The sequence below is a fragment of the Fischerella muscicola PCC 7414 genome, from assembly GCF_000317205.1.
Lineage (GTDB): Bacteria > Cyanobacteriota > Cyanobacteriia > Cyanobacteriales > Nostocaceae > Fischerella > Fischerella muscicola.
Window position 1 is genome coordinate 1 of the sequence record NZ_AJLK01000011.1, and the last position, 57,671, is coordinate 57,671.

The 57,671-nt window shown below is 42.2% G+C and carries 41 protein-coding genes (1 of these 41 running past the window's edge); 21 read left to right on the forward strand and 20 right to left on the reverse strand.

The features are described from left to right. A partial coding sequence (locus tag UYI_RS31710; protein ID WP_016864902.1) for a hypothetical protein occupies positions 1-330 on the forward strand: 330 nt, incomplete at its 5' end. 178 nt (positions 331-508) lie between these two features. Continuing rightward, on the forward strand, positions 509-1,372 hold the full coding sequence (locus UYI_RS0101375; protein WP_016864903.1) for a DUF6671 family protein: 864 nt from the start codon (positions 509-511) through the stop codon (positions 1,370-1,372). A 214-nt stretch (positions 1,373-1,586) separates the two neighbouring features. On the opposite strand, the gene UYI_RS0101380 is transcribed toward UYI_RS0101375, so the two are convergent. Further along, positions 1,587-2,198: a nitroreductase family protein gene (locus tag UYI_RS0101380; RefSeq protein WP_016864904.1), complete on the reverse strand. Its 612-nt coding sequence runs from the start codon at positions 2,196-2,198 to the stop codon at positions 1,587-1,589. An 89-nt stretch (positions 2,199-2,287) separates the two neighbouring features. Here UYI_RS0101380 and UYI_RS0101385 point away from each other — a divergent pair, with 89 nt between their 5' ends. Together UYI_RS0101385 and UYI_RS0101390 are read left to right on the forward strand one after the other, a co-directional pair. Next, positions 2,288-5,050 carry a two-partner secretion domain-containing protein gene (locus UYI_RS0101385; protein WP_016864905.1) on the forward strand — a complete coding sequence of 921 codons (2,763 nt, stop codon included), beginning with the start codon at positions 2,288-2,290 and terminating at the stop codon, positions 5,048-5,050. Positions 5,051-5,263: 213 nt separating this feature from the next. Further along, positions 5,264-6,070 (forward strand): aldo/keto reductase, encoded by an 807-nt coding sequence (locus tag UYI_RS0101390; RefSeq protein ID WP_026085684.1) that lies wholly within the window; start codon positions 5,264-5,266, stop codon positions 6,068-6,070. Between the two features lie 4 nt (positions 6,071-6,074). Here UYI_RS0101390 and UYI_RS0101395 read toward each other — a convergent pair whose 3' ends face one another. Continuing rightward, entirely contained in the window at positions 6,075-6,491 is a 417-nt protein-coding gene (locus tag UYI_RS0101395) for a COG3650 family protein (protein ID WP_016864907.1), read from the reverse strand. Positions 6,492-6,634: 143 nt separating this feature from the next. Here UYI_RS0101395 and UYI_RS0101400 point away from each other — a divergent pair, with 143 nt between their 5' ends. From UYI_RS0101400 to UYI_RS0101425, 6 genes are all read left to right on the forward strand, one after another. Continuing rightward, positions 6,635-7,126 (forward strand): hypothetical protein, encoded by a 492-nt coding sequence (locus tag UYI_RS0101400; RefSeq protein ID WP_016864908.1) that lies wholly within the window; start codon positions 6,635-6,637, stop codon positions 7,124-7,126. A gap of 665 nt (positions 7,127-7,791) precedes the next feature. Continuing rightward, the gene (locus tag UYI_RS0101405; protein ID WP_016864909.1) at positions 7,792-8,064 is read left to right on the forward strand and encodes a GlsB/YeaQ/YmgE family stress response membrane protein; all 273 of its coding nucleotides are present in this window, start codon (positions 7,792-7,794) and stop codon (positions 8,062-8,064) included. 414 nt (positions 8,065-8,478) lie between these two features. Then, positions 8,479-10,122: an ABC1 kinase family protein gene (locus UYI_RS0101410; protein ID WP_016864910.1), complete on the forward strand. Its 1,644-nt coding sequence runs from the start codon at positions 8,479-8,481 to the stop codon at positions 10,120-10,122. 141 nt (positions 10,123-10,263) lie between these two features. Beyond that, positions 10,264-11,250 carry an ABC transporter ATP-binding protein gene (locus UYI_RS0101415; RefSeq protein WP_016864911.1) on the forward strand — a complete coding sequence of 329 codons (987 nt, stop codon included), beginning with the start codon at positions 10,264-10,266 and terminating at the stop codon, positions 11,248-11,250. A 75-nt stretch (positions 11,251-11,325) separates the two neighbouring features. Continuing rightward, the gene (locus UYI_RS0101420) at positions 11,326-12,114 is read left to right on the forward strand and encodes an ABC transporter permease (RefSeq protein ID WP_016864912.1); all 789 of its coding nucleotides are present in this window, start codon (positions 11,326-11,328) and stop codon (positions 12,112-12,114) included. A gap of 284 nt (positions 12,115-12,398) precedes the next feature. Continuing rightward, positions 12,399-13,439, forward strand: coding sequence for an HlyD family secretion protein (locus UYI_RS0101425; RefSeq protein ID WP_016864913.1), 1,041 nt, complete (start codon positions 12,399-12,401; stop codon positions 13,437-13,439). 157 nt (positions 13,440-13,596) lie between these two features. Here UYI_RS0101425 and UYI_RS0101430 read toward each other — a convergent pair whose 3' ends face one another. Further along, positions 13,597-15,750 carry a polyribonucleotide nucleotidyltransferase gene (locus UYI_RS0101430; protein WP_016864914.1) on the reverse strand — a complete coding sequence of 718 codons (2,154 nt, stop codon included), beginning with the start codon at positions 15,748-15,750 and terminating at the stop codon, positions 13,597-13,599. Positions 15,751-16,017: 267 nt separating this feature from the next. Further along, the gene (locus UYI_RS0101435) at positions 16,018-16,599 is read right to left on the reverse strand and encodes a GNAT family N-acetyltransferase (RefSeq protein ID WP_016864915.1); all 582 of its coding nucleotides are present in this window, start codon (positions 16,597-16,599) and stop codon (positions 16,018-16,020) included. Between the two features lie 155 nt (positions 16,600-16,754). On the opposite strand from UYI_RS0101435, the gene UYI_RS0101440 reads away from it, so the two are divergent. Both UYI_RS0101440 and UYI_RS0101445 read left to right on the forward strand, forming a co-directional pair. Then, positions 16,755-20,018 carry a DEAD/DEAH box helicase gene (locus tag UYI_RS0101440; protein ID WP_016864916.1) on the forward strand — a complete coding sequence of 1,088 codons (3,264 nt, stop codon included), beginning with the start codon at positions 16,755-16,757 and terminating at the stop codon, positions 20,016-20,018. Between the two features lie 168 nt (positions 20,019-20,186). Further along, positions 20,187-21,023, forward strand: a complete 837-nt coding sequence (locus UYI_RS0101445; protein WP_016864917.1) for an SWIM zinc finger family protein — start codon at positions 20,187-20,189, stop codon at positions 21,021-21,023. A 133-nt stretch (positions 21,024-21,156) separates the two neighbouring features. On the opposite strand, the gene UYI_RS0101450 is transcribed toward UYI_RS0101445, so the two are convergent. Both UYI_RS0101450 and UYI_RS0101455 read right to left on the reverse strand, forming a co-directional pair. Beyond that, on the reverse strand, positions 21,157-21,921 hold the full coding sequence (locus UYI_RS0101450; RefSeq protein ID WP_016864918.1) for a sporulation protein: 765 nt from the start codon (positions 21,919-21,921) through the stop codon (positions 21,157-21,159). Between the two features lie 138 nt (positions 21,922-22,059). After that, on the reverse strand, positions 22,060-22,650 hold the full coding sequence (locus UYI_RS0101455) for a hypothetical protein (RefSeq protein WP_009456849.1): 591 nt from the start codon (positions 22,648-22,650) through the stop codon (positions 22,060-22,062). Positions 22,651-22,850: 200 nt separating this feature from the next. Here UYI_RS0101455 and UYI_RS0101460 point away from each other — a divergent pair, with 200 nt between their 5' ends. Next, positions 22,851-23,489: a hypothetical protein gene (locus UYI_RS0101460; RefSeq protein ID WP_016864920.1), complete on the forward strand. Its 639-nt coding sequence runs from the start codon at positions 22,851-22,853 to the stop codon at positions 23,487-23,489. A gap of 87 nt (positions 23,490-23,576) precedes the next feature. Continuing rightward, entirely contained in the window at positions 23,577-24,719 is a 1,143-nt protein-coding gene (locus tag UYI_RS0101465; RefSeq protein ID WP_016864921.1) for a tetratricopeptide repeat protein, read from the forward strand. A gap of 110 nt (positions 24,720-24,829) precedes the next feature. Here the strand turns inward: UYI_RS0101465 and UYI_RS0101470 are convergent, their stop codons facing one another. Next, on the reverse strand, positions 24,830-25,861 hold the full coding sequence (locus UYI_RS0101470; RefSeq protein ID WP_016864922.1) for a response regulator: 1,032 nt from the start codon (positions 25,859-25,861) through the stop codon (positions 24,830-24,832). 782 nt (positions 25,862-26,643) lie between these two features. Here UYI_RS0101470 and UYI_RS0101475 point away from each other — a divergent pair. Beyond that, positions 26,644-26,904 (forward strand): chlororespiratory reduction protein 7, encoded by a 261-nt coding sequence (locus UYI_RS0101475; RefSeq protein WP_026085685.1) that lies wholly within the window; start codon positions 26,644-26,646, stop codon positions 26,902-26,904. Between the two features lie 54 nt (positions 26,905-26,958). Here the strand turns inward: UYI_RS0101475 and UYI_RS0101480 are convergent, their stop codons facing one another. Beyond that, the gene (locus tag UYI_RS0101480; protein ID WP_016864924.1) at positions 26,959-27,507 is read right to left on the reverse strand and encodes a DUF2854 domain-containing protein; all 549 of its coding nucleotides are present in this window, start codon (positions 27,505-27,507) and stop codon (positions 26,959-26,961) included. Positions 27,508-27,653: 146 nt separating this feature from the next. Between UYI_RS0101480 and UYI_RS0101485 the strand changes: the two genes are divergently transcribed. Next, entirely contained in the window at positions 27,654-27,833 is a 180-nt protein-coding gene (locus UYI_RS0101485; RefSeq protein ID WP_016864925.1) for a hypothetical protein, read from the forward strand. 122 nt (positions 27,834-27,955) lie between these two features. Here the strand turns inward: UYI_RS0101485 and UYI_RS0101495 are convergent, their stop codons facing one another. From UYI_RS0101495 to rpsT, 10 genes are all read right to left on the reverse strand, one after another. Further along, positions 27,956-28,372 carry a response regulator gene (locus UYI_RS0101495; protein ID WP_026085686.1) on the reverse strand — a complete coding sequence of 139 codons (417 nt, stop codon included), beginning with the start codon at positions 28,370-28,372 and terminating at the stop codon, positions 27,956-27,958. Between the two features lie 160 nt (positions 28,373-28,532). Beyond that, positions 28,533-30,749 carry a polyphosphate kinase 1 gene (gene ppk1 / locus UYI_RS0101500; protein WP_016864928.1) on the reverse strand — a complete coding sequence of 739 codons (2,217 nt, stop codon included), beginning with the start codon at positions 30,747-30,749 and terminating at the stop codon, positions 28,533-28,535. A 289-nt stretch (positions 30,750-31,038) separates the two neighbouring features. After that, entirely contained in the window at positions 31,039-32,106 is a 1,068-nt protein-coding gene (locus UYI_RS34415) for an IS630 family transposase (protein ID WP_016864929.1), read from the reverse strand. Between the two features lie 464 nt (positions 32,107-32,570). Then, positions 32,571-32,996, reverse strand: a complete 426-nt coding sequence (locus UYI_RS0101510; protein ID WP_016864930.1) for a universal stress protein — start codon at positions 32,994-32,996, stop codon at positions 32,571-32,573. 230 nt (positions 32,997-33,226) lie between these two features. Further along, positions 33,227-34,531 (reverse strand): histidinol dehydrogenase, encoded by a 1,305-nt coding sequence (gene hisD, locus UYI_RS0101515; RefSeq protein ID WP_016864931.1) that lies wholly within the window; start codon positions 34,529-34,531, stop codon positions 33,227-33,229. 1,244 nt (positions 34,532-35,775) lie between these two features. After that, positions 35,776-39,825 (reverse strand): DNA-directed RNA polymerase subunit beta'', encoded by a 4,050-nt coding sequence (locus UYI_RS0101525; protein ID WP_016864933.1) that lies wholly within the window; start codon positions 39,823-39,825, stop codon positions 35,776-35,778. Positions 39,826-39,921: 96 nt separating this feature from the next. Continuing rightward, on the reverse strand, positions 39,922-41,799 hold the full coding sequence (locus UYI_RS39930; protein WP_016864934.1) for a DNA-directed RNA polymerase subunit gamma: 1,878 nt from the start codon (positions 41,797-41,799) through the stop codon (positions 39,922-39,924). Positions 41,800-41,955: 156 nt separating this feature from the next. Then, positions 41,956-45,279: a DNA-directed RNA polymerase subunit beta gene (gene rpoB / locus UYI_RS0101535; RefSeq protein WP_026085688.1), complete on the reverse strand. Its 3,324-nt coding sequence runs from the start codon at positions 45,277-45,279 to the stop codon at positions 41,956-41,958. 664 nt (positions 45,280-45,943) lie between these two features. Next, positions 45,944-46,729 carry a TatD family hydrolase gene (locus UYI_RS0101545; RefSeq protein ID WP_016864937.1) on the reverse strand — a complete coding sequence of 262 codons (786 nt, stop codon included), beginning with the start codon at positions 46,727-46,729 and terminating at the stop codon, positions 45,944-45,946. 91 nt (positions 46,730-46,820) lie between these two features. Continuing rightward, a complete protein-coding gene (gene rpsT, locus UYI_RS0101550; RefSeq protein ID WP_016864938.1) occupies positions 46,821-47,123 on the reverse strand; it encodes a 30S ribosomal protein S20 in 303 nt (100 codons plus the stop codon). 831 nt (positions 47,124-47,954) lie between these two features. Here rpsT and UYI_RS0101555 point away from each other — a divergent pair. Both UYI_RS0101555 and UYI_RS0101560 read left to right on the forward strand, forming a co-directional pair. After that, a complete protein-coding gene (locus UYI_RS0101555; RefSeq protein WP_016864939.1) occupies positions 47,955-48,287 on the forward strand; it encodes a hypothetical protein in 333 nt (110 codons plus the stop codon). 144 nt (positions 48,288-48,431) lie between these two features. Further along, positions 48,432-48,977, forward strand: a complete 546-nt coding sequence (locus UYI_RS0101560) for a GIY-YIG nuclease family protein (RefSeq protein ID WP_016864940.1) — start codon at positions 48,432-48,434, stop codon at positions 48,975-48,977. An 11-nt stretch (positions 48,978-48,988) separates the two neighbouring features. Here the strand turns inward: UYI_RS0101560 and UYI_RS0101565 are convergent, their stop codons facing one another. Together UYI_RS0101565 and UYI_RS34040 are read right to left on the reverse strand one after the other, a co-directional pair. Continuing rightward, positions 48,989-49,582 (reverse strand): Uma2 family endonuclease, encoded by a 594-nt coding sequence (locus UYI_RS0101565; protein ID WP_016864941.1) that lies wholly within the window; start codon positions 49,580-49,582, stop codon positions 48,989-48,991. Between the two features lie 91 nt (positions 49,583-49,673). After that, the gene (locus UYI_RS34040; RefSeq protein ID WP_016864942.1) at positions 49,674-51,566 is read right to left on the reverse strand and encodes a GUN4 domain-containing protein; all 1,893 of its coding nucleotides are present in this window, start codon (positions 51,564-51,566) and stop codon (positions 49,674-49,676) included. Between the two features lie 207 nt (positions 51,567-51,773). Between UYI_RS34040 and UYI_RS38565 the strand changes: the two genes are divergently transcribed. The 3 genes from UYI_RS38565 to UYI_RS0101590 all read left to right on the forward strand — a co-directional run. After that, positions 51,774-51,992, forward strand: coding sequence for a CU044_2847 family protein (locus UYI_RS38565; RefSeq protein WP_268742078.1), 219 nt, complete (start codon positions 51,774-51,776; stop codon positions 51,990-51,992). A gap of 135 nt (positions 51,993-52,127) precedes the next feature. Continuing rightward, a complete protein-coding gene (locus UYI_RS0101585; RefSeq protein WP_016864945.1) occupies positions 52,128-54,545 on the forward strand; it encodes a GH116 family glycosyl hydrolase in 2,418 nt (805 codons plus the stop codon). A 952-nt stretch (positions 54,546-55,497) separates the two neighbouring features. After that, on the forward strand, positions 55,498-57,671 hold the 5' portion of the coding sequence (locus tag UYI_RS0101590) for a cysteine peptidase family C39 domain-containing protein (RefSeq protein WP_016864946.1). Its footprint extends 982 nt past the window's final position; 2,174 of the gene's 3,156 nt are visible here — the first part of the coding sequence; it begins with the start codon at positions 55,498-55,500; the stop codon falls past the right edge of the window.

A 57,671-nucleotide genomic window follows, 5' to 3' on the forward strand; every position in this document is an offset into this window, starting at 1 on the left:
TCAGCACCTTTTGTTTTAGGTGTTGCAGTTCCCCAAGCTTTGCGAATTTTTGATCCAGATGTACCAGGGTGGTTTGGCTGGTTTTCGTTGTTGGGTGTTGTGTGGATTTATATTGTGCAGTTCCGGCTGTATAAAACAGTTAATGAATTATATCGGCAAGCTGGGATGAAGGAACCACTGGTAATTTGGTGGTTGTTTGTACCTGGTTTGAATTTAATTGTTGGTTTAAGACAAATTCATTTTTTGACTCAGTTTTGGGCAAAGAAACAGGGGATTACTGTTGATGATGTTCTGGCTGATAGTATTCCTTTACTTTCAGCAAATACGTAAATTTGGTGGGAGTTAAGGCGATGAGAAAAATAATTTTTTATATTATCGAACACAGATGAACACAGATGAACACGGATAGATTTTCCGTTGGAGTCTGAGTGGTAATTGGTGATGTTTTCATGTTCTAGGGTGCGTTGATGCATGGTGACGCACCTTGGTTGTCGTCATGAGGTAGACAATGTTAAAGCAGTCATTATTTACGGATAGAATTGCTGTACTTGCTACTAAGCATCAAAAGGAAAGGGTAATTGCTCCTATTTTGGAAGCAGAATTAGGAATTAAGGTAGTAGTGCCGGAGGAATTTGATACTGATGTTTTTGGTACGTTTACCAGAGAAGTGAAACGCCCCGGTACTCAAATTGAAGCTGCGAGATTGAAAGCCAAAAAAGCTTTGGAATTAACTGGTGAAAGTTTAGCGCTCGCTAGTGAAGGTAGTTTTGGCCCTCACCCTGAAATTCCTTTTATTTCTAGCAATCGCGAAGTTGTCATTTTATTGGATGAAATACATAATTTAGAAATTATTGGTGAAGAATTATCTGTTAACACTAATCATAATCATTTAGTTGTGGAGAGTGTTGAGCAAGCTTTCCAATTTGCTCAGAAAGTTGGTTTTCCTGAACATGGTTTAGTGGTCATGTTTGACGAATTACCAAAGGATAAAACTGAAGTAATTAAAGGAATTACTTCAGAAGAAAAATTAATAGAAGCTGTAAATTTTGTTTTGAAAAATTCACCCACTGGCAAAGCACATATAGAGACAGATATGCGGGCAATGCATAACCCTACACGCATGAAAAATATTGAAAAAGCCACGCGTGACTTATTAAGAAAAATTAATAGCTGCTGCCCAAAATGTTCTATGCCTGGTTTTGAAATTACAAAAAGAATTAGGGGGTTGCCCTGCGCCTTGTGCTACATGCCAACTTCTCTAACTCGCGCAGTCATATATCAATGCCAAAAATGTGGTTTTACTCAAGAAGAAGTATCTCCACATGGCAATGAATACGCAGATCCAGTGAATTGTAATTACTGCAATCCTTAAATGATTTAGGAATGTTATTAGCAAATCCTTTGTAGAGACGCGTAGCAAGATCCTACAGTGTAATTTTGTGTCTCTACATAGTAGAGAATACGCATCACTCACGATGAATGATGCCTAATTGTTACACGTTACGCCATCTGTGTAGAAGCCGCTTTTTAGTCTGGGATCGATTTTAACCGGATAATAGTGGCTTTACGAATGCGATCACCATTTATTACGAGTCCGGCGAAATCACAGGCGAAGTGTTTCCCCAACTACCGGTAAACACAAACGTTTCTAATGGCTTGCGCTGACGGGGAGCAAACTCACGCTGTTGGTATTTTTCGGGTAGTGCTTCCGGTTCACCTGGATACCCAATTGCGATCGCTGCTACTGGTTCATAGCCTTCTGGGATATTGTATAACTCCCGCGCCTTCGACACATCAAATCCTGCCATTTGGTGGATGAACAAACCAACAGAAGTTGCTTCAATTGCCAGACTGCAAGCTGCTGCACCCACATCGTGAAATGCATGACGGTTTTCAGTGTGATTTTTCTCAAAGTAAAGCTTTGCTACCGACAGCATCAAGACAGGTGCATGTTGCGCCCAGACTTGATTTCCTTCTGCTAGACAACTAAGCAGACGCTGGAATTCTTCAGGATTGTCTTGAGTCGCTACGATGAAGTGCCAAGGCTGTTCATTATAGGAAGAAGCAGCCCAGCGCGCAGCTTCTAGTAAACTACAAAGCTTTTCTTTTTCTACTTGCTGTTGAGAAAATGCCAGAGGACTCCAACGTTGTTTTAGCAACTGATGAATTGGATATTGGGAATTAGCAGGCTTTTCCATATTGAACTATCCTGAATCCATATCTTTGACTCTGATATCCTAGATAGTACTCAATACTGATACTACTGCTATGGAGCTAGGGAGAGAAAATGACTGGTTTTGAGAGTAGTCGTTTGAATCAGTTTTTGGGTATAGCGATCGCTATTACCCATATTTTCTCTGCAAATTATGCCCTTGCTCAAATTACTGGCGATCGCACTTTACCAAACAACTCTAACGTTACCAAAGAGGGTAACACCTTCAACATCACAGGTGGAAGCCAAGCAGGTAGCAACTTATTCCATAGTTTTCAAGAATTTTCCATTCCCACAGGTGACACGGCTTTCTTTAACAATGCTACGGATATTCAAAATATTCTCACCCGGGTAACAGGTGAATCTGTTTCTAATATTAATGGCTTAATCAAAGCTAACGGTACAGCTAATCTGTTTTTGATTAATCCCAATGGCATTATCTTTGGTGAGAATGCGCGGTTAAATATAGGTGGCTCATTTTTGGCGAGTACAGCCAGTAGCTTTAAATTTGCTGACGGGACAAACTTTGGTGCTACTCCAAATAACACTAATACACCTTTGCTAACTGTTAACTTACCAATTGGTTTGCAATACGGCAGCAATACCGGAAATATTCAAGTACAGGCTTCTAATTTAGAAGTATCTCCTGGCAAAACCCTTGCGCTGGTTGGTGGTAACGTCCAACTTAATGCTGGAAAATTATTAGCCCCTGGTGGTCGAATTGAGTTGGCAGGTGTGGTAGAAAATAATACTATCGAGTTAAGTTCTAACGGTTCTCAATTCGGTTTAAATTTTCCTAATGATGGGCAAAGAAAAGACGTAAATCTGAGCAATAGCGCCCAAGTCAGTGTTATCGCTGCTGGTGGTGGTAGCATTGCCATCAATGCCCGTAACTTGAATATGTCGGGAGCAAGTACGGTGCAGGCGGGTATAGAGTCGGGGAAAGGTTCTGTAGACTCCAGAGCGTTTGATATTGATATAAATACCACAGAGGCAGTGAATGTAGATGCTGGCAGTGTAATTTCTAACACAGTACAAACAAAGGCTGTCGGCAACAGTGGTAACATCAACATTACTACTGGATCACTGACTTTAACCAGTAATGGTCAAGTCAGAACTACCACCTCTGGCCAGGGAAACGCAGGTGAGATCAATATATTTGCCCGTGATACGGTTCTTTTTGATCGTATGCGTAGTGATGGTTCCACTGGTGCATACACCACCGTAGAACCACGTGCAGTGGGTGATGGTGGTGATATCAATATCACCACGGGGTCACTTTTTGTCAAGAATGCTGCCGCAGTCCTGGCTAGAAGCCAGGGGCAGGGAGATGCAGGTGCGATCAATATCTCTGCCCGCGATGTCGTTTCCTTTGACGGTGTAAGTTTTAACCTAGCAAACATCAGCGGGGCGGCTAGTTCTGTAGGGTCAACAGAGGTAGCAAATGCTATCGGTAATGGTAGCACTATCACCATCACCACCGGGTCACTTTTTGTAACTAATGGCGCTCGACTGATTGCCAACACCTTTGGACTTGGCAATGCAGGTAATATAAATATCCAAGCTCGCGATCGCGTCGTGTTTGATGGTTTTGGTTTAAATGGCTACTCTAGTGGGGCAGTCACCAACGTAGAATCAACAGGTGAAGGCAAGGGCGGCAGTGTCAATATCACCACTAGGTCACTGAGTATCAGAAATGGTGCTGTCTTAGGTGCAAGAACTCGTGGTAGAGGAGATGGGGGTAACATCATCCTGAATGTCGAAAAATTAGAAGCTATCAACGGTGGACAAGTTTTTACTACCAGCTTTAGTAGTGGTAAGGCAGGTAACATTACCTTGAATGTTACTGACAGTGTTACTCTGGCTGGTACAGACCCTACTTATTTTGCTCGGCGTGACAGGTATACTCCAGTTATAGTTCCCAATGTAGGTCCTACCAGTGGGCTGTTTGCCAATACCTCTGATACTTCCACAGGTCAGGGAGGAGAATTAATAATTAATACTGGCAAGTTAAATATCCGAGATCAGGCACAGGTAACAGTTAGTAGTGCTGGATCGGGAGTAGCAGGTTCCTTAAAAATTGATGCTGACTCAATTCGTCTTTTGGATCAAGCCAAAATTAGCGCAGATACTAAAGGCGGTGCAGGTAATATCACGCTGCGATCGCGTGACCTCATATTAGGTAACAACAGCAGTATTACTACCAATGCTACAGGCAGTAATATTATCGGTGGTAACATTAATATTGATACTGATGTGCTTGCTGCTTTTGCCAATAGTGATATCAGTGCTAACTCTGATCAATTTTTTGGTGGTCGAGTAATTATCAATACCCAAGGACTTTTTGGTACACAGTTCCGACAGTCACCAACCCCAGACAGCGACATTACCGCCACAGGAGCAAGTCCAGAGCTAAGTGGTACAGTACAAATCAATACACCTGATGTTGATCCTAGTCAGGGATTAGTAGAACTGCACGTCAATCTTGTTGACGCCTCACAGAAAATTGCCACTGGTTGCAACGGAAATCAACAGCAAAGAAGGGGGTCATTTATTGCCACAGGACGTGGAGGTATATCACCTAGTCCTACACAACCGTTAATGACTGATGAAGTACTGACTAATTGGATATTACTTTCTGAACCAGTCCAGGAGCAGCAACAAAGCCAAAGAACTGACTCTGTAAATAACCTGACTCAGATTGTGGAAGCTCAAGGATGGGAAATCAATACTGATGGTGAAGTAGTTTTAGTTGCTACTGCCCCGACTGCAACGCCCCATAGTTCTTTGTTCTCTCCTATATCTTGTAGTGGTGTGAGTTCAACGACCGTTAATTGAATTCGTGTTGTGACAAAGGTTATATTTTTAATATCGACCACCGATGCACACAGATGGACACAGATGGACGCAGATAAATTTTGGGTTGGTGGTAAAAACTCTGCGAACCTCTGCGCTGACTTTGCGTCCCCACCGAAGCTTTGATCGGAGGAAACCTCCGCTCAAACTTCTCTCTGCGTTTTTATGCAAAGCTGTAAGCTATCCACAAAAGCAATGAAGCTAACAACACAAGTAGGAGAAAAAGCAAGTATTCTCGGTTTAGCAGGACAGCAGCAAATAGATGCTGAGTGTGTATCGGTGGCGTTTGAGGCGGGAATCAATTATTTCTTTTTTTACAATCTAGAGTCGGAAAAGTTTTTGGTTGGATTAAAACCCCTCTTAGCAACCAAGCGCGAACAGGTATTAGTTACAACTGGGAGTGAAGACAGAAATATAGATAGGTTACGCCGTTATCTTGATGCTTGTCGCCAGCAACTGAATATTGATGGTGTAGATGTGTTTTTTTTGGAATATGTTTCTCCTAGTGATGACATCAACCAGGTGCGGATCGCGCTGGATGAACTTCGATCATGGCAGGAGAAGGGACTTGTGCGCTATGTGGGAGTCACTACTCATAACCGAGCGATCGCTTTGGATATGATTGAGGGGTATCAGTGTGAAGTGTTGATGCATCGCTATAATATGGCCCATCGCAAAGTCGAAGAGGATGTTTTACCCGCAGCTCATAGAGTTAGCATTCCTGTAGTAGCATTCACTTGCACCCGCTGGGGGACACTGCTGAAGGGACACCCCAACTGGCAAGGAAAACTACCCACAGCAGCAGATTGTTACCGCTATGTGCTACAAAATCCTGCGATACATCTAGCACTCACTGCTCCAAAAACCAGACAGCAATTAGAGGCAAACCTTACTATTCTACACACTCCTCCACTTTCTGCACAAGAAGTAGCCTGTTGGCAAGAGTATGGCGACTTAATTTATGGTACAGGACAAGATGGGTTTGATACTCAATGGATTTGAAACATCATTTTCTCTCTGCACAACCTTCTAAAACTGTATTACCCAGGATGAGAGTTGCTGAGTAGGGATACTGTTTGTCTGACATGCCATCGCTACAAGCATCTTCTTTTTTGATGATCAGTGTATTGTTAGTTTTGCCCCGCAATCGATACACTCTGAGCAAATCTGTTGGACGCCCTGATGCCTGAAATGGTGTAACGTAGGGAAAGGTGAGTTTGCGATTTTCTGGTGTTGAGTAGACAATTCCATTCTTCTTAGATACTGTCACACTCCAAAATGGTTCCGTACCCCGAGCAATAAACTCTTCTGTGTTAGTAGTATTTTGAGTCAGTATATGATTGCTATGCAATTGGGAAGCAACTGTAATTGTGCTACTACAAACTACAAAAGCAATAATAGAGAAGATTAAGATTTTTTTCATTGAAGAAGAATTTATAAGTTAACTTCTTTATGTATACACAAGCGATCGCACTATTTTCAGACAATTGACACACTGCTGTCATAGCGATCGCTCAAAATATCAGTATAGGAATAATAATAATTTTTGAGTTTCCTTTCTAGGAGATGTTTCACACTTTTTCTCTTCACAAGTCTGTAGATGCTTTGAAAGTTTTGGCGACTGGGGTTGTATCTAGTCTTTTAGCAGTTCAGTTAGCACCCACGATTGCACAACAAGTTGAGCAACCAATTGCACAGCTTGCAGATTCTAGTTCTCCAACTCCCACAGTAGTAACACAACAAGATAACCAACCTACACTCTGGTTAGTAGCGGCGGCTGTAGGTGGTGTAGCAATTGGTGTAGCTTTAAAAGAAAGAGGAAATCGCCAAGGAAGTACTACAGATAGTGGTTCATTTACGGGTCAAAAGGCTGGTATTATTAGCCTTGATCAAGCTAGCCGCAAACTGCAAAAGAGACTTCTGACTCTCTTACATGATGATAGAGAAGCAGCCAAGCGGCTTTTTACTCAAGCACAGTTCAAGTTTCCCAACAAAACAGCCGACTGGTATGCTGATAAGGTTATTTATGACCTTGAACGCGATCGCGGTGGGTTATAAAGCAATACGGTTTAGTTAGAGCCAAAAACCTAATTTTGTGTAGGTTGGGTTTCGTTCCTCAACCAACCCACAATTAATCTCAACTAAACTAAAGTATTAAAATTGACGTTCATTAGGTGGACAACTAAATTATAAACTTCAATTACCTTTCTACCTCTTGAGCAACAAAATCCTCATCAACACTGTAGTTTAATTCTTCAAGTAGAGGTATACAGGTCATTAAAAATGCATATACTGCAATTACCAAGCAAGAAATTTTTTAGCCTCTAGTCTTACAACCGCTAGGGGCTTTTCTTACTTTCTACCCAATTCGATAGATATAGTATTCCTAAATCATTTATAAGAGATAAGATCCCCGACTTCTTGGAGAAGTCGGGGATCTGGGCATTACCATTCTCACAAATCAAATAGGATTGCTATATATCTATCAAAAGGAATGATATATATTTAGGTAATTAGGTAGATACAAAAGCAGCAAAGTTTTTTAAATAGCTTTAAATATTTATTACTTAATAATAAACTTTATTTTTGTACTTACATTTGCTTTCTCTACATTAACTATACCTTGTGGCTATTAATAATTAATTCTACTGACAGATTAAGTGATAAGTCCGCGATTGTTAATGTATACGTGTTACTGAAAAACATTTACCAAATTCACAACAATGAACATTCTTGCTTGGATTGTTTTAGGTCTAATCGCTGGTGCTATTGCCAAAGCTATCTACCCCGGTCATCAAGGTGGCGGCATTTTGGGAACACTCATCTTAGGAATAATTGGTGCTTTTATCGGCGGTAGTTTAGGTGTGTTATTAAGCACGGGAACTTTTACCTTAGCAGCTCCTACTCTCAGCATTCCGGGTGTTATAGTGGCAGTAATCGGCGCACTTATCGCTGTTTTCGTGTGGAACTTGTTAACTCGCCGCAGTACCATCTAGTTAACAAAGCCGTAATCAATTTATAATAAACCTCAGGGAGTTGATTTAACTATTTTTATCCCTGATTTATATAAAAATATGAGCGCTAGCCTGTAGCGGGGCTAGCGCTATTGTTATCTGGGTAATTTGATAGTGGGCAGTATTTCAGTGGTGGGATGTTTTAATATACTCTCCCCGTCGCCTTATCTGAGTGTTAATCTTCCAGTGGGAAGATAGTAGTCTTAGCTTTTGAGATGATTAACTGTTGGAACAACTATACTTGCTGATGCAGAAAGCCACTATAACTTTTTTGTTATTTTGATCAATGTATGGCTATATTACTTTTCCACTCTTTGTTACATTTTTGGCACAAGGTGAGTATAAGTAAACGTCAAACAATTTTTTCCTTCTACTTAATAGCGATTTATTAAAATTATGTTTCTTACTCAAACTGTTCCTCGTCAACGAGAAATCATTGAAGTTCTTTTCCGTAATGGCTGGGACTACATGCGGAGGTTGCTCACAGGCGGTAAAGCTGACGAGCCTCAGTTACCGACACCAGCAGTTTTGAAAAATATCTTGGTAGATTTGGGGCCTGTGTATGTTAAGTTGGGTCAACTACTTTCTACCCGCCCTGACTTACTAAGTGCATCTTATATCGAAGAACTATCAACGCTACAAGATGAAGTCCCACCAGTTTCTTGGTCAGAAGTAGAAGTACTGATTCGTCAACAACTCAAACAGCCTCTAGAGGAAACCTTTACAACAATTAATCCTGTACCAGTAGCAGCTGGTTCTATTGCTCAAACACATCGCGCTACCCTCAAAGATGGTCGAGAAGTTGCTTTGAAAGTGCAACGTCCAGGAATTGATGTTACTGTTGCCAGAGATATTGCTCTGATTCAAGGTATTGCTGATTTAGTAGCGCGTACTGAATTTGGTCAAAGCTACGAGATCAAATCTATCGCCGATGAGTTTATCAAGGCGCTGGAGGCAGAGTTAGATTTTACACGAGAAGCTAGTTATACGGATGAACTACGACAGAATTTATCTGTAAGCCGCTGGTTTGATCCCAATCAAATTGTAGTCGCCAAAATTTATTGGGATTTGACCACACAAAAATTACTAGTAATGGAATGGTTAGATGGCGTACCATTATTGGCGGCTGATTTGAATAACCAAAACGGTAAAACTCCAGCAGTCGAACGCCAAGAAGTTACTAGCTTGTTATTTCGTGCTTTCTTTCAACAGTTGTATATAGACGGATTTTTTCACGCCGATCCGCATCCAGGGAATATTTTCTATCTCAAAGATGGACGCATAGCTCTAATTGACTGCGGTATGATGGGGCGACTCGATCCGCGTACACAGCAGATTTTAACAGAAATGTTACTGGCAATAGTCGATTTAGATGCTCGGCGGTGCGCTCAGTTAACTTTACAGCTAGCAGATTCCGAGGAACCAGTGATTTTGTCTCGTCTGGAAAATGATTATGACCGAATGCTGCGAAAGTACTATAATTTGAGCTTGTCGCAAATGAATTTCAGTCAGATCATTTATGAGCTGCTACAAGTTGCCCGTAATAATAAAATTCGTTTGCCTAGTAATATGGGTTTGTATGCTAAAACCCTAGCGAATTTAGAGGGAGTAGCACGGTTATTCAATCCAGAACTAAATTTTATAGATGAAATTCAACCATTGATTACAGATTTATTCCGTCGTCATCTGTTTGGACAAACACCTGTGCGATCGCTGCTGAGGACAGCTTTGGATCTTAAAACCCTGTCTTTACAATCTCCCCGGCAAATAGAATTTCTGCTAGATAGAGTCACATCAGAGACATTACAGTGGAATTTAAATATACGTGGTCTCGATAGCTTACGCCGTACCACCGATGATGCTGCCAATCGGCTTTCTTTTAGTATCGTAGTAGGTTCACTGATTATGGGAGCAGCAATTATTTCTAGTAATGCAAGAACACCAGAGTTTTCTCTTTTAAGTAATGTGTTATTTGCTACTGCTACTTTGTTGGGTTTGTGGCTGATTATTAGTATTTTGCGATCAGGACGTTTACGATAATTTTTGTTGGTTGTTGATTGTTGTTTGTTGTTTGTTGTTTGGAAATATCAATCAACAACCACCAAGTACTGTAGAGGCGCACAGCTAGCTAGCTGTGCGCCTCTACTAACCAACTATCAACCATCAACTCTCAACCATTTTATGCCAATCATTGAAGCTCAAAATTTGAGCAAAGTTTATCCTGTTGCTGTTAAAGAACCAGGTATTACTGGGACAATTACCCACTTTTTTCGTCGCACCTACCGCCAAATAAAAGCAGTTCAAGATGTTTCCTTTGAAATAGAGGCTGGTGAAGTGGTAGGGTTTTTAGGGCCGAATGGTGCAGGAAAAACCACTACGCTGAAAATGCTGACAGGATTAATTCATCCTTCTAGCGGTTTAGTTAAAGTCGCTGGACATGTCCCGTTTCGTCGCCAAGAGGCATTTTTGCAAAAAATAACCTTAGTAATGGGACAAAAGCAGCAACTAATTTGGGATTTGCCAGCTATAGATTCTCTAAAAATTAACGCTGCTGTTTACAATATTAGCGATCACGAGTTTCGTAAGCGAGTTGGCGAACTCAGCGAAATGCTCTCTCTAGAAGGCAAGCTTAACCAACCAGTACGCAAGCTATCTTTAGGTGAGCGCATGAAAGCAGAAATTTTGGCAGCACTTTTGCACCGTCCCCTGGTGCTGTTTTTAGATGAACCAACTTTAGGACTAGATGTCAATGCTCAGGTGGGAGTGCGCGATTTTTTACGAGAGTATAATCAGCGTTATCAAGCCACAGTATTGTTGACGAGTCACTACATGGCAGATATTACCGCTCTATGTCAACGGGTATTATTAATTCACCAAGGTAAGTTGATGTATGACGGTAGTTTGGATGGACTGTTGGAAAGGTTTGCACCCTATCGAGAGGTGCATGTGGAATTAACACAACCTCTATCAAAACAAAGACTCATGTTCTACGGTGATGTCCAAAAGTTAGACGGAAGGATGGTGTGTTTTATGGTGCAGCAAGAAGAACTGACACGCACCGTCTCGCGGATTTTAGCAGATTTAGATGTGATTGATTTAAAGGTGACTGAACCACCAGTAGAAGAAGTAATTGGTAGAGTATTTCAAGCAGGAGTGGTGAGTAGTTAGTAGATACTGGTTAGTGGTACTTTTTCAAAACTAACTACTAACCACTAACTAATAACTACTAACAATTAACTAATGATGAAAAGACTAATCAAAACAACATTAACTTTTCTGTCTGTGTACTACGCTTATATGGTGGAATACCGAGCAGAACTAATTTTATGGGTGTTAGCTGGTTCTTTACCTATTATCTTGATGGGAGTTTGGATACAAGCTGCTCAAGGCGGACAATTTGGTTTAACACCTGTGGATTTTGCTCGTTACTTTTTGGCTGTTTTTCTTGTCAGACAATTCACAGTTGTATGGGTAATTTGGGAGGTGGAAAGGGAAGTAGTAGAAGGTAAACTTTCTAACCGGTTGTTACAACCAATTGATCCAGTATGGCATCACGTTGCTGCTCATGTTAGTGAAAGAGCTGCCCGTATCCCGTTCGCAATTCTATTAGTAGGGTTGTTTTTTATCCTGTATCCCCAAGCATTTTGGATACCAAGTTTCGGAACTTTGTTATTGTTTAGTTTTGTAGTGGTATTAGCTTTTATTTTGCGCTTCGTTATTCAACACACTTTTTCTATATTTTCCTTTTGGACAGAAAGAGCCAGCGCTATAGAGAATTTCTGGTTTTTGTTCTTTTTATTTTTGTCTGGGATGATTGCCCCTCTAGAGGTTTTTCCGGAACCCGTTAGGGCGGTGGTTCTGTTGACTCCTTTTCCCTATTTAATTGATTTTCCTGCCAGTATTTTGGTAGGGATCCCTGTAAATTTGACACAGGGATTGTTATCAATGGTTGGTTGGATTGTGTTGTTTTCGGGTCTGAATCGTTGGTTATGGCGACAGGGATTGAAGCGCTATTCGGGAATGGGAGCTTGAATTAATATCAGGCGATCGCTTAATACCAACTTTGTATTTTTTTTGATTTAAAATTCTTTACTCTTAAAGCTGTTCCAGATAAATAAAAAATTACACTTATATCAATTAATTTGGTATAAGTTGTTAATCAAGCACTACAGAAATAAATATCAAAGTAAAAAAACAAGGCAAACGCCTATAATAAAATAAACTTCGCTCCTAGCACCTTGTGCCTAAGGGCACTTGTATATTTTTGTCAGTTTTTAATAAGAAATCTTCAATTATTGCTTAAAAGAGGGTGGCTGATGGAACGTTTAGATTCTGTACAACACACACAACAAGCTACAGGATTGGAGGAGCAAAAAACTCCAGTTGTGCAGCAAGAAGTTACAGCTATCACTCCTGCTGCATCAAACGGTAATGTTAAAACAAAAGTACCCCTATCTCGGAGTCGTTTGCTGCCTATAGTGGTAGTAGGAGTAATTTTAGGTGCAGGAGCGATCGCCTCAGGAATTTACGCATACCGTCAATGGCAATATGCTCAAAGATTTCCCCAAACCGATAATGCCTATGTTACCGCAGACATTTATCCTGTTACTTCCCGCATCTCAGGGATAGTCAGCCAAATTGCCGTCAACGAAAACCAAGTAGTTACTCCGGGAACACTGTTAGTAAAACTTGATCCTCAAGATTATCAGGTATCTCTAGCTCAAGCCAAAGCATCTTTAGAGTTAGCCAAACAGCAAGCAGCTTTGGCACAGAAAAAAATTAGGAATGTCCCAGTTTCTGTTTCAGCACCGCAGCTATCTCCGTTAGACAACAATACTCAAGCCAGACAAAATTTGCTCCAAGCACAAGCCACTCAACAAAGAGATATCAACGAACAACAATATAAAACCACATTGGCTACAGTTGCTCAGAAGCAGGCAGAGGTTAAAAAAGCTGAACTTCAGCTATCCTACACCAATATTAATGCTCTAGTTCCTGGAAAAATTGGTAACAAAAATGTCCAAGTAGGACAACGAGTCGAACCTGGTCAAACTCTTTTCACAGTGGTGCAACCAAACCCTTGGGTTATTGGCAACTTTCCAGAGAGCCAGTTAGAAAAGATACAACCAGGACAAAAGGCAGACATTAAAATAGCTGCTTTTCCTAGTCGCACTTTTACAGGTAAAGTAGATAGCATTGCCTTGATGCCACAAAACAATGACACAAATAATTCTGCGCTCACCAACAATGTACGCAGAATTCCTGTAAAAATTACGTTTGAGCCGACGAGTATTAAAGGTTATGAATCGCGAATTACTCCTGGTATGTCAGCAGTTGTGACAGTAATTCCGAACTAATTAAGACCCCGTCCTTAAGGACGGGGACTAACACAAAGCGATCGCTTCTTTCGCTGGCGATCGCTACTGCAATTATGGATTTGAGATTTGCTCTCAATCCATAACTAGTGAATTGTTTGTGTTTAGTTTGTAGCCAGAACTACCAAACCTCCTGCCTTTACTTTGAGGTTGCTTGTTCGCGTGCCGCAGCTGCTTGTTCAGGGTGAATACCTAAGCGAGTGAGATTGATTCTACCCTTATTGTCAATTTCACGCACTTTGACGATCACTTCATCACCAACTGCAACTTCATCTTCAACCTTGCCGACACGGTAGTCAGCTAGTTGAGAAATGTGGATCATACCTTCTTTACCTGGCAGAAACTCGACAAAAGCGCCAATAGGTATAATTCGCGTCACTCTACCTACGTAAACATCACCCTCATTCAGCTTGCGCGTCATGCCTTGAATGATGCCTTTAGCTCTCTTGGCTTTGTTTTCATCCACAGCAGAAATGGTAACAGTACCATCATCTTCAATGTCAATCTTAGCACCAGTTTCCTCAGTAATACCCTTGATAGTCTTGCCTCCCGGCCCGATCACTAGACCAATCATGTCTTGATCAATCTTGATCGTTAACAGACGTGGGGCATAGGGTGACATTTCTGTGCGTGGTTGGTCAATGGTCTGGAGCATTTTCTCCAGAATATGCAACCGTGCGGCTCTAGCTTGGTGGATAGCTTGAGAAATGATCTCCAAGGACAATCCGCTGATTTTCATATCCATTTGCAAGGCAGTAATCCCACTATCTGTCCCTGCAACTTTGAAGTCCATATCACCCAAAAAGTCTTCGATGCCTTGAATATCCGTCAAGACTCGAACTTCATCGCCTTCTTTGATCAAACCCATAGCTGCACCGCTAACGGGTTTGGTAATTGGCACACCTGCATCCATTAAAGCCAGAGTGGAACCACACACCGAACCCATCGAAGTCGAACCATTGGAAGAAAGCACTTCCGACACTACCCGAATTACGTAGGGGAATTGTTCTTTCGGTGGTAGCACTGGTAAGATTGACCTCTCCGCCAGCGCTCCATGTCCGATTTCCCGACGTCCCGGCGCGCGCAGGGGTTTAGTTTCCCCAACGGAGAACGGCGGGAAGTTGTAGTGGTGCATGTAGCGCTTTTGCTGGTCTTGTTGCAAATCATCGTTTAAGAATTGCACATCACCTGGTGTACCAAGAGTACAAGCAGATAAAACTTGGGTTAGTCCCCGGTTGAATAAACCGCTGCCATGAACTCGCTTGGGTAATAAACTAGTGGCACAGGAAACAGGACGAACTTCATCTAGCTTACGACCATCGACTCGGACGTTGTCTTCGATGATCTGACGGCGCATCAGCTTTTTAGTAATATCTTTGAAAGTGTTGTCTAATGCCTTGGCATCACTAGTTGCGGCAACTCGAATTGGATCTTCTTCTGGTAGTTCAGCGATCGCAGCTGCGATTGATTCTTTGACAGTATCTAAGGCATTATCTCGCTGGGTTTTATCGAAATCAAATTGCGAGAGGATTTTCTTGATTTCGTCGGTAGCGCGATCGCTAATAAAGTTACTCAGTGATTGATCTGGTTCTGGTGGTGCTTCATGGACTATTTCTAACCCCAGTTCCGCAATTAAATCTTGCTGCGCTCGAATTAAATCCTGCACAGCTTCATAACCAAATTCGATCGCCTCAATAATATCTCGTTCGGGTAGCTGATTAGCTCCCGCTTCCACCATAATTACACCATCCGGCGAACCTGCTACGATTAAATCCAGGTCTCCAGCTTCGATTTCTGCATAGGTGGGGTTAATAATAAAATCATCACCCACCAGACCGACGCGCACGGCTGCCATAGGCCCATTAAAGGGAATTTTTGCCATTAAGGTCGCAATAGAAGCACCAGTCACAGCTAGCACATCTGGTGGTACTAGCTCATCCATAGAAAGAGTCAGCGCTACAACTTGCAGATCATCCCGTAACCAAGATGGGAACAAAGGACGCAAAGGGCGGTCAATAAGACGACTAGTGAGAATTGCTCTCTCTGGCGGACGACCTTCGCGTCGCAACAATCCTCCAGGGATTCTACCTGCTGCGTATAATCTTTCTTCGTAATCTACGGTGAGGGGCAGAAAATCAACGCCTTCTCTGGCTGCTGATCGCGTAGCTGTAACTAGAACTGCCGTATCCCCAGATTGTATCAACACCGATCCACCAGCCTGGGGTGCTAGTAGACCCACCTTCAGTCGAATATCCCGTCCATCGAAGGATATTGACTTCTCAAATTCTCCCATTCAGTTTTTTTTCCTTACTATGCTCGCTATTCTCTCTCTGTGGCAATCCTAACATTTATAATCTAATACTGGCTTGAGCAGTATACAGAATTAATGATAAACAATTTCGTTACAAAAGGGATCGGGAATCGGGAATCGGGAACAAGGGGAGCCACTGCGTTGCGCGGGTCTCCCGCGTTGTAGCACGTGGCGTGAACACGGAGGACAAGGGGGACAAAGGGGACAAGGGAGACAAATAATCAGTTATCAGTTATCAAATTAAACTGGTCACTGTTCACTGAGTTTATGCCCAATGCCCGATCCCCGATCCCCTAATCCCCTATACATAATCAACGCATCCACTTGTTGTACATCTAGTTTTACCGCCGCCGGAATCTGCCCAATAATCTGGAATCCTAGTGATTTCCATAATTGAATCGAAGCTATATTAGTAGCAAAGACCAAATTGAACACTACCCCCTCATAGCCGAGACTAGCAGCAATTGAGAGCATCGCCTCTCCCATGAACCGCCCGATTCCGAGACCCCGCTTGCCAGGTTGTACAATAAAACCAGCGTTGCAAATATGGCTACATCGACCTGGGAAGTTTGGTTTGAGATAAAACGCTCCCAGTATTTCCTTGGCTTGGTGTGTAGCAGATTCAGCAGCAGTCCTGACTACAAAAGCATCCTGAGTTAACCAGTAAGCTGCAAATTCTGATGGTGAGAGGGGTTGTTTTTGGGGATAGGTTTGTCCTTCTAAAATCACAACATTCAGTAATTTCCTTACCTCCTCTTGTTCCTCTGGATGCATATAATCTAACTCTACTTTGATGCCATTTTTTAAAATTTTATAAAGGGGTAACTGCATTTTTCCTAAAGTTGATTAAGATTGTTTTCTAGTATTTAAATAAATTTTATAAATATTAATAATATGTATTTAAATTTTAAAAATTAAGGAATTCACAAAGTAGAAAATAAGCAAATTCAAGGTTTTAATGTTGCGAAAATCTAAGTAGTGGGCAAATGGCAATTTTACACGGTAGTTGGTTACTACAAAATCAGGGTAACTGTTTATTTATTTGGGGCGAGACTTGGCGATCGCTAGGGACAAATATCGAGCCAAATACATTGACAGAAATACCACCATTACCTTATGCGATCGCACCAGCCGAATTAAGCGAGTGGCTGAGTTCTCGTAATATTACAATTCCCAATTCAGCGCTGCACCTCGAGACGCAATCAATTGCATCTCGGCAAACAGAGAGACGCCAACGAACAACTACTGCTACAAAAACTTTGCCAACCTCCTCGCAAATAACTATTGCTTTACCCACTGATTTTGCAGCAGGTGAAACCGAGGCAACAACATCGATTCATCCAGTACATTCAGCAGCATTAAGTTTAGAAAAACCATCTTCGCCATACCTACAACCTTGGCGAGTAGAGGGATTTTGTCTCAATCCCACAGAAGCAGTCAAGTTTCTGACTTCTTTACCCTTGAGTATTGGTAACAGCGAAGATGATTTTTTAGGAGGCGATTTACGCTTTTGGTGCCATATTGCCCGTTGGAGTTTGGATTTAATCTCAAGATGTAAATTTCTGCCTACTCTTGAACGTCAAGCAGACGGTTCTTTCACTGCCAAGTGGCAAGCACTTTTAGATAGCGCCTTGGATGGAACTCGCTTAGAAAAATTTTCCCAACTAATGCCCCTAGCCTGTCGGACATACCAAAGAGGTGGGGAGAAAAATCACCCCATCACCCCATCACCCCACCACCCCATCTCAATAGACTTCCCTGTGGAACCACAAGAATTATTACTGGGATTTCTCAACAGTACAATTGATGCCCAAGTCAGAGAAATGTTTGGTTCCCAACCTGTGCTAGAAGCAAGAGTTATGGCGTCTTTACCAGGCGCGGTGCGGCAGTGGTTGCAGTCTCTCACGGGTGCGTCAGATACTGTCAACGCCGAACCAATGGGTTTGGAACGACTAGAAGCGGCGCTGAAAGCTTGGACTATGCCGCTACAATACCAACTGGCAGGAAAAAATCTGTTTCGTACCTGTTTTGTCTTGCGTCCGCCAGAGTCAGGTGAAACAGATTGGACTTTAGCCTATTTTTTGCAAGCACCAGATGACCCAGAATTTTTAGTGGATGCAGAGACGATATGGCAGCATCCAGTTGAAAGTTTTGTTTATCGTGGTCGTACCATTAAACAACCACAAGAGACATTTCTACGCGGATTGGGATTAGCATCGCGCTTGTATCCAATGATCGCGCCCAGCCTGGATACTAGCTATCCCCAATCTTGCTGCCTTAACCCCATCCAAGCCTACGAATTTATTAAGTCGGTAAAGGCGCGGCTTGAGGATAATGGTTTGGGTGTGGTTCTACCTGCGAGTTTGGCAAATCGAGAAGGATGGGCAAATCGTCTGGGTTTAAAAATCACCGCCCAAACACCAAATCAAAAGCAGGGACGCTTGGGTTTGCAGAGTTTGTTAAATTTCCAGTGGCAATTAGCGATCGGTGGACAAACTCTTTCCAAAAAAGAATTTGACAAACTCGTGGCGTTAAACAGTCCCCTCGTCGAAATTAACGGTGAATGGGTAGAATTGCGTCCCCAAGATATCAAAACAGCACAGGCCTTTTTTGCTTCTCGCAAAGAACAAATGGCCCTTTCCTTAGAAGATGCTTTGCGCCTGAGTACGGGGGACACCCAGACAATTGAAAAATTACCAGTGGTTAGCTTTGAAGCATCAGGGGCATTACAAGAGTTAATTACTACCCTGACAAATAACAAAGCAGTAGAACCCCTACCCACACCCGCCGATTTTCAAGGACAGCTACGCCCCTACCAACAGCGTGGTGTCGCTTGGTTGGCATTCCTGGAACGCTGGGGTTTGGGTGCATGTCTTGCGGACGATATGGGATTGGGAAAAACGGTTGAGTTTATCGCTTTTCTACTACATTTAAAAGAACAGGATGCATTAGAAAAACCAACACTTTTGATTTGTCCAACATCAGTATTAGGAAACTGGGAAAGAGAAGTTAAAAAATTTGCCCCAACTCTGAAAGTTTTGCAATATCACGGTGACAAACGCCCCAAAGGTAAGGCATTTGTAGAAGTAGCAAACAAGCATGATTTGATAATTACCAGTTATGCGCTGATTCACCGAGATTTAAAGTCATTACAGGGTATTTCTTGGCAAGGCATTGTTTTAGATGAAGCCCAAAATATCAAAAATGCAGAGGCAAAACAATCTCAAGCAGTACGCCAGCTAGAAGCAACTTATCGGATTGCTTTGACGGGGACACCTGTAGAAAATAGACTGCAAGAACTCTGGTCAATTTTAGATTTTCTCAATCCAGGGTACTTAGGAAATAAGCAGTTCTTCCAACGACGCTTTGCCATGCCAATTGAAAAATATGGCGATACTTCTTCATTGAATCAATTGCGTTCATTAGTGCAACCATTTATTTTGCGTCGTTTAAAAACTGACCGGGAAATTATTCAAGACTTGCCAGAAAAGCAAGAAATGAATGTATTTTGTGGTTTGAGTTTGGAACAAGCTGAACTTTATCAAAAAGTTGTAGAAGAGTCATTGGCTGAAATTGAAACAGCCGAAGGAATGCAACGCCGGGGTATGATTTTAGCTTTACTCGTCAAGCTAAAACAAGTCTGCAATCATCCAGCGCAATATTTGAAAAAACCTACTCTTTCGGAACCGCATTTATCAGGAAAACTATTGCGGTTACAAGAAATGTTAGAAGAGGTTTTATCAGAAGGCGATCGCGCTTTAATTTTCACCCAATTTGCCGAGTGGGGTAAACTGCTCAAACCCTATTTAGAACAACAGCTAGGACGAGAAATATTCTTTTTGTATGGTAGTACCAGCAAAAAACAACGTGAGGAAATGATCGACCGTTTCCAACACGATCCCCAAGGGCCACCAATTATGATTTTGTCACTCAAAGCTGGTGGTGTAGGATTAAATTTAACCCGTGCAAATCACGTCTTCCACTTCGACCGTTGGTGGAACCCAGCAGTCGAAAATCAAGCCACAGACCGAGTATTTCGTATCGGTCAAACCCGCAATGTCCAGGTGCATAAATTTGTTTGTACTGGTACTTTAGAAGAGAAAATTCATGACATGATTGAAAGTAAAAAGCAACTAGCCGAACAAGTGGTTGGTGCGGGTGAAGAGTGGTTAACTGAACTCGATACAAATCAACTCCGTAATTTACTTTTATTGGATCGCAGTGCCGTAATTGAAGAAGATGAAGAGTGACGGGGATCGGGGAGATGGGGGTGTGAGGAGTGCGAGGAGTGTGGGGAGTGTGAGAAGTATATAATAACCACTAACAACTAACAACTAACTACCAACTACTAACTACTAACTACTAACCACTAACAAATGACCATTGACCATTAATCATTGACAATTGACCATTGACAAATGACAAATTACACATTACAAGCCAGCCGAGAATGGTGGTCACAAAGGTGGCTAGAATTATTAGATTCCTATCGCTTTAAAAAGCGTTTAGAACGCGGTAGAAATTATGCACGTCAAGGTAATGTTCTCAGCATTGAGTTTCAGGGTGCAAAGGTATTAGCCAAGGTGCAGGGTAGTGAACCTGAACCTTATAAAGTTTCTCTTTCCCTTGACTCTTTTAGTGATGAAGAATGGGGTTATGTAGTAGAAACAATGTCTCAAAAAGCAATATTTGCGGCGAAACTTTTGGCAGGAGAAATGCCACAAAATATAGAAGAAGTTTTTACTGCCAATGGTATTTCGCTATTTCCTTTTACTCTATCTGACGTCCACAGTAGATGTTCTTGTCCTGATAAAGCAAATCCCTGTAAACATATTGCAGCAGTTTACTATCAGTTAGGCGATCACTTTAGTGAAGATCCTTTTGTACTCTTTCAATTGCGGGGACGTACCAAAGAGCAAATTATTAGTAATTTACGTCAGTTACGTAGTACTAATATTGAAGCCACGACTGCTCAAAAACTAGAGGATAAAGAGTCGATTTCTCAAAATCAATATTCTTTAAATCTAGAATCTTTTTGGCAATATCATGAACCATTAGAATCTTCTTTAGTAGTGATTGCACCATCCACTAGTGAAACAGTTTTAGATGTGTTGGGGTCTATTCCCCTTGCTAAAGAAGAGGAAAATCTCGCAAGCTTAACTGCTGCTGATCTAGTGATGAAATATTTAGATACTGTTTACAAAGATGTCAGCCAAAAAGCTATTCTAGCAGCGATGAATGTAGGTGGAAATTAATATATTCAATATCTTATACCTATTTTTTGACCGCCAAGAAATAAATTTCTTTGCTCATCTTGAGATGACTTTTGCTATCAGCCTAGAACTTTAGTTCTAGGCGTGCATACTATTACCCTTAACAAAAGCAAAATTAATGAATATGACTGCGAATCATGTCATCAATCATCGTCTCTACATCCACCTCATCTAAATCTGATTCTGTTAGATAAAAGCGTGCATAGCGCTCATCTAAATCAAAAGCTTCGTCTAACCAACCTGCAAAGCCACGGGCCCGTTTATCAATCTCCAGCAAAACTTCTAACTCCTCTGGGTGTAAACGGAAAATGACTTCTAACTCGTCTAGATAGTTTCTGTATTCTCCACTGGGTTTGAACTCAAATTCTTGTACAAATGGATAAGAACCACCAAAAGAGTGGGTATATTCACAATCCACTTTATGCAGGTGAAAACCTAATCTTTCTACTGCTACAAATACTCGTTGCATTAGTGGATGAGGTTTCACTTCTAAAACATCTCTATCCCTGGGATTGATAGCACTTTTAATATCCAAGCCTGTACGGATATATACTGGTGTTCTGCCCATAGTCAAGGGCATTTCGTAGGGTAATTCTAAAGTAAACGGTACTACAATTTCTTCTTTAGGCTGAACAGTCAACCGCTCTAGCAAGCGGTAATCGACCATTACACACTCTTCATGAATGGTAGAATCATCGACTTCACGCTCATATTCAGTGGCAAGTTTTAAATAAATATCACTTATATCTTGAGCTACATCACCACCAGTGATATAAACTTCTCCTTCCAATACATCACCGGGAATCACGGAAGCGTTAAAAATACGTGTATCGACTTTAGCAGAGCCAATGCCAACGCTTGCCAACATTTTTTTAAACATTCTTGCTTGCTTACTCCTGTAGATTTGCTCTATTGTAGGCTGGCTAATATTGGGGTGTCACATCTAACACCCTTCTGTAGTGACTACAGAAGCAAGCTATAATTTTCCGAAAAAAGGATGGTGAAAAATTTTTTACCTTTAATTTGCTACTTCTGCCATCTCAATAATTCGCCCTTCGTAGTCCTTAACCAAAAAGTTTAAGGGTTTTCTGCTGCGAATCTTGAATTTCAACCCCCGCACTTCTACCCGCATTAAAATCATTTCCATACATTCGTGGTCGAAGCAAACGTGGCGTTGTTGATTTTTGCTGCCTAAACTGGCTCCCGTAATTACATGCAACTGAGTATTTTTCTTGAGTTGATACCACAGTCCCTCACTTGCATTCGTCATTTTGTTAGAAAAGGAAGGGCTGCTCCCCAAGTAAAGCGGGTCAACTCCTGTTGCACCTATAGTTTGTTCATAGTTGTAGTAGTAGTGTAGCGGTACTTCTGCTGCTGGTAAATCTAGGAGTCCTTCATATAACTGTCGCGCAATTTCCAAATCCGACACCATAACTGTGTATACCTTTGGCGCACTGGTGAGGAACATCCACATGGCCCCAGCATAGGCTGCTAGCAGCATTACCATTATGCCTTGGGTAGAAAAAAGGCTATCTAATGGTATAGAAGGTAAAAAAGAGGCAAAAGTATAAGGATTAACCAAGAATGATGTCACACTTGCTATAAACATGAACAGAATCGGGAATTATATATAAGGGAGCCGCTTTTGTTTTGTAGATTATGACTTAAATGAAGTCTTTATTTCTAGTGTATCAAGTGCTAATCCGTCTTGGTGTTGGGTCGAAATAGACTGACACCAAGAGACTATGTGATTAATTACAGAGATTTTTATCGCCAAGTTAATTCTAACAACATAAGCAGAATCGGACTGTGCAAATTCCTCATTTTCCTGAAGCTAACCATCCCTTAGTTAAGTCACTGTTCCATCACACTGACCCAGAACTCGTTAGGTTGTTCCAGCAGCATCCAGAGTCGGGAAGATACTTTACAGCTATTTTTTGCCGTTATAGTCCCATCGTTTATACAGTAATTCGCCATTCAGCGCGATCGCCTGTACAAGCAGATTATTTATTTGCCTTGACTTGGCGACATATCTACTACGAATTGGGTGGACTTAACCTCAGTAGCACTCAACCTGGGAGGGAAAGTCTGACCTTACAAAATTGGCTTATTGATCAGACTGCTTACTGCATCAACGAGATTGAACTTCCTCCTACTGAAGCAATTCATTATTCTCTCAAAGCAACCTCTGTACCACTGTGGTGTTATGTAGAACAAGCCTTAGACCAAATGACGCCAATTTTACGCTTGATGGTGTTAATGGCTCAAACCTTTCACTGGAGCGAAACGAGAATTGCTGCCTATCTACAAGCTGAAGGAGAAGTGATCGCTCCTAGCCAAGTAGCCAATTTTCTCCAGGAAGGTTATCGTATGCTAGAGGAAAAATTACCAACAGATATTCGTGCTATCTACTTGGGTGAAAATTTACTGCCACCTGCAATTGCGTAGAAATACAGAATTAATCTGTATTTGGTAACACTCATAAAAATCATACAAAACATTCTGCATCAAGCCGCAATTCCACGGGCAAAGTTTATGAAACAATGGTGTTTGATACCAAAAATTAACCAAATTTTCATTTATAGATTCAAGCAGGGAAAAAAGAGTTTAAAGGGTAAAGCTAATAAACCTTTTCCCCTTTCTCCCTTGCCCTTTTTAGTTGCAAGTTTTATATTTCATCCCATAGCGGTGAATGCTGCGGATATTACCGAACAACTCCACCGTCAGATAGATAAATCTGTAGTGCAACAATCAACAGACCAAGCAGATACTTTGCTGCGCATCGGTCAGCAGCAACACGCCTCTGGCAAGTCTGATAAAGCAATTGAGTCTTGGTTACAAGCACTAGAAATTTATCACTCGCTTGGTGATCTCAACGCTCAAGGTTTAATTTACGATTACCTTGGTAGAGGTTATGTTCAGTTGGGTCGTTACAAAGAAGCAGAAAACGCCATACGCCGACGCTTAGCGATCGCTCGTGATACCCATGACTTTCAAAGTCAAATTTTCGCCCTGAATAATATTGGTACATTGTTGCTGCAACAAGGGGAACCCGCCGCTAGTTTACAAACTTTTGCCGAAGCTGTGGAAATTGCCCGCCACGTTAAAAATATCGAAGGTGAAGGATTATCCTTAAGTAATTTGGGACTGGCAAATGCCAGGTTAGGAAATTACAACAAAGCCATAAAACTTTATGAGAATGCTTTAAGTTTCCGCCGTCAGGTTCGTGATCCCATCGGCGAGGCTAACACCCTCAATAATTTAGGTGATGCCTATCTAGAAGCAGGAGATTATCAAGGTACTATTGGGACTTATGGATCTGCACTGCGAATTGCCAAGTATAGTGGCGATCGCGTTAACGAATTACGAGCAATTGATGGTCTAGTTAGCGCTCACAGTTCTGTGGGACGCTATGAACGTGCTTTTGACTTGCTACAGCAGCGATTAATCTTAGCTCAAGAATTACAAAATCGGCGAGAAGAATTAAAATCTTTTGAGTCTTACGCTCAGTTATATGAGCAACTAGGTAATTTCCCAACTGCCCGTAATTTTTATGAAAGGGCAATTACGGTAGCCAAGATACTAGAAGACAGTAAGCAAGAAGTGCGATTAATAGATCGACTCACTCAAATGATGCGGAAGGCTAACTTGACCGAAACAAGCACAAAAAAGAATTAAATCATTACTTCTTGGTTAAAGGGTAAGGGATGTTCCTTCCATCCCTTACTCCTTTACCTTTTACTTGGAAATAATTTATCAATATATTTAATATTTAAATTTTGTAATTTTTAAATCTGCTTAATAATAATGCGGTTGCGTCCCTCTGCTTTTGCTTGGTAAAGTGCCTTATCGGCTGCTTCAATTAAAGCTAAGGGCGAAGTTTCAAAATTGGGAATAATAGTAGCGATTCCTAAACTGAGAGTTACAAACTGACTAACAGTAGATCCAGAGTGAACGATTTCTAACTCCCTCACTCCAGCCTGCATTGCTGCTGCGACGTGAACTGCACCCCTATCATGAGTGTGAGGCAAAATCACAGCAAATTCTTCACCACCATAACGTGCAACTAAATCCTGATATTTTTGGGCTGTGTCTTTTAAAACATTAGCCACCTTTTGCAAACAGACATCCCCAGCAGGATGACCATATTTATCGTTATAAAGTTTAAAAAAATCGATATCACATAAAATTAATGAGATTGGCGATCGCTGTTGTGCTAACTCCAACCACTGAGAATTGAAATACTGATCAAAGCGACGGCGATTAGCTAGTCCAGTTAAGCCATCTTCGTTAGCAAGCTGTTGCAAAGCTTGGTTGGCTGCTTCTAACTGTTTATATACCTGCCCTTGTTGTAATAGCTTTCTTACCCGTCGACGCAATACTGCCCAGTGAATGGGTTTAGTGACAAAATCACTAGCTCCAGCCTCAAAAGCACGGTCTACTGAGTCAGGATCATCTAATCCTGTAATCATCAGTATAGGAGTACGAGCCCATAATGTAGAAATCAAGCTATTGCCACAACCAGATACATTATCAAGGGATGCAAGTGCTAGCACTAAATTTTTCTTGGCAATTTGCATTAATTCTTGACAACAGGTAAAGCCATCCATTGTTGGCATGACCGCATCTAACAAAATTAAATCAGGTTTGACGGCAGTATAAGCATCTAAACACTCTTTACCATTACTGACTTCGACTACTCGGTAGCCTTCTTGTTCCATGGCTTCACGCAACAGAAGTCGCATGGTTGTATCATCATCAGCGACGAGAATCAGAGGAGGTTTATTGGAAATAGAAGTAAATGAGCCTATCCCTAACATGAGTTGAATTTTATAGGAAATAAAAGCTTAGGCAATGAGAAACCCAGTATATTTATGCTAATGTTGCCAAATTGTTGGTTTTGATCATTTTTATTCAAAAAAGCCTTATTAACGCCAATTTGAAAAATAGCAAAGGCAGTTTCTACCCTTTTTTCCTACCACGCACTTGCAAGGTAGGGAAATGTTACTATTTATATTTCCCAACTACAAACAAGCAATTACTATTTTTTTGAAAACTTCAAATGTATTTCGCACTCTGAGGTTACACAGTATGTTTAAACACCAACTGCATTAGGACAAAAAGGGCTGATTGCGTAAGTATGTTGTAAATCTGCAATTTTTAACTATGGAGTCAAAACTAATAGATTTAATTTTGATTAAAGAACACTAATGATTTGGTAGATTTACTTAACTAACGTCTAAAAAAATAAATAGATGCAATTATAAATAAAATTTATAGTGAAAATGTTAAAAAGCAAAGGGAAAGAGGTTTTTTAAATTCCTTTAATTGTGATACTATTTCACAAAATTATTGATACAAATCCTCCGCTCCAGGTGCTACAAAGGGGAGTTTGGGGAAACCCTAAGAGCGAATCGATTGTTGAGTCTGGTAATACGTTGTTTTAATTGATAGTTTCTGACTTAGAATAGACAAAACTACCAAAATAAATTATGTAGATTGAAATATTGAAACTAAAGATAAGATGACAAAAAATCAGGTGAAAAGCTTTCGTTTTTTTCTGCTTCACACCCATCCTATTGAAAACTATTGAGTATTTGTTATGCCAGATTCATTAATGTACCAGGAAGATCATTTTGTTGTTTTAGAAACAAATCAAGAGGAACAGTTTCTGACAGCATCAGAATTATTAGAAAAATTGACAGGTATTCTCCAAAAACTTAATCCTCAAGATTTACCTCCTGATCTGCGGTCTTTGAATTCTATAGAAGCAAGAGCGAAATATTTGCTTGACACTAGTTGTGAATTTGATATTGGCCCTGGGCAATATTTACAATGGTACGCAGTGCGCTTAGAGAAATAAATTTAGTTAATAGTTAATAGTCCATTGTTTTGACAATTGACTATTAACATAGGACTATTTTGTAGTCGCAATCAGTGTTAGTTCAATGGTATTTTCTCCTGGCTGTGTGACTTTGACATCGACTCCAGGGCCAAAATAACTGACCATTTTCTCTTGTTTTTGCTGCCAAATATCAATTGGTAGTGCTGAGGAATCAAATTCTAAAATCAAGGCGTAATTTCCGTTGATATCTTCTTCTCTTAACCCTGTAATCAGTGGTAGTTCTCCATCTGAACAAGTTAAACCTAAGTAGGATAAAGCACGATCAAAATGAGCATCTTGTCCGTAGGAATAACGAGTCAGGTCTTTGCGAATTTTATTTTGAGTGGGAGTTGCTTGCTGCTGACGCAGTGCCAAAACGGTGGGTGCAGTAGGTTGACTGAAGGGTACGGGTTTGAGTTCATTAGCTTTAAGTGCTAATCCTCCTAGCACTAATGGAATCCCGTAAAAAAATCCGACTAGATTGAGAGTAGCGTTATCGTTAGCGTAGGCGATGAAGCCGATGATGGTTAAGATACCACCGATGGTTAAACCCAGGGTTCCCAGAGAAACTTGGCGTAACATGACTTAAATTTTTAATAGTTTTTCTTAGCACCAGTTTTATTATCATCGGCGATCGCCAACAGATTAGGGAAGAGGATAGAGAAAAGTCTCTATTGTTTTGAGTTAACTTTGAATTTGAACATAGTGCAAGACGGAAATCCAAAATTATGGACGCACAAACCATCAAAGAACAAATTGCCCAAATTCAAAGCAAGCGGGAGTACCTACTCAGCTTACTGGAGCAGCCTAATTTGGGGACTTTAAGAATAGACGTCAATCAAGCTTTGGAAGAAATGGATGAGTTAATAGATGAATATAGACGCACTTTTCCTGAAACAGAAATCTAATTAAGCCAAACTAAGCTACAGCAATAAAATTTATGTCGGTAGCAACCCTTCATTCTGGTTCTACCGACACCTTTTCCATTTCTTCCAAATCCCCAAATTCCCAAATCAGCATTTGTGTTTGTTTATCCAGCAAAAGTACCATTAATAGTCCTTTGTCCTAGTTGTCTAACCAAGGAAACTAGTTCTGTGGTAGGCACATCTTTTTTACAAACAGCATCTAAACAAGCTCTTGCCTTTCCTTCAATAAGTTTAGAGTCATCTACTGATGAGTAAGCAATAATCTGAGTGCTAGGAGCAATAGCTTTAATCTCACCAGACGCACTCCACCCATCCATAACTGGCATTTGCAAGTCCAGAACAATCACATCAGGCTTGTGGCGCTTAACCATTTCTATGGCTTCCTGACCATTACAAGCTAATCCTACAACGTGAATATTTTCTTGAGCAGAAAATATTAATTGCAGAGTTAAGCGTGTTAGTTCGTGGTCATCAACCACTAGAACGCGCAAGGTAGAAGACTCACAAGACAACATTAACATCCAAGCAAACTATAAGGTTAATGCATGACAGCCTTTATAGTTTATGGGAATAACTACTGGAACTAACTCTATCCTATGGTTGAATAAATTCAATCTTTTTAAAATATTTAAAAAGTATGAATATTTAGTAATATTAAATTTTTTCAAGAAAATTATTGAACTACTTGTCAGGATACACGTAACTCTTTCTTGAATTCATCAAATTTGAGGCGATCGCTGGTTGGTTTAAAGCCATAGACATAAGAATTTTTTGCGAACTAGCCTCAGGACAATCTTCACCAGGACGACGTTGAATGTAACTGCCATCTGGTTGTAACTCCCAAGCTTGGCGATTATCTGCCAACATAATACCCAAGATTTCTTGCAAATCTTTAGCAATATCTGGGTCTAATATCGGGGTAACTACTTCCACTCGCCGATCCAGGTTGCGAGGCATCCAGTCGGCACTGCCAATATAAATTTCTTCTTCACCATTGTTGTAGAAATAAAAAATCCGGGAGTGTTCTAAAAATCGACCCACAATACTAATCACGCGAATATTTTCGCTGACGTCTTTAAGTCCAGGGCGTAAACAGCAAATACCCCTGACAATTAAGTCGATTTGTACACCTGCGCGGGAAGCTTTATAAAGTTCAGAAATGATTTGTGGATCGACAAGAGAGTTCATTTTGGCAACGATACGTCCGGAAAATCCTTTTTGGGCATTTTCGATTTCTCTTTCGATCAGTCCAACAAAGCGATCGCGTAAATTTACAGGCGCCACTAATAATTGGCGGTAAGACTTTTGTCGTGAGTATCCAGTCAAGAAATTAAATACATCTGTAACATCTGCTCCCAACTCTTCTTGGCAAGTAAATAATCCCAAATCTGTATACAATCGTGCTGTTTTGGGGTTGTAATTGCCAGTGCCAATATGAACATAGCGACGGATACGGTCTTGTTCGCGCCGTACAACCATGACAATTTTAGAGTGGGTTTTCAAACCAACTAGACCGTAAACAACGTGAACCCCGACGCTTTCTAAACGCTTAGCCCAATATATATTATTCTCTTCATCAAACCGCGCTTTCAGTTCTACCAATACAGATACTTGCTTGCCATTTTCCGCAGCAGCAATTAGGGCATTTATGATTGGTGAATCACCAGAGGTACGGTACAGAGTCATTTTAATTGCTAAGACATTCGGGTCATGGGCAGCACTGGTAATAAAGCGCACTACTGATGCTGTAAAAGATTGATAAGGATGGTGTACCAGTAAATCTCGTTCCCGAATCACAGCAAAAAAGTCTCTGCCTTCTTCTATTTCTAAAACCTCGGAACTGGGATTAACTTCGCGAATGCGTTGCAGGCGAGGGGGTACAACAGACTGCCAAGGAGGATCTTTCAGTTCTGCTGGGACGCTCAAAGACATAAAATACATTAAGTCGTGTAGTCCCAAAAGACCATCTACTTCATAAACATCACTTTCAGTTAACTCCAAATCCTGCAATAGTCGATTACGTATGACATCAGGAGTTTGGGATTGAATTTCTAATCGAACAGGAGTACCACCGACTCGGCGTTTTCGCAATTCTTGCTCAATTAAAAGTAGCAAATCCTCGGCTTCATCTTCTTCCAGTTCTAAATCAGCATCACGAGTAATCCGGAAGGGATGATATTCTTGAATGTTCATTCCTGGAAACAGCGACTCTAAATTGTGAGCGATCGCTTGTTCCAAGGGTACACCAGTCCATAAAGCGGGTTTACCATGCCGTTGAATTCCCAACTCTGGGGGTAAAGGTAAAAATCGAGGCAGAACTTTCGGAACTTTAACTCTCGCAAAAAATTCTTCTTCTGTTTCTGGATTTTTAACTACAACTGCTAAATTTAAACTGAGATTAGAAATGTAGGGGAAAGGATGGCTAGGGTCAACAGCAAGAGGAGTGATAACAGGAAAGATTTGTTCTTCAAAATAATTGTCTAAATATTTACGCTGTTTTTCAGTCAAATCTATGTAATCCAAAATATGGATGTTGTGATTGGCTAAAAGAGGTCTTAATACTTGCTCAAAATGTTGATGTTGTTGCGCGACTAAAGGACGTAAAACAAAACTGATATCATCCAACTGTTGTTGTGGTGTCCGACCGTCAAAACTTAATTGGCTAACTTTTGCTTCTACTTGTTGCTTTAAAACTGCAACGCGCACCATGAAGAACTCATCTAAGTTAGAACTGAAGATAGCCAAAAACTTGAGGCGTTCTAAAAGGGGTGTGCGTGAATCCAGAGCTTCATGCAATACTCTGCTATTGAATTCTAGCCAGCTTAACTCACGATTTAAGTAATATTGTGTATCGTTAAGATTAATTTGTTGATTGGTGGTCTTTTTAGATTTCGCCATGATCACCTAAACACAGGTAAGCGTAGCCCATACAACTGAACTCAGTACCAACCCATCAGTATTTCAATTTGAGCAACTAGTATGCGAATTTTTTACTTTAATGAGCGGATAAGTCAATCATAAATCATATTCAAGTGAAATCAAGAGTCAGCAAATCGCTTTTATAAGGGAGCTTGACTAACACCCTTTGGGATTTGGTGTTTGAGATTTTGGAGCTAGATATCTAAGGGTTTTCCCTCAATTAATCTATTGTAGTGATACCAAAGCAAAGCGTTGTTATACCAATTCTCTAAAATCCGGCAACAGATAGAGCCTCAAGAATGTACTTTCGCCTAGCAATAGATGCAATGATAGATGTGGTTAAATTACCAATGTGAAAGTAAAGTGCAGAGCGCAACTCTTCAAGAGTTTTCGGCATTAACCAACGTAAATGACGTTTGAGATATTGCCAAACTTGTTCAATGGGATTCAGTTCGGGAGAATGGGAAGGCTGAAAAAATAAAATAATATTATCAGGCACACGAAGACGTTTAGCCTTATGAAAAGCACCATTATCCAATTGTAGAATCAAAAAGCTATCGCTAAAGTGTTGAGCTACTAAATCTAGAAATATCTGAAAACAGTCAGTATTGAGGTGTGAAAACTCCCAAAAGAAATGTTCTCCAGTTAAAGGTTCAATAATTCCATATAGATATGTTGCCTGAAACTTCCATTGATGTACTCCAACGGGTTTTACTCCACTAGAGGTAATTTTTCTACCTGTGATTGTCTTCAGCCCAATGCGTGTTTCGTCTCCACAGAAAAACCTAACTGTTGCCGTTGTGTATAACACTGTGACGCAAAAATAGTGCAGCATAGCTAGGTTCTCTGCTATTTTTTTTAAGTTTTCTACTTGGACTTGAGATTGCTCTATACTTTGTGGTCTTGGTACTTTCGGTGATGCTTCTAAGCGATAATGTACCAACTTATAGACAGTTTTATATTTCCCTTCAATCCCACAATTTTGCTTGAGCCATTCTACAATCTCCTGATAATTGTTAAATCCCTCTCGTTTTTGTAACTGCTGAGATAGTGCTTTTTCTGCCCACTTTGGTATTGCTCTCGGTCTACCTGGAGAATGCTTTTGTTGTAGTATTCCTTCTATTCCTTCATTTCGGTATACTCGTAGCCATTCCTGTACTGTCGAACGATTTCTGCCGATCATCTGTGCTGTCTTACTGACTGTTTGACTATACCCTGTTTTTAGTAAGTACAGTGCTTGAACTTTTTCTTTGATACTTGCTACTTTTTGTTCTAACAGCATCTGCTTGAGTTCTTCTGCACTTTCTTTGATGTCTAGATGATATACCCCTGACATTTTGATTCCCCAAATTAACCTTTTATCTCATTCTCTCATCTGTTGCCTTATTTTAGCGAAATGGTATTACACCATTTCACGTTAATCATAATACATTTAAATCCTGTACCAGACGTGCCATGGCACGTCTGGTACAACACAAATATTGTTTCACGTTTAAAGGGAATTGGTATTACACTTACTGTGATTTTTGCGAAAGCACTAAGGTATTGGATACTTCTATACTTAATTAATCACATTTATTTTTAAGCAAATTATCAAAAAATTCTTCTTTATACTAATAGTTTTAACTTCAAATTTGTACCACTCTTAAGAATTACCAACGTCTCGCCTTCAAATAAATAGCTTGCTCATAGCTTAAGTCTACTTAAGTAGACTCATGCTTTTATTGAGTAATGTCAAGATGACTTTTGCTATCAGCCAAAGATTTTAATCCTTCTGCCCTCAGCATAGCTGCCTTATCTTCAATTAAGCTTAACTACAAACACTGAGCAATGGGCTTCTTCTACTACTTGACTACTAACCGAACCCTGAACTATTCGGTTCATACCAGTTAATCCACGACTACCAATCACAATTAAATCAGCTTTGTAAATATTGGCAAGACGGATAATTTCTTCTGCCGGATCGCCAGTGACTAATTCTATTTCGCTTGCTACAGGTAACTGTGCTTGGTAAGATTGCAGTTGTTTTTCGATCTGTAGATAAGAAAGGGCTGGGGAATCTGAGTGAGGCCTATCGGCAGGCAATTCCATTTCTGAGTCAGGGGGAGGAAAAACATGACAAAGGACAACTTTGCTGTCTTTTGGTAATACTAAATCGTTTAAAGTTTCAATGACTCGCTCTGCAATGCCTGAAGAATCTAGAGCTACCAAAATAGTCTTTAGCACGGCTTGTATCTCCAAAAGCGCAAACCCCTGCAATTAAAATTGATGATTTTCAAGATTATACTAAGGTAAATGTAGTCTTAAAGTTTAAGTTTGACGCCACAAATTGGTTTTTGTCAAAAGTCTGGAGAAAATTTAATAATTGTTAGTGGTTATTTGTTGTTTGTTGTTTGTTGTTTGGGATTTATTGTCTTAACAACCAACTACTAACCATCAACTACCAACAATTTGATTTATTCTTCTTTTTGAACTCGCCGTCTTACGGAATCAGCATGAGAGGGTAAGCCTTCAGCTGCTGCTAGTGCATCAATTGCGCCTGCTACTTTCTCCAAGGCAGTTTGTGAGTACTGAATAATACTTGAGTGTTTGAGGAAAGTTTCGACTCCTAATGGTGAAGCATAGCGGGCTGTACCAGAGGTAGGTAAGGTATGGTTGGGTCCAGCAATATAGTCTCCTACTGCTTCCGGTGTGGAGTGACCTAAGAAAATTGCCCCAGCATGGCGAATGAATGGTAGAACTTTCTCCCAAGGATCTTCCACTTCTAGTTCTAAGTGTTCGGGAGCAAATTCATTAGAGAGTTCGGCTGCTGCCTGTAGGGATTCTACAATCACAATCAAGCCGTAGTGGGCGAGGGCTTTTTCTGTAAGGGTGCGTCTCGGGTGATCTACCAATTGTCTTTCTACAGCAACTTGGACGTTCTTAGCTAAAGCCGGATCCGTCGTCAATAAAATTGCCGCCGCCATTGGATCGTGTTCAGCTTGTGCTAACATATCTGCTGCTACATGAACGGGATTTGCGGTTTCATCGGCAATAATCAGCACTTCGCTCGGTCCCGCTAAAGAATCAATACCGACTGTCCCATAGACCAGTTTTTTTGCCAAAGTTACATAAATGTTACCTGGACCGGTGATGACATCGACTTTAGGGATTGTTTTCGTGCCATAGGCCAAAGCAGCGATCGCTTGCGCTCCACCGACGCGATAAATTTCTTGCAACCCAACTTCTTGGGCAGCTACCAATACGGCTGGGTAAATAGTTTTACTTGCTCCTGGTGGTGTCACCATAATAATACGGCGTACTCCTGCCACCTGAGCAGGAATTGCATTCATTAAGACCGTACTCGGGTATGCGGCACGACCACCAGGTACGTATATTCCTGCTCGATCTACAGGAGTATAGCGTTTGCCGAGAACTACTTCATCATCATCAAAGTGTACCCAGCTTTTTGGAACTCGTTGGCGGTGAAACGCTTCGATTTGACGACAAGCCAATCTAATTGCTTCCACCAATTGTTTTGAGACCTGTTGATAGGCGGCATCTATTTCTGAACCTGTAACCCGTAGTTCTTCTGGCTTGAGAATTTGATGGTCAAATTCTGCTGTGTAATGTAATACAGCTTTATCACCTTGGCGCTTCACCGCTTGCAACACTTCCCGCACTGTTGCTTCTTTATGAAGCACCTGTTCGTCATTGGTGCGATCGCAGATCCTTTGTAATTCTGATCTGACGTCTGCCTGCTGAGTAATGATTCGCAGCATGGAGTAAGGACAATGCCAACTTTAAAATATTCCCGCTTGAGAATGAGTTTTGCTTCTTGCCCTCAGGGGGAAGGGTAGCTAACACCAACTCTCTTTTCTAGCTTAACCTGGATTTTTTTGATACTCTCAAGGTTTGTAGCATATGAATTTTTTACAAAGGCTACTAAATTGTGATTGTTCTGGTCGGTTTCCGGCTAATTTAGCAGTACTTAGAAAAGTCTTACTAGTTACTCTCAATTGATAGCCAACCAATTACTACTTTTTTCATGTTTGTCATATCCCCAAAGTAGGGAGATAGATTGTTTTCATATTTTAGTCGGCTTTTGATTGCATAGGTAGGCTCTAAGTATACTTTCTACCTATATTTCTAATTTAGTAGCTAACATTATTGTATGGATACAGATGATCGGATGTCTAAATTTCGGTCTTTGAACTTTAGCTATTTACACTTTATTACCTCTATCAATAGATATCATTTGAAGATGGGTTAAATTTTAAGCGATCACAACCACTTGGCAACAGGTGGTGAATGAGATAACTGATTTATCGAGTACCTAATTTTAACGTATTTCTAGTGGTGAAAACAAAATATAAAGAGGCTTTCATAAATACTGTCAAACAAAAATGAATTTTTTCCTAAGGATGAGATCAATTGTCAACGAGGATTTTCAAATTGCCTGAGCCAGAAATTAACAGAGTAAATATACTTATTTATTTTCCTACAAATTCTCAAAATATTTCTGTCACTGATATAACAGATATATTTTTCTGTCTTGAAAATAAGGCAGATGGCACAAGGCAGAAGGGGTTCCCCACAAATTCGCTCTCCGAATCGCGAATTTGTGGGGCCCCGCAGATGGCAGAAGGGGTAAAAATTTTCATGTTTGGTTGTGCCAAAACAGCAGCGTGATTGACTGTCTTGAAAATGGGTGTGGGGGTGTAAGGTTGTAGGGGTGTAGTCAGAGTTAAATTTTCATGCCCTCGTTGTGTGATTTATCACATGAGAGTCTAGCTTGAAAATGGGTGTGGGGATGTAAGGGTGTAGAGGTGTAGTCAGAGTTAAATTTTCATGCCTGGTGGTGGAACTTGTTTAATAGGGACTACCCTCTGCCTTTCTTCGGTAAAAAAACTATAAAAGCTTTATAAGTCTTCTTAGTACTCTCTGCATATACACCCAGACTAACAAAAAGCGGGGATGTAGCCAACTTCACTACATCCCCGCCTGAATTTATGACTACGCTAGTTTATTCGTCGTCTTCGTCCTCGAAATCATCTTCATCGTAATCATCTTCGTCGTCTTCTGTCAGATCGTTGATTTCACTAGGAATCAAATCATCATCATCATCCAAAATCGACTTTGGTCTACTGCCATAAGTCATTTCTCCTACTCCTAGAGTTGGCGAATCCAAGTTGTAGGTACGGGCTGTGCGATCGTCCAGTACCATATCTAATGGATCTTCTACTTCATCCAAGACGCTACTGCTGAAGGAATCAGTGTAGTCTTCGACTATACCAGGTTCTTCGTAGGTATTAAAGCCTGTGCCAGCAGGAATTAATCGTCCGATAATCACGTTTTCTTTCAAACCACGTAACCAGTCAGATTTACCTTCTATTGCTGCTTCGGTTAATACCCGAGTAGTTTCTTGGAAGGACGCGGCAGAAATGAAGCTATCAGTATTCAAAGATGCTTTGGTAATACCCAACAATACGGGAGTATATTGCGCCCTCGCACCGCCGGTAATTGCCATAGCTTCGTTTACCTGTTCGATTTGACGTAGTTCTACCAATTCACCAGGCAGCATAGTGGTATCACCACCATCATCAACCCGCACTTTAGAAGTCATCTGGCGAACAATCACTTCAATGTGTTTATCAGCAATATCAATGCCTTGGGACTGATACACCAGTTGTACTTCATTCACCAGGAAGGTTTGCACCTTCTGTAAGGCATGGCTAGCACAGGCATAGACTCCATCTTCAGAACCAAGGTTAAAGAAGACTTCCAGGATCTCATGGGGGTTGGCTGGTCCATCTGTGAGTGTCTGTCCAGCACTGACTGTTTGCCCATCTGTAACTACTAAGTTCTGTCCAGGGCCAATGGTATAGTCTGTAACTACACCGTTAGGTTCGATCACTTTTACGGCGATCGCTTCATCACCATCACCATAGATGACCTTAACTTCTCCTGCTCTCTTAGCTAATATACATGCCTCTTTCGGCTTACGAGCTTCGAGGAGTTCTTCAATTCTCGGCAAACCTTGGATGATGTCTCCTGTCTTGGCGCGTTCAAATACTAGCAACACCAAGTTATCACCGCGCTGTACCAAATCGCCGTCTTCTACTTGTAAGATAGCACCACCACTGACGCGGTAGGGACGACCAACACGGATGGTAACAGAGTAGTTTTGAGTAGCCAGTGCCGATTCATCAGCCGCAGTTTCTCCTGCACTCTCTACTTTTTTCACAGCTACAACTTGCCCAGATTCTTCAGCAAAGACTCCAGGAGCAATTTCTGTACCCTCTACCACCAAGTCACCCGGCTTTAATTTGGGTTGGACAGCGCAATTCATCTTGATCATGTCGTGTTGTTGACGCAACACCAAGCAACGACGAACAGCTTCTGTACCTTTTTTGACGCCCCGGACAATACCACCTTCTTTACATAAGATTTGGGTGCGTGCTACTACTGCACCAGGAGCAATGGTTTGTCCGTCTTCAACTTCAAGGGTTGTATTTGTACTACCTTGAGTAGCATCAGCGGTAATATCTCGACGAACCGTTAAAGATTCCAAAATTACCAGCTGCAAACGTTGAATTTCTGGATCATTGGCATCAGGAACCAACTCAATATCTGCTGCCAAGGGGGAAGCTGTGTGGTCTTGCTCGTCTTCTTGCTCAATTTCCAACACTAGTTGGGTTCGCAGCAGTTCTACGCCTTCAACACATTTAACACGCTCAGAATCTTTGTAAGGCAGCCTTTGTACAGCCCGCAATTGAATTGAACGGGCAGTTTGCTGGCTCACGGATGTAGTAGAAGGCACATCAGGATTGTTGGGTACAGCATACTCAACTACCAAACGACTTAATAGGGCAGGGCCTTCTGGTGTTTCCACGTACTGAATGTAGCGCAGTTCATTAAAGGTTTGTCCCAGCAGTTCTTCACCAGGTTGGACAAAGGTGTTATCTTTGCTCATCACTGCTTCTGGGTCATCCACCATTAGCAGGTCTCCTGGTTTAATCACCACTTCTCGCAGAATGTCGTTTTTCTGGGTGACTTCGATGACGCCATTGTTTTGGCAGAAGATATCTTTGACTACCTCAGTACCAGCTTCAACATACTGACCGTCTTCCACTAACAGCAAGGAGATATCTTTATTAACTTCGTGGGTTTCTTCGGGAATCCACAGTAAAGTTCCGCCCTGCACCACTTCGTAACCTTGCTTGGCTTTACCTTTTTTCTGGACTTCTACACCAGCATATTTGAGCATTCCACCAGTAGTGGTACGATAACGGTCGTCAATCAACTCGGCGACTACCTGACCGTTTTGGACTTTTGTACCAGGGGTTGCCCTCAAGTTGAAGACTTGATTGTTACCAGTGCTAACTAAGTAGTTATTTTTACCTTGCGAGCTTTGGACAGTGACTGTAGCTTGGTCTAAAACTACAGAAGCTGTAATAATTTCAATCTCCCGTGTAGATTTGCCTGGGGTGGCTTCGGGCAAACGTACCACACCACCATGCTGGGTGGTGAGTTTGGTTTCTGCTAGAACACCATTGGTAGCGACAGTATCGTTTTCTTTGACTACCAATTCCGCACCAGGTGGTAAGTTATAAACTTCCCCTGACAAAATCCAGATCAAACCACCCCGTGCGGCTGTGGTGGTGGTGTTGCCTTGACGGTCAGTTTTTTGTTCGGCGACAACATCAGCGAACTTAACTTCCCCGGCTAAGTCAGACGCTACGTCTTTCACAGCTTTTTCTGTATTAGCGCGGGTTGTACGTCCGCCAAGGGCGACTTCTGCAATTAATTGACCTTGCTTGACTTGTTGTCCATCTACAACGTACAGTGTTGAACCTTGGGTAACAGCAATTTCCCTGCTTGTTGAGTTACCAGCATCCAAAGTTAATGTGCCGTTGGTTTCTACATACAAAGCATCTTCACCGTGACGGGTACGATAGGGTCTTGTGCGTAAGCGGCGGGGGAAACGGACTGTACCATCAATTACAGCGCGTTCTTGTTTAGCTACTTCCCCAGTGAATACACCACCTGTGTGGAAAGTACGCATCGTCAACTGAGTACCCGGTTCACCGATACTCTGAGCAGCAATAATACCTACAGCTTCACCCAAATCTACCATTTTGGCGTGGGCTAAACTCCAGCCGTAGCAATGTTGGCAAACTGATCGCGCTGCTTCACAAGTCAAGGGCGATCGCACTACTACTTCAGTTACACCTGATTTTTCGATGATTTTTGCCAAGTCGTCAGAAATCGGTGTATTTCGGGGTGCGATAACTTCGCCTGTGGTGGGATGTACCACATCTTCCGCCACAACTCGCCCCATGAGGCGGGTTTCTAGCCTAATCAAGGTCTTACCACCTTCGGTCATGGCCCGGATGGGAATTCCTCTGGTAGTACCACAGTCAAATTCCCGGATAATCACATCCTGGGAAACATCCACCAGACGACGGGTGAGATAACCGGAGTCTGCTGTGCGGAGGGCGGTATCTACTAAGCCTTTGCGCGCACCGTAAGAGGAAATAATGTATTCGGTAACGGTGAGTCCTTCCCGGAAGTTGGTTTTGATCGGTAAGTCGATAATTTCCCCTTGGGGATCTGCCATCAGTCCCCGCATCCCGACTAATTGCCGTACTTGGGAAATGTTACCCCTAGCCCCGGAAAATGCCATCATATACACGGAGTTGAGGGGATTTGTCTTTTTGAAGTGGGTGACAACTTCGTCTTTGAGAGCTTCAGAAGTTCCATTCCAGGTATCAATTACTTTTTGGAAGCGCTCTACTTCCGTAATTTCCCCACGTTGGTAGCGTTCTTCTGTGGCGCGAATTTCTGCTTCTGCGGCTTCCAGGAGCGATCGCTTGGAAGGAGGCACCATCAAATCTTCTACACTGATTGAAACCCCAGCTTTGGTAGCATAGCGGAAACCCAAATCTTTTAATTTGTCCGCCATCACAGCCGTCCGTGCTGTACCATAGTGCGTAAACGCCCAAGAAATCAAATTACGCAGTTGACCTTTGTCAACGACGCGATTGCGGAAAATCATTTTGTCGTTAGTCATTTGTCAATAGTTATTGGTAGTTGGTGGTTGATGGTTGATGGTTGATGGTTGGTTGTTCGTTGATTGTTACAAACAACTAACAACAAACAACACTTCCTAACTTGCTAGTGCTTCCTGAATCGCCTTATTGTAAATTACACGACCTGGTGTTGTGTATATATACTGAGAAATGAGATTTCCCTGAGCGTCTTCTCTGACTCGACGGTATTTATACAACTTAGTCACACTACCATCATCATTTTTAACCACTTCTCGTGGCTCATGATCTGCTTGGTCTGACTCAACTTCGCCGTCGTAGCGGACATAGATGTAGGCGTGCAGGTCTACCTGTTCCTGATCAAAAGCCATAATTACGTCGTCTAAAGAAGCAAAATAGCGTCCTGCACCCTTGGTGGCGTGGGGATTTTCTGCGGTTAAGTAATACGAACCTAACACCATGTCTTGGCTAGGTGTAATGATCGGCTTACCTGTAGCAGGAGACAAAATGTTGTTAGAAGCCAGCATCAATAACCGTGCTTCAGCTTGTGATTCCAGAGATAACGGTACATGTACCGCCATTTGGTCGCCGTCAAAGTCAGCGTTAAAAGCTGGACACACCAACGGGTGTAGCTGGATCGCTCTTCCTTCTACCAAAATTGGCTCAAAAGCCTGAATACCTAAGCGGTGCAGAGTGGGAGCGCGGTTGAGTAAAACTGGGTGTCCTTCAATCACTTCTTCCAAGACATCCCAAACACTGGGGTCAGACCGGGAGATCAGCTTTTTCGCAGCTTTAATGTTGTTTACCATGCCACTACGAATGAGGCGGTGGATCACAAACGGCTGGAATAGCTCAATTGCCATTTCCCGTGGCAAACCGCATTGGTGGATATTTAACTTTGGCCCCACCACAATTACGGAACGCCCAGAGTAGTCTACCCGTTTACCGAGCAAGTTTTGCCGGAAACGCCCTTGTTTCCCTTCAATAATGTCTGATAAAGATTTTAAGGGTCGGTTATTTGCTCCAACTACAGTCCGTCCGCGTCGACCATTATCAATTAATGCGTCTACCGCTTCTTGTAGCATCCGCTTCTCGTTGCGAACGATAATCTCCGGAGCTAAAATTTCCTGCAAACGTGCCAGACGGTTATTGCGGTTGATGACTCGCCGATACAAATCGTTCAAGTCGCTGGTTGCAAACCGTCCACCATCAAGCTGCACCATTGGGCGCAAATCTGGTGGGATGACAGGAATTACTGCCATTACCATCCACTCTGGTTTGGAGCCAGTGGCGATAAAGTTGTCAATTACCCGCAGGCGTTTAATGAGCTTTGCTCGTTTTTGACCTTTGGCGGTGGTAATTTCTTCCCGCAGAGTTTCAGCTTCTTGTTCGAGGTTAATATCAGCAAGTAGTCGCAGTAATGCCTCTGCACCAATGCCTACCTCTACACCTTGTAAAGTTGAATCTTCGCTGTAAATCTGATCTTCTATTTCTAGCCACTGATCCTCACTGAGTAATTGTTTATAGCTGAGGGTTTCAGCATTACCAGGGCTAAGAACAACATAGGAATTGAAATAAACAATTTGCTCTACATCCCGCAGTGGCATATCCAACAGGATGGAGATATAACTAGGAATACCTTTGAGATACCAAACGTGGGCTACAGGTGCGGCGAGTTTAATGTAACCCATGCGGTGGCGGCGTACTCGTGATTCGGTAACTTCCACACCACAGCGTTCGCAAACAATCCCCCGATGGCGCACTCTCTTATATTTACCGCAATGGCATTCCCAATCTTTTGCCGGGCCAAAGATGCGCTCGCAGAACAAGCCATCCATCTCTGGTTTGAGAGTCCGATAATTAATGGTCTCCGGCTTAGTAACTTCACCAACGACCTGACCATTTGGTAGTGTTCTTTCACCCCACTGACGAATACGTTCGGGCGATGCCAAGCCGATTTTAACGTAGTCAAACTGATTAGTTTGGGCGTTTCTCATCTGTTTAATGCTGCGTTTAAGTTATGACTTTACAAACAACACGGGCATAATTAGCCGTGCTAGTGGGAGGAGTATTTAGTTTTTAGTTGATGGTTGTTTGTTGTTGGTTGGTTGGAAAATCCAAACAACCACCAACTATCAACAAACAACCAGTATTTATTCTTCCTCTTCCATCGACTCGCGACTTAAGGATTCGTAGGTTGGACGTGGAGGTGTACGACGGGCACTATTGTCTGCCATCAAATCAACTTCTACGTCTACGGTACTGCCATCTGTTTGGGTTTCCACCTTGTGGACGGCAATATCCAATCCCAGAGATTGCAATTCTCGCATTAAGACTTTGAAAGATTCTGGTGTTCCTGGTCGAGGAATGGCCTTGCCTTTGACGATCGCATTTAGTGCTTCATTGCGCCCTTGCATATCGTCAGATTTGACTGTCAGCAATTCCTGCAATGTGTAAGCTGCACCAAAGGCTTCCAATGCCCACACTTCCATTTCTCCAAACCGCTGACCACCTTGCTGGGCTTTACCACCCAAAGGCTGCTGGGTAACTAAGGAGTATGGGCCAGTAGAACGGGCGTGGATTTTATCGTCTACTAGGTGTACAAGTTTCAGCATGTAAGCCACACCTACTGTCACTGGTCGGTCAAAGGGTTCACCAGTGCGGCCGTCATAGACCAAGATTTTGCCTGGGTCATCTGGGTTAAATACCCAGTTTTTGCCAGTTTCATCTCGTGCTTCTTGCAATTTGCCATGCACAATTGACCGGGATGCTTCTTCACCGTACATTTCGTCAAAGGGCGTAATCTTAAACCGCACTCCCATGATGTGACCAGCCCAGCCCAACAGACACTCAAATACCTGTCCAACGTTCATCCGGCTAGGCACACCCAAGGGGTTAAGGACGATATCTACTGGTGAACCATCAGGCAAATAGGGCATGTCTTCCATTGGCAATATCTTGGAAATAATTCCTTTGTTGCCGTGACGTCCTGCCATTTTGTCGCCGACTTGGATTTTCCGCTTCTGGGCTACATACACCCGTACTACCATGTTGGCTCCCGGTGGTAGTTCATCGCCTTGTTCGCGGGTGAAGATCCGCACGTCTACAACGCGTCCTTTTTCACCGTTGGGTACGCGTAAGGAATTGTCTCGTACATCCCGCGCTTTTTCCCCAAAGATTGCCCGCAGTAGTTTTTCTTCTGGTGGTTGGTCAGATTCACCTTTGGGAGTGACTTTACCGACGAGAATATCTCCAGCTTCTACCCACGCACCAATCCGGATAATTCCCTGTTCATCTAAATTCCGTAGGGCATCTTCACCGACGTTGGGAATTTCTCTGGTGATTTCTTCGGGCCCCAGTTTTGTCTGTCTAGCCTCAATTTCATATTTTTCAATGTGAATTGAGGTATAAACATCATCCTGTACTAATCTTTCGGAAATCAAAATTGCGTCTTCGTAGTTATAGCCTTCCCAAGGCATATAGGCGACGATGATATTTTGTCCCAGTGCCAATTCTCCACCTTCGGTAGAGGAACCGTCTGCTAGCACCTGACCAGCAACAACCCGTTCACCGATGCGGACGAGGGGTTTTTGGTTGAGACAAGTGTCTTGGTTGGAGCGCTGGTACTTGGACAGGATGTACTCGATTTCAGCAGGGGGTTTGGCGTTTTCCTCACCTGGGCGTACCCGTGGACGTACCCGGATCTTGGTTGCATCTACGTAGGTGACATCACCATCGGTGCGTGAGACAATTACCATCCCGGAGTCTCTAGCTCCCTGTGCTTCTAAGCCCGTCCCTACCAATGGACGCTCTGGTTTGAGCAGAGGTACGGCCTGCCGTTGCATGTTCGATCCCATGAGGGCGCGGTTAGCGTCGTCATGCTCCAAGAAGGGAATCATGCTCGTAGCTACCGACACAATTTGTACGGGGGAGACTGCGATATAGTCTACTTGTTCTGGGGTTGTGGTGGAGAATTCCTGACGATAACGTACAGGTACTTCCGGCCCAATGAGGTGACCATTTTCATCAATTGGTGCATCTCCAGCCGCTACCCGGAAGTCGTCTTCTTCGTCAGCAGTCATGTAAACTGGTGGCAAGTCATATCTGACGCGCCCATTTTCCACTGGCCGGAAGGGCGTTTCTAAGAAGCCGTATTGGTTCACCCGGGCATGGGTTGCCAAGGAACCAATCAAACCAGCGTTGGGGCCTTCTGGTGTTTCAATGGGACAAATACGTCCGTAGTGAGATGGGTGAATATCACGGACGGCAAAGCCAGCACGTTCGCGGGTCAAACCACCAGGCCCAAGGGCAGAAAGACGACGTTTGTGTGTCAATTCTGCTAAGGGGTTGGTTTGATCCATGAACTGCGACAATTGGCTGGAGCCAAAGAATTCTTTAATTGCTGCTACCAAAGGCTTGGGGTTAACTAAGGAAGCTGGGGTGAGAACTTCAGCATCGGATACAGTCATCCGTTCCCGAATAATCCGCTCCAAACGGTTTAAGCCAACCCTGACTTGGTTTTGCAGTAATTCACCAACGCTTCTGACTCGGCGATTTCCGAGGTGATCGATGTCGTCTATACTACCAATGTCGTATTCCAGGTTAATGAGGTAATCGACCGCTGCCAAGATATCTTGGGGGGTGAGTACCCGCATGGTTTCTGGTACTTGCAGACGCAGTTTTTTGTTGAGTTTGTAGCGTCCTACACGCCCTAAGTCGTAGCGCTTGGGATCAAAAAAGCGAGAGTCGAGGAGTTGCTGTCCACCTAAGACGGTAGGTGGCTCACCCGGACGCAGTTTGCGATATAGTTCCATCAGGGCTTCTTCTTCTGAGAATTGCCCTTCTTTTTCGATGGTTTTCTGAAAATATTCGGGGTGACGCAGAGCATCAAAGATTTCGTTATCTGACAGTCCCAAGGCTTTCAATAGTACTTGGGCCGACAATTTGCGGGTTTTGTCAATGCGTACCCACACTAAGTCGTTACGGTCTGTTTCAAATTTCAGCCAAGCACCCCGGTTAGGAATTAAACTAGCTGAATAAGTACGTCGTCCGTTTTTATCAATTTCTGATTTGTAGTAAACTCCTGGCGATCGCACGATCTGGTTGACAATCACTCGCTCAGCACCGTTAATAATAAACGTGCCGCGCTCTGTCATCAGAGGCAAATCTCCAATAAATACTTCTTGCTCTTTAATTTCCCCCGTTTCTTTATTAATCAAACGTGTGGGTACGTACATTTGCACAGCGTAAGTGCTATCCCGCCGCTTGGCTTCGTCAACGTCGTACTTTGGTTCCTTCAGTTTGTAATTCTGACCTAAAAAGTGCAGCTCAAGTTTGCCGGTGTAGTCAGTAATGGGACTAAAGGAGTTAAGTTCTTCAATCAGCCCTTCCTCTAAAAACCAGCGAAAACTAGAACGCTGGATTTCAATCAAGTCGGGCAACAAAAAGGCGGGTTCCATTATTGTGTCGTTAGTCATGCCTCTACCTTTGTCAACCTGGTTAAACTTGTCGGTGTGTGGGAACTTCTCCTTACACCACCTGCAAAGTGCAGGTGCAGGCAAACGGAGCAATTAAACCTGGAAAGAGCAATTTTGGCAAGAGGGAATTTGCCCCTTTTGCTGGATTTCTAAAAACAGAAGATGGTTCAGCTTTGCCCGAATGTATTTTGCTCTCTTCACTTCCCCTCCGAAAACCGCGCTATTGGTCATACGCAGTTCTTTTGACTGTTGCCTTTGTAAACTGTGGTGTTTTTCAACCCAGAGCGATGGTATCCTAGTACTGAGCAAATAATTTTCTCAGCCTAGCGCTTGTCTGTTGTAGCTTGAGGTTGTCGGATTATTCTCACAAAAAATTTCGTTTATAAATTTCTATAACTTTAATGCTTGAGCCAAAGTCTAGCTTTACCTAAACTGGAAAGTAGGTAGTCATAGGTTTTTAGCTTCATCTATGGAGCTTGGGAGGATGGTCAAGTGAACAGTAGTACAACAAAAGCCGAAAACTTTATAATTTGCCTCCTTAAACATTATGGCGCAAGTAAAGATTTTTTGGAGGGTACAATAATATCATAATTTTTGTCCCCTCAAATTTTCTTTTCCAGAAGATAGTTCCAGAAAATACACATAATACGTGTTTATATATTCCTTATAGTGTCAAACCGAATAATTCACAGGCATTTTGGGTAGTAATAGCTGCGATCGCTTCAGTTGTTTCTCCTCGGAGGCGGGCTATTTGTTCAGCCACGTAGCGAACATAGGCGGGTTCATTACGCTTTTCACCCCGCTTTGGAACTGGTGCGAGAAAAGGACAATCTGTTTCAATTAACAGGCGATCGCTTCTCACCATCGCAGCGGATGCTTGAATCTGTTTAGCATTTTTAAAGGTAACAGTCCCGCTAAAGCTGATGTAAAAGCCTAAGTCTATAAACCATTGAGTTTCCTCTGGCGTTCCACCCCAGCAGTGCATTACACCTCGTACACTCTCGCCTTTGAGATTTTTCCATTTTTGCAGTACGTCCCTGACTTCTGCCGTAGCGTTACGGCAGTGGATAATTACTGGTAAATTCAGTTCAGTGGCTACGCTCAATTGTGCTTCAAACACCATGCATTGCTGTTCGTAGTTATCGGCTTTATAAAAATCCAGCCCCGTTTCCCCAATTGCTACTACTTTCGGACCAGATTGAGCTAAAGATTTAATTTCATCTAGTGTTTGCTGATTCCATTTGTCTGCATCTAAAGGATGCAACCCCACAGCAATGCTAATTTCGGGAAACTGATGAGCTAGAGCCGCAATGCTAGAAAATTCTGCTGGCTCTACACAGGAGTGTACTAGACGCACTACACCTGCTTGTTGCCATCGCGATCGTACTGTTTCTAAATCTGACTGGAAAACGTCAAAGTTGATATGAACGTGGGTATCGATTAGCTGCATTGTTTATTTATTAGTCAAGAGTCCATAGTCAAGAGTCCATAGTCAAAAGTTGAGTGACAATTGACTATTGACAATTGACAATTGACTATTATTATGCAGTTGCCGCTGGTTGTGTGTGAGCTTTTAACCTTTGAGCTAGTCTAGATTTTTTTCTCGCCCCGTTGTTGGGATGGAGGACGCCTCGCTTCACAGCTTTATCAATTTTGCTATAAGCTTCCGACATCCGAGCTTGGACTTCTTGCTGTGATTCAGGGGTTGGGTTTGCTGCATAGGTTTCTACCGCAGCAAAGTATTTTTTCATCAGCGTCTTCACAGCTGATTTATAAGCTTTATTGCGTAAACGATTGCGCTCTGCGATTTTGGCGCGCTTGAGAGCAGACTTTGTATTCGCCACAGTCAGTTCCAGAAAGATTATAAATATGTACACACACTACTAGACTTACTAATATAGCATCCAAAACGCCAATGTTATGATTTCTGAGAAAAAAGTCAGGTTTTGGTATTGGAGTCTACATTGTTTAGTGGTTGATGGTTGTTGGTTTTTGGTGAGACCAGCCCCCCAAAAAGGCGGTCTCCGTCACGTAGACACGAAGTGGTGAGACAGCGCGCAGAAGGGGGGTTCTCCCCCAATCCCCACTCCCTGTCGGTCGTGGGGCCCCCGAGTCCCCCATGAGCGACTGCGAACCCGGAGGGCTTAAGGTAAGGGTAGGGGGACTGGCGAACCCGTAGACACGAAGTGGCTTAAGGTAAGGGTAGGGTTGTTGGTGGTTGATTGTTGGTTGTTGGTTGTTGGTTGTTGGTGGTGAGTCAGCGCGCCCCAAGGGGGGTCCCTCCCCCAACCCCAAAGGGGGCCCCTAGCCCCCAATCCCCAACGCCAGGTGCTTTATGCCGGGAAACCCGTCCACCGCACTGGCTCCTCCCTGTCGGTCGTGGGGGCCGGTGAGTTCCCCATCCCCCCTTGTCTGGCTTGTCCCCCTTCTCTCCCTACACTCCCCACACTTCCTTGTCCCCGATCCCCTACTCCAGATTTTTGGCGCTTCTCAACCTAAACCCGTCTTCATAATTTTTAATCATCAAGAGCGATCGTTCTCTGCTAACAGTAGTCACACAATCCCATACTCTGAATTAAGTTTAAGAATTCTTTAGTAATTTTTTGTGGAACATACTGTTCCTGACGCCTAACTCTTCTAACATTTATCAGTAGATCAAAATTATCTATAAAAACATGGCTTTAAAAATTATCGAAAATTTCGATGGCACTTTCACTCTTGAACCACAAGCGAAAGAGAATCTATTTAAATTATTGAGAAGTGAAGCATTTTTAAATCAAATTTGCCAAAACTTGCAGTGTGAACAAGTAGAATTTACAGAATTGCTTTTTCAGCCAGTCCCTTACAGTATAGCCACTCCTAAAGGAATGCCAGCTGAATTTGAAAAATATCATGAATCGGAGGAGTACGTCATTATCAACGTTCCGCCTAACTTCATGTTCACAGCCAAGATTTTTCAACCTAGTCGCCTTTGTGCTGTTTATAAGAAATTAGGGATTGGGAGGTAGGGATTGGGGATTAGGGGAAAGGGGAAAGGGGGAAGGGAAAAATACCAACCACTAACCACTAACTACTAACGTACAGACGCGATGTTCTTCGCGTCTGTACCCACCAACCACTAACCACCAACCACTAACCACTAACTAAAATTTATGACTACAGATACAAATATTCCTGCTTTAGCAAATTTAGAATATATCCCTTACATTGATGAAAACGGGCAATTACCTGAATATTTACAAGGTAAAATCGGAGTATACGCGATTTTTGACCAACAACAAACGCTGCAATTTGTCGGGTATTCTCGTGATGTTTATCTTAGCCTCAAGCAGCACATTGTGCGCCAACCACAACAATGTTATTGGGTAAAAGTCCAAACGATTGAACGTCCCAGTCGTGCGGTATTAGAGAATATTGAAAAGGCTTGGATAGAAGAAAATGGTTGTGTGCCTGTGGGTAACGGCAATGAAAAGGGAAAATGGACACAGCCAATAGATGCTAAAGCAGTAATGACCGCTGAAGAACAAGCAAATTACGAAAACCCTATCAATGATGAAATAGCTAAAATCAAAATTCTTAAAAATGTAGCGCGGCGAGTCGAGGCGGAAATTTTAAAGGTATTAGAGGTACGTGGCTTGCAAATGCAAATTCGATTTAATCCCAAGTTGAAGGAAGAAGGATTGCTGGATTTGAAATAAATCTACTTCTATCAAAGATTAAAAAGAGGAGCTAGGTCAAGAATAAATCCGGGTAGTACAGTTTCTCCTGATAAAGTAGGCGGAGTTTGCTCAGAAAAGTAAAGGGTTTCTACATCCTGATTTGGGCGGTAAATTTCCACTAGGGGAGTTTGGGGATCAATTAGCCAACCTAAGCGAAGTCGATTGTTTAGGTAATCGTGCATTTTGCTTTGCAATTTTGGCAAGTTATCTGTTTGGGAACGTAGTTCGATCGCAAAGTCTGGACAAAGAGGGGGAAAGCCTCGTCTGTCTTCAATAGACAAAGCTTCCCATCTTTCCCGACTTACCCAAGAAACATCAGGAGAACGCTTTGCACCATTAGGCAATTTAAAGATGGTGGAGGAGTCAAAAACATAACCTAGCTTTGTCTGGCGGTTCCACAAACTTACTTGTAAGTTCAGTTCGGAATTTCTAATCCCACTTTCTCCACCAGTTGGTGGCATAATGATTAACTCTCCTTCAGCTGTTAGCTCCATGCGCCATTCTTCATTCGCCATGCACAGATGATAAAATTGCTCATCTGTGAGAGCCACACTAGGAGGAACATTTAGGGTGATAGTTTCCATCGCATGATGATTGGGAAATAAATTGATAGCTCATTCGGGGTGATTTTATTTTAGTTCCCCTGCCCATACTTATGATGTGAAACTTCATAGTTCACAAAACCCGGGATAAAAAAGACAACCCTCCCCAAAACCAAACCCAACCGTTTGGCCTATTCTCCACTAAAGGGGAACACAGGGAAACAACGCCCCAATCCCCCTTGGGGAATATTAACACTTCTATCCCCAAAGATGGACTAACTCCTACCAAGCGTGATGGAAGATGACCTTGGGGAGCATTAAGGGAAAAATTGAGATCAGAATATTTTAGCCACTCTTGTTGGATTCTCCAGCCAACGCGATCGCCCAATAAACACTCTGTATACTTATCGATTTCACCGCCTAATTCCAGCCAAATATGTTTCTGCACACTAAAACCAAAGTGTCCTTGGCTGTACTTTACCCAAAGAGTATCAATAGTGTGTAAATCTTGACAAGGAAATTCTCTAATATGTTCTTTTTTCAGCCAGCCTTTCTTTTCTTGATCGCTAACCTTGAGGATCAAAGCCGCAGTTAGTATATCTGCTTCTTTCCACTTTTCTTCTGCGAGTAAATTACGTAGTTGAGTATAGTCTACACTTCGCTCAGAGATCAGCTCATCACCTGTAATTACTGTTCGGATACCGCAGTCCTCTAATCTTGACATGAGAGCAGAAAATCTACTGGCTATCGTATTAGAATAACCCCAATTCAACCATTCTCGACAATACGGTAGGTGTCCATAATTAGCATCTAAAGAGAAGGTGAGGTTGTCCAAACTTCTCCAATTCCCTTGGAAAAACCAACCGACCCGATCACTGAAACGCTTAAAAGTTTCGTAATCTGCTCCTTTATTTTGAGAAAGACTTCGCCATATACGCAACTGCACACTAAAGCCAAATCTTCCTTTACTATACTCTAACCACAACTGATTGATTTGATATAAATTTTTATAGGGTAATTGTCTACAATCTTCTGCTTCGAGCTTACCTTTTTCTTGCCGACCAGATAGTTTGAGTATTATATTTTTAGTCTCTAGGTTTGCTTCCTCCCACTTACCTGCTGCTAACAATTCTCTGAGTAATTGATAATTTATATCATTGTCTAAAGGATATTTAAAAATAGCTGTACTTATTTCTTTGTTTTCGGAAATAGGGTTTGTTTGGTTATTTATATTTTTAAGAAATACATCCTGTTTTATAGATACATCTTGGTTATTTAATTTTTTAGATATTTTATAGCTAACTAAATGAATTGTTCGCCCAAAACCCATACGGATTGGTTCCTGACCAGAACCTCTAAGTTCTTTGGCAATGAAATCGAATAGGCGTTCACAACTTACTTGCCCATTCTCATCAGCATTATTAACCGAAAGTCCTTGGAGAAATGCGTCTGTAAAAATACCGTGTTCTTTTCCTTCACGCGCCCTTTCAAAAGACCGACAGGCTGTAATTAGGTAATAGTCTGTTCTCTGTTGGAATGCCGTAAAAGTTGATGATACTGGGATGCTGTGTTCTAGTAATGAACCAGCATGGCAACAGTCCAGCACCATTACTAAACTACTGAGATCAGAAACGGCAATTAAATGATTTAATTCACTTAATAAAATAGCGTTTTGTCCATCACTACTGCAATCAGAGGTTGCGAGATAACCTTTTTTATTTCCTCCCATACCTCGTATTTCAAAACCATGTCCAGCAAAATAAATAACAGCCTCTTGCTTTGCTGCTTGTTTCAATAGAAACTGCTCTAACTCTTGAGTTAATTGCTTACCTGTCAGTTTTTTATCTGGAGCTATTTGCCATCGGTTTTCTTCTGGGTTCCACTTAGCAGGTAATCGTTTAACTTCCTGAAAATTCCCGTTTTGTTCCAAAAGTTCAGCGATCGCTTCTGCATCATTCACCGCTTTTGGTAGATTTGTGAAATTACTATAGTTTGCAATTCCAATTACCAAAGCATATTTTGCCATAGAGTTTTTACTGCTGTTAAGATTTTTAGGTATTATTAATAACTTAACAGAAACACATATGACTAGAGGCTACAAATGTCAGAAGTACAACGCCTGATTGTCAAAGAAGACGGTCAAGAGTACGAAATTTACGTAGAATCTAAAACTGCTACTGAGGTTCCAGAACCAGGTTAACCCGTATACCGTGATGTTCTCCCCACTATCAATATTCAGGAGTTTCACGATAAGCTACGTGGCTATACTAAGTTAGCTCTGGGAGCATTTAAAAATTTACCTGAAGCTGAAGAAGTAACAATTAAATTTGGCATCAAGTTAGGTGGCAAGGTTGGCATTCCTATCTTGGCTGAAGGTTCTACAGAAGGCAATTTTGAAATTGAGGTGAAGTGTAAGTTTCCTGACAAGTATCAAAATTCTGGCAGTATTTGAGTCAGAGTCAAAACAAGCATCCTGCCGACTTTTTGTGTATTAAATACCAGGATACCTGTTTGCCAGACAACTTGAGAAAATTTACACATCGCGCTAGTCTTCTTTAATTGTGACTGCACACTGTCAACTCAGGCGATGACAAATCAATCCTCCCCGAAAATCCCTTCTTGCACCTGGAGTCGTCCCATTGGTTTAGGTTGGGACAAACCTTATACTGTTCGCTATGCTAGCAATATTGATGATGGGCCTTGGCACGGAATGCCTTTAGGTGGTTTTGGTGCAGGTTGTATTGGTCGTTCTTCGCGGGGAGATTTTAATCTGTGGCATATTGATGGTGGCGAACACGTCTTTAAAAATATCCCTGCTTGTCAATTTAGTGTATTTGAACGTACTGAAGCAGGAACTCAGGCATACGCCTTATGTACACAACCTCCTGAAGATGGGAGTTTAGCTGCTTGGCAGTGGTATCCAACAATTAAAAATGAAGAAGGCGTCACTGGAACTTATCATGCCCTTTATCCGCGCAGTTGGTTTGTTTATGAAAGAGTATATGAAACCCAGTTAACCTGTGAACAATTTTCTCCGATCTGGGCAAATAATTACCAAGAAACTAGCTACCCTGTGGCAATTTTTGTGTGGAAAGCACACAATCCCACCAACGCACCTATTACTTTGAGCATAATGCTCACTTGGGAAAATATGGTAGGTTGGTTTACTAATGCCTTGAAATCCCCAGAGGTACGGATGCGGGATGATGGTAGTCCGGTTTATGAGTATCAGCCACGCTTAGGTGAAAGTAAAGATAATTTTAATCAACTAGTTGAAAATACTAAATACATTGGTTGTGTTCTGGATCGAGTTGGCATTGATCAAGCCATCCAAGAGGGAGAAGGACAGTGGTGCATTGCTACTCGCAAACATCCCAAACTAGAAATCTTTTATCATAGCCGTTGGCAGACTACAGGCACGGGTGAGGATGTGTGGCAAAGTTTTGCTCAAGATGGATCGTTACCAAACTATCTAGATCATTCCTCAGCAGTTGAGGGTGAACAAATTGCAGCTGCGCTTGCAGTGCGTTTCACTCTGCAACCAGGGGAAACACTAGAGATTCCTTTTGTTTTAACTTGGGATTTTCCGGTTACAGAATTCGCGGCTGGCATCAATTACAACCGCAGATATACAGACTTTTTTGGTAATGATGGCAAGAATGCGTGGGCGATCGCATTAATAGCACTACAACAATACCAGGATTGGCAAGCACAAATTCAAGCATGGCAACAACCCATTCTTGACCGTGCAGATTTACCAGACTGGTTGAAGATGGCTTTATTTAATGAGCTTTACGACCTTTCTGCCGGTGGTACTCTCTGGAGTGCAGCAACTGAGCGTGATCCCATTGGTCAGTTTGCGGTGTTAGAGTGCCTAGACTACCGTTGGTATGAAAGTTTAGATGTCCGGCTTTATGGCTCTTTTGCCCTATTGATGCTGTTTCCAGAACTAGAGAAGGCGGTAATGCGTGCGTTTGCCCGCGCAATTCCAGTAAGGAATACGAAGACTCGTGTAATTGGCTACTACTACACAATCGGTGCAGAAAGTCCCTTTGCTGTCCGAAAGGTGGCAGGAGCAACACCTCATGATTTAGGCGCACCTAATGAACATGTTTGGGAGAAGACGAATTATACCAGCTACCAAGATTGCAATTTGTGGAAGGATTTAGGTTGTGATTTTGTTTTGCAGGTATATCGCGATTTTCTTTTTACTGGTGCTGACGATATTACATTTCTAGCAGATTGCTGGAATGCCATTGTAGAAACCCTCAACTATCTAAAAACTTTTGACATAGATAACGATGGAATTCCGGAAAATTCTGGTGCGCCTGATCAAACTTTTGATGACTGGCGGCTACAGGGAGTGAGTGCTTATTGTGGTGGATTATGGTTGGCAGCATTAGAAGCTGCGATCGCAATTTGTGATGTTTTGATAACAAACCGCAGAGATACAGAGAACACAGAGGAGATAGAAGCACAAAAATCGATCTACGAAACTTGGTTACAACAATCTCGCCCTATTTATGAAGCAAAACTCTGGAATGGTCAATATTATCGACTAGATAGCGAAAGTGGTTCGGATGTAGTCATGGCAGATCAATTGTGTGGTCAGTTTTATGCCCGTTTATTGGGATTGCCTGATATTGTAAAGTGCGATCGCGCTTTGTCTGCATTGAAAACTATTTACAATGCTTGTTTCTTGAAGTTTCATAATGGTCAGTTTGGTGCTGCTAATGGTCTTCGTCCTGATGGTTCACCAGAAAATCCCCAAGCTACCCATCCTTTAGAAGTATGGACGGGGATCAATTTTGGTCTAGCGGCCTTTATGGTGCAGATGGGTATGAAAGACGAAGCGATGAAATTGACAGAAGCTGTAGTTAGGCAAATTTACGAAAATGGATTGCAATTCCGCACACCAGAAGCAATCACTGCTGTCGGTACTTTCCGCGCTAGTACCTATCTACGGGCGATGGCAATTTGGGCAATATATTTAGTTGTTGGTTAGTTGTTGGTGGTTGATTGTTGTAGAGACGTGCCATGGCACGTCTCTACAGTAGTTAGTGGTTAGTTGTCAATTGTCAATGGTCATTGGTCATTGGTTAAGAGGGAACTCTTAACAGGGAATAGGAAATAGGAAATAGGTAATTTCTTCCTTGTCTCCCCACACTCCCCATTGCCCCCCAACCCCACAAAGTGGGGATCCCTAGCCCCCCACTGCCCCTAATCCCCACCAGGGGCCGGTGAGTTCCCCATCCCCAATCCCCATCTTTTTTGATCATGAAGACAAAAAATCCGGTTTTGATTGTAATTGGTTGTAATTGACTAATATGAATTCTCCAAAAAAATGCAACTAACCTATGGATGCATGGCTACTTGCTAAGACAACTATGTATTGCATTCTCCTGGGGCAATGGTAATATAATAGTTTTTTGTCTGTTGTTACAGATACAAGACATGAAGCCCTGAAGGCTAAGTAATGGGGCTATGAATGCCAATAACGCAAGTTGTTCTGATTTTTCAGAATTCAGAGCCAAGTTTTCTTGTTTTTAAGCACAAACTCATTCTTTGAAGCAATAATTTGCAAGAATTGTAATACTGTACACAAGTGCTTAAAGGCACAAATAAAGGAGAAACAAGATGAAAAATACGGATTAAAAGCTTAGTAAAAGTTTGGTAAATTGCCAAAAAATCTTGACTAAAGTTATCAAAATTTTATAAGAATGCATCAAGAGGTGTTTAATAGCCTTGTGAAAAACTAAATAAGGTTTAGTGAGTGACCTGTTATTAGACAAACTTTCTTTCTCAAAAAACAACTCAAAAAAACTGAGAAAAGTGATTAAGAACACAAAAAATCGGGCTTTACAAAAGCTCAGGCTACCGTTATGAAATCAAATCCACTGATATTGGCTGCCTCAACGGGCATTTTATCAGCTTACTCAGGCATTAGAGATTAAGACATGAACTCGTATTCGTCGTTAGGGGGTAATAAAGAGCCTGTTTATACAAAACATCAGAAATTTTCCATCTCAAAACAGACTATCCTTAAGCTTTTCAGGATAGCCACGGAAGATACGACCCTCGCATCCGACTTTCATCAAGTTTGGGCTTGGCGTGAGTTTCAATTAGGGGATGATTTGGCGGAGTTAGCGATCGCAAGACAAACAGAAAATCAAAATGATTTTCTTTTCTTAATTTGTCAAGGTCGAGTGCGGCTACTGGGATTTGATCCAAAATTGAAACGGGAGGTATCTACTCAGTTGCTAATAGCAGATCAAATCTTTGGAGTAGACTATTTATTTCACAATCAGCCTCTACCGTATCGAGCAGTTGCAGCTAGTGCTGGTTTAGTTGCATCTATACATCTAGATGACCTGAAACAGTGGTTACAACGACTACCTAATTTGCAACGCTATTTGCAAAAAATAACCTGTGAGCGACAAACTTTGATTTTTTTCAAAACCGCCACAGAATTACGTTCACATACTAGCCATTCTTTACGCCAGCTTTTACCTTACTTGGAACAAACCAAGGTCAGCGCTGGCTCCAAGCTTGTAGAAGCGACTCCTCCATCAAAAGGACGCTTTTGGCTGCGGAGTGGAAAAATTTTGAGTGCCACGCCAGAAAATCAACCACCACAAGTAGGAGAAGGCTGGGGATACCCCGATACTACAATCCCAGATTGGATTGCCAAAACGGATCTACTAGTATACCACCTACCTCAACAATATGAAGAATTAACTAGCACAATTGCACCGGAAATTTTTCTCCACAAGCAACAGAAAGAAGACGCGGGGACGCAGGGAGAAGGGGGACACGGAGGACAAGGAGGACAAGGGGGACACGGGGACAAGGAGGACGACTTGGAAGACAAGGGGGACACGACGGCTGTGTCTTCTGAAAATACCCATGCAGAGATGAGTTTGCTACCACCGAGGAAACAGCGCTGGTCGGTAAGCAAACTCTGGCGTCGCTATCCTTTTATTCAACAGCAGAGTTCATCTGATTGTGGTGCTGCGTGTTTGGCGATGATTAGCCTCTACTGGGGTAAGCGTTTCAGCCTGAATAAGTTACGAAACCTAGCCCAGACAGACCGGATGGGGGCTTCTCTTTCGTCTTTAGCGGATGCGGCAGAAACCTTAGGTTATGATGCTTTACCAGTTAGGGCTTCTTTGAGCAAATTAGAGTTACAACCTAATCCTTGGATTGCTCATTGGCAAGGGATTCACTACGTGGTTGTTTGGCGAGTCAAAGGCGATCGCGTATTGATTTGTGATCCAGCAATCGGCAAGCGATCGCTTTTGCGTGCAGAGTTTGAAGCTAACTGGACAGGATATGCCTTAGTGTTGTTTCCAACCAAACACTTAAACACTCAACGGAACGAAAAAGTTTCCTTGCGAGAATTTTGGCACGCTTTTTGGCATCACCGCGAATTACTGGGGCAAATCGTTCTCGCTTCAGTACTGCTAACAGTGTTTGGTTTAGCAGCACCTTTAATTACTCAGGTTGTACTTGACCAAGTTCTGCCTTATAAAAGTTCTCTGACTCTAAATATCTTCGCCTTCGGTTTTCTATTTTTTGGCATTTGGCGGATTATCGTCCAAGCAGTGCGCCAATACTTGCTGGACTATTTTTCCAACCGCATGGATTTGACGTTACTAGGCAGTTTTATTAGCCGTACCCTGCGCTTACCATTGCAGTTTTTTGTATCCCGTCAACCAGGAGATATTATTACTCGTATTCAAGAAAACCGCAAAATTCAACTATTTTTCACCAAGCAAGCACTTAGTACTATCCTAGATGCGGTCATGGTGATTGTTTACTTGGGATTGATGGCGTATTACAACTTACGCTTGACTCTCATCGTCTTGCTTTTAATTCTACCGATTGTGGTTGTGACTGCTGCAACTAGCCCACTTCTCAAAGATGCCTCACGAGAACTTTACCAAAAATCGGCGGTGCAATATTCCACAATGCTAGAAATTGTCACTGCTGTAGCCACAGTTAAAACAGCTGCTGCTGAACGTCCAATGCGCTGGCGTTGGGAGGAAAGTTTTACCAACACCGTCCAAACAAGATTTCGGGGTCAGAAGTTAGCTAATAATTTACAGCTAGCAACTAGTTTGATTAATCA

Bases quoted from the DNA above. Each gene is read 5' to 3' on its own strand.
- UYI_RS0101585 (WP_016864945.1), top strand. From the start codon at position 52,128: ATGACAAATCAATCCTCCCCGAAAATCCCTTCTTGCACCTGGAGTCGT.
- UYI_RS0101390 (WP_026085684.1), top strand. From the start codon at position 5,264: ATGAAGCTAACAACACAAGTAGGAGAAAAAGCAAGTATTCTCGGTTTA.
- UYI_RS0101420 (WP_016864912.1), top strand. From the start codon at position 11,326: ATGAAAAGACTAATCAAAACAACATTAACTTTTCTGTCTGTGTACTAC.
- UYI_RS0101410 (WP_016864910.1), top strand. From the start codon at position 8,479: ATGTTTCTTACTCAAACTGTTCCTCGTCAACGAGAAATCATTGAAGTT.
- UYI_RS34415 (WP_016864929.1), bottom strand. From the start codon at position 32,106: ATGTCAGGGGTATATCATCTAGACATCAAAGAAAGTGCAGAAGAACTC.
- UYI_RS0101555 (WP_016864939.1), top strand. From the start codon at position 47,955: ATGGCTTTAAAAATTATCGAAAATTTCGATGGCACTTTCACTCTTGAA.
- UYI_RS0101470 (WP_016864922.1), bottom strand. From the start codon at position 25,861: ATGTTAGGGATAGGCTCATTTACTTCTATTTCCAATAAACCTCCTCTG.
- UYI_RS0101415 (WP_016864911.1), top strand. From the start codon at position 10,264: ATGCCAATCATTGAAGCTCAAAATTTGAGCAAAGTTTATCCTGTTGCT.
- UYI_RS0101430 (WP_016864914.1), bottom strand. From the start codon at position 15,750: ATGGGAGAATTTGAGAAGTCAATATCCTTCGATGGACGGGATATTCGA.
- UYI_RS0101440 (WP_016864916.1), top strand. From the start codon at position 16,755: ATGGCAATTTTACACGGTAGTTGGTTACTACAAAATCAGGGTAACTGT.
- UYI_RS0101485 (WP_016864925.1), top strand. From the start codon at position 27,654: ATGGACGCACAAACCATCAAAGAACAAATTGCCCAAATTCAAAGCAAG.
- UYI_RS0101395 (WP_016864907.1), bottom strand. From the start codon at position 6,491: ATGAAAAAAATCTTAATCTTCTCTATTATTGCTTTTGTAGTTTGTAGT.
- UYI_RS0101445 (WP_016864917.1), top strand. From the start codon at position 20,187: ATGACAAATTACACATTACAAGCCAGCCGAGAATGGTGGTCACAAAGG.
- UYI_RS0101475 (WP_026085685.1), top strand. From the start codon at position 26,644: ATGCCAGATTCATTAATGTACCAGGAAGATCATTTTGTTGTTTTAGAA.
- UYI_RS0101495 (WP_026085686.1), bottom strand. From the start codon at position 28,372: ATGTTAATGTTGTCTTGTGAGTCTTCTACCTTGCGCGTTCTAGTGGTT.
- UYI_RS0101455 (WP_009456849.1), bottom strand. From the start codon at position 22,650: ATGTTTATAGCAAGTGTGACATCATTCTTGGTTAATCCTTATACTTTT.
- UYI_RS0101465 (WP_016864921.1), top strand. From the start codon at position 23,577: ATGAAACAATGGTGTTTGATACCAAAAATTAACCAAATTTTCATTTAT.
- UYI_RS0101405 (WP_016864909.1), top strand. From the start codon at position 7,792: ATGAACATTCTTGCTTGGATTGTTTTAGGTCTAATCGCTGGTGCTATT.
- UYI_RS0101385 (WP_016864905.1), top strand. From the start codon at position 2,288: ATGACTGGTTTTGAGAGTAGTCGTTTGAATCAGTTTTTGGGTATAGCG.
- UYI_RS0101525 (WP_016864933.1), bottom strand. From the start codon at position 39,825: ATGACTAACGACAAAATGATTTTCCGCAATCGCGTCGTTGACAAAGGT.
- UYI_RS0101425 (WP_016864913.1), top strand. From the start codon at position 12,399: ATGGAACGTTTAGATTCTGTACAACACACACAACAAGCTACAGGATTG.
- UYI_RS0101450 (WP_016864918.1), bottom strand. From the start codon at position 21,921: ATGTTTAAAAAAATGTTGGCAAGCGTTGGCATTGGCTCTGCTAAAGTC.
- rpoB (WP_026085688.1), bottom strand. From the start codon at position 45,279: ATGACTAACGACACAATAATGGAACCCGCCTTTTTGTTGCCCGACTTG.
- UYI_RS34040 (WP_016864942.1), bottom strand. From the start codon at position 51,566: ATGGCAAAATATGCTTTGGTAATTGGAATTGCAAACTATAGTAATTTC.
- UYI_RS39930 (WP_016864934.1), bottom strand. From the start codon at position 41,799: ATGAGAAACGCCCAAACTAATCAGTTTGACTACGTTAAAATCGGCTTG.
- UYI_RS0101435 (WP_016864915.1), bottom strand. From the start codon at position 16,599: ATGCAGTTACCCCTTTATAAAATTTTAAAAAATGGCATCAAAGTAGAG.
- ppk1 (WP_016864928.1), bottom strand. From the start codon at position 30,749: ATGGCGAAATCTAAAAAGACCACCAATCAACAAATTAATCTTAACGAT.
- UYI_RS0101400 (WP_016864908.1), top strand. From the start codon at position 6,635: ATGTTTCACACTTTTTCTCTTCACAAGTCTGTAGATGCTTTGAAAGTT.
- UYI_RS0101545 (WP_016864937.1), bottom strand. From the start codon at position 46,729: ATGCAGCTAATCGATACCCACGTTCATATCAACTTTGACGTTTTCCAG.
- UYI_RS0101480 (WP_016864924.1), bottom strand. From the start codon at position 27,507: ATGTTACGCCAAGTTTCTCTGGGAACCCTGGGTTTAACCATCGGTGGT.
- UYI_RS0101380 (WP_016864904.1), bottom strand. From the start codon at position 2,198: ATGGAAAAGCCTGCTAATTCCCAATATCCAATTCATCAGTTGCTAAAA.
- hisD (WP_016864931.1), bottom strand. From the start codon at position 34,531: ATGCTGCGAATCATTACTCAGCAGGCAGACGTCAGATCAGAATTACAA.
- UYI_RS0101565 (WP_016864941.1), bottom strand. From the start codon at position 49,582: ATGGAAACTATCACCCTAAATGTTCCTCCTAGTGTGGCTCTCACAGAT.
- UYI_RS0101375 (WP_016864903.1), top strand. From the start codon at position 509: ATGTTAAAGCAGTCATTATTTACGGATAGAATTGCTGTACTTGCTACT.
- UYI_RS0101560 (WP_016864940.1), top strand. From the start codon at position 48,432: ATGACTACAGATACAAATATTCCTGCTTTAGCAAATTTAGAATATATC.